Source organism: Pedobacter yulinensis, from assembly GCF_003029735.1.
Taxonomy (GTDB): Bacteria; Bacteroidota; Bacteroidia; order Sphingobacteriales; family Sphingobacteriaceae; genus Pedobacter; species Pedobacter yulinensis.
In genome coordinates this window covers 344,332-402,002 of record NZ_KZ686268.1, presented here as the reverse complement: position 1 = coordinate 402,002, position 57,671 = coordinate 344,332, and the positions used below count along the sequence as shown (strand labels likewise).

Sequence of the window (57,671 nt, the reverse complement as noted above, 5' to 3'; positions counted from 1 at the left end):
TGCGATTAATCTGTAAAAGTCTGCATCTCGATCAGACGTTTGTACAGGCCGTTTTCTGCAAGGAGCGCGCTGTGTGATCCCCGCTCAACGATTGACCCTTTATCAATGACGACGATCTCATCGGCATGCTGTATGGTGCTTAACCGGTGCGCAATGATAACAGAGGTGCGGTTTTTCATCAGGTTGTTCAATGCATCCTGTACAAGTTTCTCCGACTCGGTATCGAGCGCTGAAGTCGCCTCGTCCAGCAGCATGATCGGCGGATTGGATAATACCGCCCGGGCTATACAGATTCGCTGCCGCTGGCCGCCTGAAAGCCGGTTGCCCCGGTCGCCCACATGTGTTTCGTAGCCGCGCTCTGTCTGGATAATGAACTCATGAGCATTGGCAATTCGCGCAGCCTGTTCGACCTCTGCCTGGGTCGCCTCGGGCTTACCGTACGCAATGTTATTAAAAATACTGTCGTTAAACAGGAAAGAATCCTGGTTTACAATGCCCATTTGCGCCCTGATGCTCGCCATCGTAAGCGCAGTATATGGCTTGCCATCAAAGAGGATACGGCCACTTTCCGGATCATGAAACCTGGGCAACAGATCTAACAGCGTGCTTTTGCCGCCGCCAGACGGCCCCACCAGTGCTACCGTTGTGCCTTTTTTGATACTCAGGCTCACATTTCTCAATACCGGTTTTTCGCCATAGCTGAAATTTACCTGTTCCAAAGTGAGCGAATCGCTGAAAGTAGACACCGGTTTCGCATCCTGACGGTCGGCAAAAGCCGGCTTGGTGTCAATCAGGCCAAGAACACGCTCACCAGCCGTCACACCCGAATGGATGCCGCTGAATGCATCGCTAAGGGCTTTAACGGGCTGCATCACCTGCGAAAAAGTAGCGATATAAGCGAGGAATTTGGTGGTGGTCAGGTCGCCCTGTCCGGTCAGGATCATAGTTCCCCCGTACAACACGATAAAAGCCACGACCATTACACCCAGCGCCTGTGATACCGGTGAGGCCAGCTGTTGCCTGCGTGCAATCTTCCGGTTCAAAAAGGAATAGAAGCGGTTTTCCTGGTCAAATTTCTCTTTCGTGCGGCCTGTTGCGTTGAAAGCTTTCACGATCTTGATGCCGCTTAAAGACTCATCCAGGAAACCAATCATCTTGGCAAACGATTCGTGCGACTGGGTCGTCTGCTGTTTGAGGCGTTTAACAATTTTACTGATGATAAAACCTGAAACCGGTATAACCAAGAGGGAAAAAAGCGTGAGCTTGACCGATATGGACAGCAGCACAACAATGTAAAAAATCAGCTGCATGGGTTCCTTAAAGACCACCTGCAGTGTATTGGTCACCGTAAACTGGACCACCTGAACATCTGATGCGATCTTGGAAATGATGTCGCCCTTGCGTTCGTTGTTGAAAAAGCCAACGTTAAGTTCCATGACCCGGTCAAAAACAGTTCTGCGCAGGTTAAGCAGCGTATGGACGCGCAGATCTTCCATAAACCGCTGGGATAGGTAACGAAAGAGGTTGGACAAGAATACCACAACGATGATGATCACGCACATGATCTGAAGTGTTGCCACGGTTCCTTCTTTGGCAGAAAGATAAAGCACATAGTCGTTCATCTGACCAATAAAATCAAACCAGGAATCTGACTGGTCTGCTGCGAGGCGTGACAGTTGGGAACTGCGGTTAAAAAGCGTCTCAAGCAGCGGCCCGATCAGCGTAAACAACGTGGTGTTGAAAATGATGGCCAGCAGCGTAACCAGGATATAGGGAATAGCAAACTTTTCAATCGGTTTCGCGAATGAAAGTAAACGAAAATATGTTTTCATTCAGTATGGATATTGATAGGCCGGAGCCAGCCTGCAAAGGTACAGATTTTATAATCAGAGTTTGGTGGGTCAGACACTTATGCCCAATTTGCTGAAGACCGGCTGCCAATAATCCAGGTAATGGTCCCAATCATGACAGCCGAAGGGAAGCTTTTCGGGTATGCTGAGCTTGCCCGGCGGAACCTCAAACGCGAATTTCAGCGCAGTTTCCCAATCAGGAATTCTCAAAACCTCTTCTGTTTTGTTTACCTCAATGCTCCAGAAAACGTCCTCATTGTACAGGTTACAGGTGCGCGACAAGTACATTTCTGACTGTACGGACAAAGTTGCTGCAATGTCCCGGAATTTTGCCGTTCGCCTCAAAGAAAAGCCGCCGTTGCCCACTCTATTTTCCAGCATGCGCTGCCGCTTTGTTTGATCGAGCCTGAACAGGCTTTCTGATGAGCGCTTCAGCTTTCGCCACAACAGTTCCGGCCAGGTTTTATGATAGGTTTTTTGAATCCAGGGGGCGCCTATGTAATCCCAATCCTGTTCACACCAGAATTTGAGTTCGTCTTTGAAAACCAGACAGTCAAGTTGATGGATCAGTATGAATTCATAATGGCTCAGACGGGTATAAAATGCGGCAGACAGCATCAATCTGTTGTAGCCTTCAATGCCGCTGAAAAATCCGGGATCAAACTCAACAACTTCAGTCCAGGAAACGGCAGCAAGTTCGCCGGTTAAAACCATATTTTGAGGTTTGACAACAACGAGCGGATGTGCGGAGAGCGTGCTGATGCACTGCCTGAGTGCGACCGTTTCATAATGAGACAATTCATTGCGGTAAACCGGAATGATGACCGCCGCCTGCCCTCCTGTTAAACCAGGCATGATTCGTAAAGATTTAAGTATGCTGCCGCGGCACGCTCCCAGCTAAAGCGGGCCGCCTGTGCTTTGCTTCTGGCCGGCCCGTTGGTAGCGGCAAAGTGGTTCATGCCTTCTGTAAATACCTGGTGCATGTGCTCTGGCTCAAAATTGTCAAAATAATAGGCTGCATCTCCCCCCACCTCTGGCAGCGAAGTATATCTTGCAAGAAAAGCGGGCTTGCCGAAATGCATGGCTTCTATCGCCGGCAGGCCAAAACCCTCCGCCCTTGACGGAAAGGCGAAAGCACTGCAATGTTGATAATACCAAGCTTTGTCAGCATCAGAAACCGGACCGGTAATATGCACCCGGTCCTGGCATGAAAACCTTGCAGCCATTTCCTGTATTTTCAGTTTATGGGGCGTCTCGATGCCTGAGATAACGAGGTGATACTGGTTATTTTGCAATAAAGCGGGGAGCAAGTGAAACCCTTTTTGTACGGTGAGGCGGCCGATCGTGAAGATAAACGGGGCGGCCGGCTCAAATGCCGGGCGGTGCCCGGGTACCGGTTGTAATTTATCTGCGCCGTTATGGATCACCTGAACCTTGTGTGCGGATTCAGGAAAGTAACTTTTGATATCGTCTGCAACGAACTGAGAAATAGCGACGATGTGGTCACATTTACTGATTTTAGCACCCAGTTTTTTTAAATAGGCCCTGATGCGGCCCGGCTTGCTGAACTTGAGGTGTACCTTGTTCATGTCATGGACTGTCATAATCTTTTTTGCCCGCAGTTGTGCCGGATGAAGCCGGCAGGTTTGATCGGAAAGGTGCACGACCTCGAAGTCGTTCCGGTGCCTGAATAGCAAATTGTCAAGCACCGACCGGTATATGGTGCGGTCAACACCTTTAAACTGGTGCGCTGTGTGTTTAAAAAGATAAAAACTAAGATCAAACCTCTGAGTGTTCTGGCTGATCAGTGCATCGCCAAGGCCTTTGCCAAAAGAAAAATAGCCGCAATTGGTATCTTTCATGGAATCGAAGGTGACTAAAACGCGCGGTTTCTGCATATAATTATTAAGGTCGTAGATGTTGTGCGCTGAGACGGACAGCAGTTAAAGGGTTTGTTATCATCATTACCTTACCCTTTTATAGTTTCTGTACTCAAACGGCCGGATTCCTGTAAACGCTTCAAACTTTTCGAGCAGCCGCCGCCTCATGCTTTGAAAACGGCTTGTGTCTGGCACTTCCCTGAATTTCCAGTTGGAGCGGGCAATGCGCTCCTGCATTACGGCAGGATGGCTGCCTTCAAATCTGACCAGGCGGTCCGCATTGCGCATGTCGAACTCGCCCACTTCAGGGTAGTTTTCTTCGATCCATTCCTGAGTATGGTAATACTGGTTAAAGTTGCGCACTTTGTTTAACAGGTTTTTCGGGGGTTTAACCCAACCATAATGGTATATACAGGCATGAATGAGTTTGGTACAGATCTTTTTGCCATTGCGCCGGAAACCTTGTGCGTCGCGGTAAGAATGCATGCCCGGCAAATTTTTCAGGATCCTGATCTCGCGCCGGTACCAGCGGCGAGATTCGGCCGTATAATCATATGACCCGTAAAAATGCCTGTAATTAAACAACAATCCTTCGATCTTGTTGTCTGTCAGGCAGTTTTCCATTTCCTGCCTGATCAGGGGAATATCGTTTTCATGTATCGCTTCGTCGCCCTGGATATATACCAGCCAATCTGCCTGCGGGTCAACAGCTGCAAGCGCTTTATTGGTTTCGGCCGCAAATACGGCACCTCCTTCTTTCAGGCTCTCGTCCCAGACCGTATTTATGATCCGTATTTTATCTGAATCAATTGAACGTACCAGGGCTTCAGTATCGTCAGATGAATTGCCGAGCGCGACGACAAACTCATCGCAAAGCGGGAGCACCGAGCTTATCGCTTCCCTGACAGGATAGTCGTTAACCACCGCATTGCGTATAAATGTAAATCCTGAAACCTTCATTCCCTGTTTGAAGCACTGTTACCGGGTTTGAATAATCGAAAACACCGGTAAATTATACGTTAATTTGTAACAAAGATATAGTTATTGATGAAAACACCGCGGCTCATGCCTGATGAATTAGCGGCAGGCGACTTCCGGTCTCTGGCCCGGGCGCTCAGCTTTGTGGAGAACAACGAAGACAGTGCCGCTGCTTTTCTGGCTTCGCTTGCGCCCAAGAATGTACCTGTAATCGGCATCACGGGACCGCCCGGTGCAGGCAAAAGTACGCTTGTTCAGGGCCTTGCGACCTGGTTAAGCCGCCAGGGAAAAAGGGTTGCGATCCTGGCGGTCGATCCTACCTCACCCTTCAACTTTGGCTCGCTGCTCGGCGACCGCATACGCATGTCGGCTTTGTTCACTGACCCCAATATTTACATCCGGTCGTTGGCCACCCGCGGTTCCCTGGGCGGTTTATCGGCCAGAACCCTGGAAATGACCGATGTGCTCCGTTCAGCAGGTTTTGATCTGGTTATCGTTGAGACCGTTGGCGTTGGGCAGTCTGAAATTGAAATTGCCGGGCTTGCAGACCGCACCGTCCTCGTCCTGGTTCCCGAATCAGGAGATGAGATTCAGCATATCAAATCAGGAATTATGGAGATTGCCCAGGCCTTTGTTGTCAACAAGGCCGACCGGGAAGGTGCTGATCTTTTTTACAACAACCTCCTGAAGCTGGTTCACGGTGCTCCCGAACGTGTTCCTGTTTTCAGAACCATCGCTTCGAAGAACGATGGGCTGGTGCCGCTTGCCGAATGGTTGCTGCAGCCGGTTAACCTTCCGGTTGAGCGGAGAGCCCTCCTGCTTACCGAGCGGGCCTGGAAAATGATTGCAGAAAAGCGCATGCGAAGCCTTGATAAGGAAACACTGCGCGCAGAAATTAAGAAAGGCCTGCGTGGGCCTGATTTTAACCTGTACCGGTTGGTGCAGCATTTATAGAAACAGGCCGGTTGCCCGGCCCGTTTATCTCTAATTGTTCATAATGTCTTCAATCTCTTCAGCTTCAATCGGGATATCAGCCATCAGGTCGACCAGGCCGTCTGCAGTAATCAGCACGTCGTTCTCGATACGGATGCCAAGTCCCTCTTCAGGAATATAGATGCCGGGCTCCACAGTCAGGATATTGCCTGCCGCGAAAGGTGTATACCTTCCGGCAAAGTCGTGAACATCGATGCCAAGGTGGTGCGAATTGCCATGCATAAAGTATTTCTTGTAGGCAGGCCATGCGGGGTTCTGGTTCTTTACGTCGTTGGCCGAGAGGAGGCCAAGATGAAGCAGCTGCGCCGTCATCAGTTCGCCAACCTGTTCATGATACTCGTTCCAGACGACCCCTGGTTTGAGCAGTTCTTTTGAGCCTTTCAATACGGTCAGAACGGCATTATATACGGCTTTCTGCCGTTCGGTAAAACGTCCGTTAACAGGCACACTTCTGCTGAGGTCTGCGTTATAGTTGGCATATTCCGCACCAAAGTCGAACAGGATCACGTCGCCATCGCGGCAAACCTGGTTGTTATCATTATAATGCAGGATGTTTGCATTCGGCCCTGAAGCGATGATTGGTAAATAAGCATGGCCCGTTGCGCCCTGCCTGATAAACTCATGAATAATTTCGGCCTCAATCTCATATTCCATGACACCGGGCCTGATGAATTTGAGGATCCGTATAAAAGCATCGCGCGTAATGCCGCAGGCTTTTCTGGTCAGCATAACCTCGGTCTCTGACTTGACTGCCCGCAGGTCGCGCATGATCGGAGCCGCGCGTTCGTAGTGGTGCAGGGGGAACCGCTCGCGAAGCTGCTCGATAAAACGCAGGTCCCGGTAGGGGACGGTATGTGCATACCGGTCATTCTCGTTTGTATTGAGATAAATGTTCTCTGCATAGTGAATAATGCTCTGGAAAATATTATCGAAATCATCCAACCAGTAGACTGCCCGGATGCCTGAGCTCGCCTGTGCCTGCTCCTTGGTATATTTATGGCCTTCCCACACCTTTATATAATCGTTGGTTTGTCTTAAAAACAGGACTTCCCTGTATAAAGGATTAGGACAGTCAGGATAGAGCAGCAGGATGCTTTGTTCCTGATCAATGCCCGAAAGGTAAAAGAAATCGGGATTTTGCCGGAACATAAATGATTGATCGCCACTGCGTGGGAACTCGTCATTTGACTGAAAGATTGCTATCGAATTGGGTTTCAGGCGTTTTTCAAATCTTTCGCGGTTTTCAGAAAATAGCGCTGGGTCAATCGGCTGATACTTCATGATTTTTTATCTGTGGTGCTTTGCAATTTTGCCAAATGTAAGAAATATCTGCTTGCCGGGAGTTTGGAACAGAGTTTGTACAGGACTTTGAGATTTTAAAAATTTGTTTAATTTTGCTATCACAAAAAATTAATCAATTAATATTTGTTTAACCTTAAAAAAGAAAAAGAATTATGAATTATTCTACTCTTAAGAAGAGTCTTGCAGTTTCTTTGGTAGCGTTAACAGGAGTAACAACTCTTGCTTCTGCCCAGGATTCTACAATGGTTTCTTCTTCTTCAGCCAAAACTTTTGGCGGAAGATCACAGTTCAGAACCTGGTCAATCGGTGTTCACGCTGGTGTTCTTGCACCAGTTGTTGTAATCGGCGGTTCTAACGACTTCACAAACTGGGACGTAAACCTTGGTTACGGTATCAACATCCGTAAACAATTTGCTCCTTCATTCGCATTGGAACTGAACGGTGTTCGCGGAAAAGTATCAGGTTCTAACGAATCTGGTGTAGCCGGTGCAGGTTCAGCTAACAGAAGCTTCGAGACTGAACTTCAGTATGCTGCTGACCTGAGAGGTGTTGTTAACGTAGGTACGATCGATTTCCTGCGTCGCGAAAACTCTGTAGGTTTCTATGTAACTGCTGGTTACGGTTTGATGGCTTACGCTCCTAGCGTTGTTACAGCTACCGGTACTACTATTGACTGGAAAGGCCGTGCTCAAGGTGGTGAAAAAGACTACGTTAAAGAAGCTTACATTCCTGTAGGTGCAGGTATCAAGTTCAAAGTTTCTGAGCGTGTAAACTTCAACCTGGGTTACACCATGAACTTCATCGATGGTGACAACTTTGACGGTGTTTACGCAAAAGGAACTACTAAAGACAAAGTATCTTACGCACACGCTGGTCTTGAGTTCTCACTCGGATCTTCTTCAAAGCCAAGCCTGGAGTGGTCTAACCCAATTGCGTTGATGTACGACGAATTGAAAGATCCAACCCTGCGTCAGGAAGTTGAAGCACTGAAAAACCGTGTATCTAACGTAGAAAGAGCTGTTGAAGACCTGAAAAAAGATTCTGACGGTGACGGTGTTGCTGATCAGTTCGACAAATGCCCAGGTACTCCTGCTGGTACCGCTGTTGATGGTTCTGGTTGCCCGCTTCCTAAAGCAGCAGCTGCTGATTCAGCTTCTAGCAACGTAACTGGTTTCGAAAACATCCAGTTTGATTTCAACTCTTCAGTTCTTAAAACTGAATCTTACCCTACTCTTGACAAATTGTCTTCATCGTTGCGTGAAAACGGTGGTAAAGTAACTGTTAAAGGTTACGCTTCTAGCGAAGGTACTGCTGCATACAACATGAAATTGTCTAAAGACCGTGCTAACTCTGTTAAAACTTACCTGGTTAACTCAGGTGTTAACGGTAGCCAGGTAGTTACAAGAGGTTATGGCGAAGCTAACCCAATTGCTTCTAACGACACAGAAGAAGGTCGTATCCAGAACCGTCGTGTTGAAACTTCAAGAAACTAAGATTTCTAAGTAAAATACAGGAAGAGGGCTTCAAATTTGAAGCCCTCTTTTTTTATTTCGTAAATTTGCAGCATGTATTTCTTCAGAAAGAAAAATCCTGATCGCCCCAGCACTTTTAACCTCAGGGCCATGCATTTCATCAATGCGCTGGCCATACTGATTTTTCTTGCCGGCATCATCTGGAAACTTGCTGACTGGTTGCTGCTCAAATAACAAGGCCCCCGGCCTATCTAATTCAGATATGAAAAAAGTCATTCAAACCAAAAATGCCCCTGCCCCTATTGGCCCGTACAGTCAGGCCGTTCAAACCGGAAACCTGTTGTTTGTATCCGGCCAGATCGCCATCAATCCTGAAACGGAAGAGCTAAACCTGGCTTCGATAGAAGAAGAAACCCACCAGGTTATGCGGAATATCAAAGCCATCCTGCTCGAGGCTGAAATTACTTTCGCCCATGTGATCAAGACCTCGATATTTTTAAGTGACATGAACAACTTTGCCAAGGTTAACGAAGTCTATGGCAGTTACTTTACAGCTGATTTCCCGGCGCGCGAGACCGTTCAGGTATCTGTTCTGCCGAAGAACGTGAATGTTGAAATTTCAGTGATAGCCGCTATCGCTTAGTTCTGTGGCCACAACCGGAAAAGCAAAATATCTGTTTTCAGCCCTTGCATCGACCGTGATCTGGGGCTTTTTTGCATTGCCATTGCGCAACCTGCGTGCCTGGCCCTCGGAACAGATTTTATGCTACCGGATCTTTACCAGCCTGCTGATCATCTGGCTGGTCATTGCGGTCTTCCGTCGTAAGCAGCTGCGGTCTGACTTACAGACCATCAGGAACCTACGGCCCGGCGAAGGCCGGAAACTGGCAGTGCTCACATTGCTGTCGGGACTGCTGATTACCGGTAACTGGTATACCTTTATTTATGCAGTAAATAACGTAAGTTTAAAATCGGCAGCTTTCGCCTATATGGTCTGCCCGCTCATCACGGCCCTTGGCGGCTATTTCATTCTTCGGGAAGCCTTAAGCCGTGTCAAGTTCATTGCACTTGCTGTCGCATTTGTCAGCATTTTGCTTCTTGCCACCGGGTCCTTGGTCGAGGTAACCTGGTCGGTTGTGATTGCGGCCCTCTATGCTTTTTACCTGATCATTCAGCGGAAGATCAACCAGGTAGATAAATTCAATTTTCTGGGTGTTCAAATGCTGCTTTCAGTGTTCCTGATGCTGCCGCTTTTTGTAAGTCAGTATGAAAACTTTCCGGTTTCGCCGGTCTTTTGGTTTAACATCCTTGCCATCGCGGTCATTTTTACCATTATACCGCTGTTTCTTAGTTTGTATGCCCTGCTCGGTATTCAGTCCTCTACTTTGGGGATTATCATTTATCTCAATCCCATCATTGCCTTTGCTGTAGCTTTTGTTTACTTCGGCGAGAAGATTACCGTGCACCAAATGTTCGCGTATGGCCTGTTGCTGCTGGCTGTGCTGTTGTTTAACCTGCAGCTGATTAAAGATCTGGCTGCGCGACGTAGAGGACATGGCGGCGCTTGAACTGGAAACGCCCATAGCATATGTGAAGGGGGTAGGTCCGCAGAAGGCTGAGCTTTTGAAAAAAGAGCTATCGGTATTCACCTGCGGCGACCTGCTGCATTATTTCCCGTTCCGGCATATAGACCGTACCAGGTTTTATAAGATTGCTGAGATCAATGCGGAGTTGCCATTTGTCCAGGTTGTGGGCCGGCTAACCAGTAAAGAGCTGATCGGTGAGAAACAAGGGCGCCGGCTGGTTGCACAGTTCAGGGATGAGACGGGGTCAATGGAGCTGGTCTGGTTTCAAAGCCTGAAATGGGTGAACGACAACATGGTGACCGGGCAAATGTACGTTGCCTTCGGTAAACCCAATCTCTTTAACGGTACATTTAGCATTGTTCATCCTGAAATAGAGCTGCTGCAGAGCCCACTGCAAAAACGCGGCAACCAGAGCCTGCAACCTGTATATGGTTCAACCGAAAAATTGAAGAAATTCGGCCTGGATACGAAAGGCATTCAGAAAATCCAGTCTGCACTGCTTGACGCAGTTGCCGCACAATTGCACGAAACCCTGCCGGCCTATCTGCTTGAAAAATACCGCCTGCCGGATCGCAGCACCGCACTCCTGAACATACATTTTCCGCCGTCGCCCGAAAAATTAAGGGCGGCAGAACGACGAATCAAGTTCGAGGAACTGTTCTTTATCCAGCTCGAATTGTTGCATACCAAACAGCTGCGTAACCTGAAATTCAGAGGAAATGTATTTGATAAGGTAGGCGAAAAACTGAACACCTTTTACAGGGAAAACTTGCCGTTTGATCTGACGGGAGCCCAGAAACGGGTTATCCGTGAAATACGCACCGATACACAGCGCGGCTCGCAGATGAATCGCCTGGTGCAGGGCGATGTAGGCAGCGGGAAGACTGTAGTAGCGTTGATGAGTATGCTCCTGGCCAACGATAACGGTTTCCAGGCTTGCATGATGGCCCCGACCGAGATCCTGGCCAGGCAGCATTTCGAATCAGTAAAGGCCCTGGTTGGCGATGGCCTGGTGAACGTGGAGATTTTAACGGGTACAACGAAAAAGAAAGAAAGAACCTCCTTGCATAGCCGGCTGGAAGCCGGCGAAATTGATATGCTGATCGGCACGCATGCGCTGATCGAAGACAAGGTGAAATTCCGTAACCTGGGCCTGGTGGTCATTGACGAACAACACCGCTTTGGCGTAGAACAGCGGGCACGGTTGTGGCGAAAAAACGCCGTTCCGCCGCATATCCTGGTGATGACAGCAACGCCGATTCCACGTACCCTGGCCATGACGCTGTATGGCGACCTGGACGTTTCGGTCATCGACGAACTTCCGCCAGGTCGGAAACCGATTACCACAGTTCATCTTTTTGAAAGCCAGCGCCTGCGAATGTTTGGCTTGATGAAAACCGAGATTGCAAAGGGCCGCCAGGTCTACCTGGTTTACCCGCTCATTAAGGAAAGCGAGAAACTTGACCTCTTGTTTCTGGAGGCGGGTATCGAGCAGCTGAGGTATCATTTTCCTTTGCCGCAGTACCAGATGAGCATTGTTCATGGCAAGATGGCAAACAGCGATAAGGATTATGAAATGGAACGTTTTGTTTCGGGCAAAACACAGATCATGGTGGCCACCACCGTGATTGAAGTGGGCGTAAATGTTCCGAACGCATCTGTCATGATCATCGAAAATGCCGAGCGTTTCGGCCTTTCACAATTGCATCAGCTGCGCGGCCGGGTTGGCCGGGGCGCCGAGCAGTCATTTTGCGTGCTGATGAGCGGCAACAAGCTGACCAGGGAAGCAAAGCTTCGGCTTGATACCATGGTGCGAACCAACAATGGCTTCGAAATATCTGAAATTGACCTGGAGCTGCGCGGACCAGGCGACCTGTCGGGAACGCAGCAAAGCGGCACGCTCAACCTCAAACTGGCCGACCTGGCGAAAGACCAGGCTATTCTGCAGGAGGCCAGGAGCACGGTCATCGCCTTGTTTGAAGAGGACCGCCTGCTGCAAAAGCCTGAACATGCTTTGCTCAAGCGTTATCTGGACAGCAAGCGGTCGGGAATTTCATTCGATAAGATCTCCTGATCACATACCCAGTTCCTTATCCAGGTATTCTGTTACCTTTTGAATGGCGTTATCTATGGTGCTGCTGAGTATCGTAATGTAAGAGCCCGGCGTAGCATGTGTCAGTACTTCACGCAGGCACTCCGTACTGTTGTTGTTAATGATGATCGGGATATCTGGTTTGACCTCCTGCAGGCCGCGCATGAGCAGGGAGATCATTTCTTCACGCTGCCGGCCGCGCAGGTATCGTTCCTGGCAAATGTATACCCGGTCGAACATACGGGCCGCAATGCGCGCAATTTCTACGATGTCTTCATCGCGGCGGTCGCCGGTGCCTGAAATAACGCCTACATACTCAGTCGCTTCAACAGACTGCAGAAAAGTTCTGACGCCGTTGAAACCATCGGGGTTATGGGCGAAATCGACAAGCACCTTAAATTCCCTGAACTTAAAAATGTTCATGCGTCCCGGTGTTTGTGCTGCCGATGGGATGAACGTTTGCAGTGATAGCCGGATATCTTCTATCTTGTAACCCCACAGGAATGTAGCCAGTGTAGCAGCCAGAACGTTCTGGATCATAAATTCTACACTGCCGCCAAACGTAAGCGGAATGTGCGAAACTTTATCGACACGGATTTTCCAATCGCCTTTCTTTATGGTCACATAACCGTTTTCAAAGATCGCAGCGGTGCCGCCCCGTTTAAAGTGGTCTTTCAGTACCGGATTCTTTTCATCCATGCTGAAGTAGGCGACTTTGCAGCGCGCATCACGGGCAATTTTGACACAATAGGGGTTGTCTGCATTCAAGACAGCCCAGCCCTTTCTCCTGACTGTGCCGATCACAACACTCTTTACACGGGCCAGGTCATCGAGCGTGTGGATATCTGAGAGTCCCAGGTGGTCTTCCTGGATATTGGTAATGATGCCGATGTCACATTTGTTAAAACCAATGCCTGAGCGCAGAATGCCGCCTCTGGCCGTTTCCAGAACAGCAAATTCGACTGTTGGATCTTTCAGGATGAACTCTGCGCTTTGCGGACCGGTGGTGTCTCCCTTCATCAGCATGTTGTTCTGTACATAAATGCCGTCTGAAGTGGTGAAACCAACGCGGGTGCCATTGCTCTTTACGATGTGTGCTATAAGCCGGGTAGTCGTGGTTTTGCCGTTGGTACCGGTTACGGCAATAATGGGAATCTGGGACAGCTTCCCCGGAGGATAAAGCATATCCAGCACGGGTGCGGCAACATTGCGCGGCAGGCCCTCGCCCGGAGCCAGGTGCATGCGGAAACCCGGCGCAGCATTTACTTCAAGCACCACGCCTCCGTTTTCTGTCAGCGGCTGTGTCAGGTTGCTGGCCATGATGTCAATGCCGCAAATGTCCAGCCCGATGATGCGCGAAATCCTTTCGCAGATGAAAATGTTCTGCGGATGAACCTGGTCTGTCACATCGACCGAAGTGCCGCCGGTGCTGAGGTTGGCGGTAGACTTCAGGTATATTTTCTCGCCCTTAGCCGGGATGGTATCGAGCGTATAGCCTTTTTTACCGAGCAGCGTCAGCGTATCACGGTCTATGGTAATTTCAGTCAGTACGTTCTCGTGTCCATAACCACGGCGGGGGTCGGCGTTCTCCTTCTCGATCAGTGCGGCAATGTTGTCACTTCCATTACCGATAACGTGTGCCGGGTCGCGGAATGCCGCGGCCACCACCCGGTTGTCGATGACGAGCACGCGGAAGTCAAAGCCTTCAACAAACCGCTCAACGATGACACGCCTGGAATGCTGCCGCGCATGTTCAAATGCTGCTTCGGCCGCCGCTGTATCCTTCACATTTATGGTGGCGCCGCGGCCATGATTTCCATCGAGCGGCTTAAATACCAACGGAAAGCCGACCTTGCTGATGGCGTCTGGCAGGTCTTCGGCTCTGCTGATCGTTACACCTTTTGCCACCGGAATGGCTGCATCTTCCAGCAGCCGTTTGGTCTCGTCTTTATTTCCTGCAATGTCGACGGCGATGCTGCTGGTGCGTTCGGTCATTGTAGCCCGGAAACGAACCTGGTTCTTGCCATAGCCCAGCTGTACCAGTGAGCCTTTATTCAGCCTGATCCAGGGAATATCGCGCGCAATGGCCTCGTCGACGATAGAGCCTGTGCTGGGCCCCAGCCGCTCCTGTTCACGCAGTTCGCGCATGCGCCTGATGTCGGCCTCCAGGTCGTACGTACTGCCGGAGATCAGCGCCTCGGCAATGCGAACGGCAGCCTCTGCAGCAAAAGCCCCGGCCTTTTCTTCCAGGTAGCTGAAAACTACGTTGTACACACCTTCTGTTTTCGTCTGCCGGGTACGGCCAAAACCGGTATCCATTCCTGCAAGTGTTTGGATTTCAAGTGCAATGTGTTCGATCACATGGCCCATCCAGGTGCCCTCCTCTACACGCATGAAAAACCCGCCTTCGCAGCCCTTGGAACACCTGTGGCTGTACATGCCCGGCAACAGGTTCCTGATGCGTTCTGCGAAGCCCTCAATGAGGTTGGTGGGCCTCTGTTCCAGCTCTTCCAGATCAAGGCGCATCTGAATAAGTTTCTTTCGGCTCACAGACCAAATGTTTGGCCCTCTAAGCACTTGTATGCCCAATATTTTCATGCAGACTTTTTTATTAATTTATGTAGCAGGCGTGGTGCGAAGATCGCCGGCAGAATGGTGCAATTCAGATAAAGCAATTGAAGAAATGCGTTTTACAGCCTGAAATATAAGGTAGCAGCACTGCATTTCCAATTAATTACAAATTGATCATAATCTTTTCATCTAGAAAAGCTTTTCGGCTATAAATTGTTTAAACAATTTTAGCGTTACGTTAACACCAGGCCGGTTAGCCCCGCCCAATGCTAAAAAAATTCGTCATTCTTTTTTCAAGGGGCTATCTTTGAGCACCCTGACCCACAAAAAAGCAAGGCCCATGACACCGAAAGGTAAATTGATCATAATAGGAGGAGCCATTAACACCGGCAGTTTTGCCGAGACCCAATTCGGCCTGCCAGAGAACATGAATTTTTTTGAACGTGGCATCCTGAAACGCATTACGACCGAATCGGTTAGAAACACTGCATCACGTTTCGAGATCATTACGACCGCCTCACTGATGCCTGAAAAGGTCGGTGAAGAATATGTAAAGGCGTTTGCCCAGCTCGAGGTTTTTAATCTGGGCATTCTAAACATCACCAACCGGGAAGATGCCAATGCTTCGGCCTATGCCGATCGCATCCGGGCGGCAGATGTAATTATGTTTACAGGTGGTGACCAGCTCAGGCTGTCGTCTATTTTTGGCGGAACCGAAATTCACCGTGTTTTGCTTGAGAAATATGCAAATGAGCCCATCGTTATTGCAGGTACATCGGCAGGCGCCGCTGCTAGTTCAAAGAATATGATCTACCAGGGCAGCAGTAAAGACGCTTTGCTGAAGGGTGAAGTGAAAATAACCGGAGGTCTCGGTTTTATTGACGGGGTGATTGTTGATACGCACTTCGTACAGCGTGGCCGGATCGGGCGCTTGCTGTATGCGGCTGCAAGCAATCCCGGCATCCTGGGCATTGGTCTGGGTGAAGACACCGGGCTCTACATTTCTGAAGGTAACCGCATGGAAGCCATCGGATCTGGAATGGTGATCCTGGTTGATGGCCGGCATATGGCAGATACCAACCTGACCGACGTCGAAATGGGGCAACCTGTTTCCATAAAAAACATGGTCGTACATGTGATGTGCGACGGCGACGTTTACGACCTCGCCAAACACCACTTATCTATTCTGCATCCAAAATTGTTATCTGTCAATTAAAGAAGTGCACATGAAAATTATCATACACGGCGGATTTTTCAGCGAATCAGATACCAACCAGGAAACCAAGCGCGCCAAGCAGGAGGCCCTGGCTATGATTTGCGAAAAAGGCCATTTGTTCCTGCAAACACATACTGCAGCCGAAACAGTTATGTATACGGTTTCGCTGCTTGAAGACCATGAACTGTTCAATGCTGGCTATGGGTCACAGTTGCAGAGCGATGGCAAGGTTCGGCTCAGCGCTGCCGTTATGGACGGCACGACGCAGCGTTTTGCCGGGGTTATCAACCTGGAGGAAGTCAAGAACCCGATCCAGGTTGCAGGCCGGCTGCTAGAAGTCGACGACCGCGTACTGAGTGGTGAGGGTGCGCAGCATTTTGCACGCAGTGAAGGATTCGAAGTTTATAGCCCTGTTTCCAAACAGCGGCTCCGGGAATATGAAGAACGTAAAAACCAGGAGAACAGACTGGGAACAGTGGGCTGCGTAGCGCTTGACAGCGCGGGTAACCTGGCCGCTGCAACCTCTACCGGCGGCAAGGGATTCGAAATCCCCGGCAGGGTCAGCGATTCGGCAACCGTGGCCGGAAATTATGCCGACCGGCTTTCGGCTGTGTCGTGTACCGGTGTGGGCGAAGACATTGTGAGCGCAGCGCTTGCTGCACGCATTGTTACCCGCGTTGCAGACGGCTTATCCCTTAAACTTGCCATGCAGCGTTCCTTTGACGAAATGAAACCTTACGACGGCTTTGCCGGGGCGATCGGGATTACTTCCTCAGGAGAAATTTTTCACATGGACTCTCATCCCTATATGGTCTGGGCTTCTTTTGATATTAATTTGCAGGTATTCAGTTAATTTGTAATATTTGTATTACTGTTAATTCATGCGTACAAGCCTTTTTTTATCTGCCTTAACGTTAAGCTGTTTTGCCGCAATCGCACAGAGCAGTTCTGTAGCGCCCTATGACAGCCCCGGGCACGGAAGCGCCATCAATATTGCGGTCTCCAAGATCGATGAGGCTGATGGAAATGCCTATTTTGACGAGGGACTGGATTATGAAAAACAGGGTGAGTATGCGGAGGCGCTGACATTTTTTGGAAAAGCAGCTTTTGAATACAATGCCATACGCAAATTTCAGCGGTACGGCGATGCGCTGATGAAGATGAGCAACATGCACTATAATCTTGCGCATTATGTGGAGGCAGAGCAGGTCATGCTGAATGTCGCCATAAAAAATTACTCCAAGATCGGCAGCCGCACCGGGCTTATGGGTGCCTACCAGCAGCTTGGCAAGATCTACCTGGCAGGTAACCGCATTACCGAATGTCTCTGGTTTTATACACAGCAGGGTATCCTTGCCCAGCAGATGGGAAACAACCACGCCTATATCGAGTCTGTTCTCGGCATCGCCATGGCCAACATCAGACGGAAGGACTATAAACTGGCTGAACGCGACCTGAAGCGTGCAGAATGGCTGGCCAACTCCATTCGCAGCAAGCAGTACACCGGTCGCATCCGCGATGCGAGAAATCAATTGCCTGTTGCGAAAAAGCGCTCCTGATTGCGATTGCAGAACTAACTCCTGTTCCGGCCAGGAAAACAAAACACTTCATTTTTACGTTCCTAAACAGGAGTCTGCACCTTATTTATACACGGCTTTTTTGTGTTTTTATCAGATTGCTTGGAGACGGTAATATTGGTGTCTCTTTTTTGTTTATTTGATAAATTGGTGCCATATTGGCTCATTGTTAAGAAAATGGATTTTAAATTATTTAAGGAGATGTTAGGAAGAACTTTATTTGTAGCACTCACCGCCGCCGTTCTGGCCTGCCATGCCGCACCCAAGCAACAGAAGCTGGTCGATGGGGTTACAAACATAAAACCCGAAGAGCAGCAGATGCTGGTGGCCAAGGAGGTGGTGAACCTGATCGAGAACTACAACTATAAGAAGATCCAGCTGAATGATTCCATTTCGTCTGTGATCTTCGATAAATACCTGAAAACGCTTGATGGCTCGAAAAACTACTTTCTGTCTTCCGATATAAAGGAGTTTGAAAAGTTTCGTTATTCACTCGATGATGATTTCAGGAATGGGGATCTCAGTGCGCCTTTTTATATGTACAATGTGTACATGAAGCGGTTTGATCAATGGCTCAAGTTTTCCATGGGCCAGATTAACGCCAAATTTGATTTCACAGGCAATGAAACGTTCACTTACGACCGGGAAAAGCTGCCCTACCTGAGTACACAGGAAGAACTGAATAAACTTTGGAAACAGCGGTTCAAATATGAATTGCTTAACCTGCGCATTGCAGGCGGGACTGACGCAAAAAATACGCAAACCCTCACCACCCGCTACAAAAACCTGCAAACACAGTCGGCCAAGACCAATAGCCAGGACGTTTTTCAGGTGCTGATGAATGCCTTTACAGAGTCGATCGATCCGCATACCAATTATTTTACGCCACCCAACGCCACTGCATTCAATGAAGATATGGCCAGGTCGTTCGAGGGAATCGGCGCCCGTTTACAACTGGAGAACGATGTGATCAAGATTGCGGAGATCATACCCGGCGGTCCGGCATTTAAAAGCAAACAATTGTACCAGGGGGACCGGATTATCGGCGTAGCGCAGGGGCAGACAGAATTCCTGGATCTAACCGGCTGGCGCCTGGATGAGGCGGTTTCAAAGATCAAAGGCCCGAAAGGGACCAAGGTTCGGCTTAAGATCATTCCTGTGGGGATGGAGCTTTCGGCCAAGCCGCGCATCATTGAACTGACACGCGACCGGGTGGTGCTCGAAGATCAGTCTGCCAAGAAAAAAGTAAAAACCGTCACGGAAAACGGCAAACAATATAAAATCGGCATCATTGAGGTTCCGGCCTTTTATGCAGATTTTAAAGCCGCCAATGCAGGCGATCCAAACTACAAAAGCACCACGCGGGATGTCAGGCTGTTGCTGGATACCTTGAAAAACCGCGATAAGGTGGATGCCATTTTGATGGACTTGCGGAGCAATGGTGGCGGTTCGCTGCTTGAGGCTATTGAACTTACCGGTCTGTTTATTGACAAAGGACCTGTTGTGCAGGTAAAAGACCTGCGGGGCAAAATTGATGTGCAAAGCGATGAAAAAGCGGGCGTTTCGTGGGATGGCCCGATGGGTGTCATGATTGATCGCCTGAGTGCTTCAGCTTCCGAGATCTTCTCGGGCGCTATCCAGGATTACGGCCGTGGCATTATACTGGGTACCCAAACGTATGGCAAAGGCACGGTGCAGTCGGCTATTGATCTGAACCGGGTACTCAATGCCTCAATACTTCAGCGGTTTGCCGCACTGGTCAACAAGAAGAATACCACAGGAACTGGCACTGCTGAAAATCCGCAACTTGGCCAGATCAACCTGACCATGGCTAAATTTTATCGGGTTAATGGCAGCAGTACACAGCATAAAGGTGTGATGCCAGACGTGGTCTTTCCGTCCATCTACCCGCTGGACAAGATTGGTGAGGATACCGAGCCTTCAGCGTTACCATGGGATGAGGTCGCAGCTTCAGGCTTTAAGCCCGTTGCTGACCTACGCAATGTAAAAGCTGCCCTTGTTAAAATGCACAATGAGCGCATGGCAAAGTCGCTTGATTACAAGTTTTTGAATGAGGATATCGCCGAGATGAAAAAACGCGATGCAGAACAATCGATAACATTAAACCAGGCAGCATTGAAACAGGAACGCGATGAGGCAGAGGCGAGAAATCAGCGCCGCATCAATGAACTGCGTGCCGCCCGGGGATTACCACCCGTAAAGAAAGGTGAGCGCCCGAAAGATGACGACTATGATTTTATCCAGGATGAGTCGCTGAGGGTAATGGCAGACTTTATGGGTCAGAGCGGCAGTTACGTCATGAACCTGCCCGGCATGAAAAAGTTTTAATCTTCAGTTCCGGTAAAAAAAGCAGGTATGTGACCACATACCTGCTTTTTTTATGGGATTAATTGCCGTTTTTAAGTTTGTCGATCTGCATGGCCATCATTTCCCGCATCGTTTTGTTCATGCCTTCAGTGCTGCCATCAAGGAAAATGACGTTGCCCTCGCTGTTCTCTGCAAATTGTTTGATCGATTCTGTCCACATGGTGAAAAGGATAACCGAAATGTCCAGTTTCGCACTTTCCATTTCCAGCGCCGCCTGGGTCATGCCTTTTGCGACCTCTTCGCGGAACAAAGCAATACCCTGGCCACGCAGCTGAGCCGCCTCTCGTTCTGCCGTGGCCGCGATCTTAATTGCGTTTCCGTCGGCCTCGGCTGCTTTCGTTTTTGTGATCAGGAGGGCCTGGCCTTCGTTTTCTGCAGCGGCCTTCAGGTTATGGGAAGCAACAACCTTACTCATAGAACGCATAATCTCCTCATCAAAAGTGATATCATTCAGTTGAAGATCCTGCAGGTGGTAACCCCAGCTTTCCAGCACCGGGTCTATCTGGTGTTTAACATGTTCCACGATCTCATGCCGCTGCGACAACACATTGGCTTGCCGCTGGGTAGCCACATATGCCCGGATAGACCCTTCAATGGTACGGATCAGGGCCTGCATCAGGTTTGTTGCGTCAACGAATTTAAAGGCGACATTTTTAATGGTCTCTTCCTGCTGGTCAAGAACAGAATACAACAGCATGGCTTTGAAGTAAACATTGGCCTGATCTTGCGTAACAGCCTGGAACGACAATTCTACCGACCGGTTCTGGATCGAAATGCGGGAATGGATCGCTTCGATCAATGGAATTTTCAGGCTTAGGCCCGGGCGGAGCAGGCGGCGGTATTTACCGAAGACAGTGACGACGGCAATGGTGCCTTGTTTTACCGTAACAAATGAGCTGATCAGGATGACGAATGCGACAAAGATGCCGATATATAGTCCGTAATTCATATTTTTATTTTTAATGAGCGATTAATCCCGGTCGGCTGTGACCGGGATAAGCAGTTTGTGGTTCCTCTCAAATATAGACAAATTTGCCAGGAATGCCGGCAGCGTGTAACGCATGTAATACCCTACTAACTTAAACATATGAATAAAAATCTCAGACTACTCATCCCTGTGCTGCTGGCCGCAGCGGCTTGCCAGGACCGGGGGTCAGGCACCTCCGGCGCCGAAGTTCCCGCCCGGACCAACTTTTTAGATGTAGCCGGCATGGACACGACTGTGAAGCCAGGCGATAATTTTTTCCTTTATGCCAGTGGGAACTGGTTAAAAAAAACGGCTATCCCGAAAACTGAGACCGGATGGGGTTCATTTTACACCTTGTATAATGACAACCTGAAGAATCTTGAACAGATCTTAAAAGAAGCTGCCGCTGCCAGGGATAAACCCGGATCGGCCGGGCAGAAGGTCGGCGACTTCTATGCCAGCGGGATGGATACCGTGACGATAGAGAAGTTAGGTTATGATCCCATCAAGCCACTCCTGGCCAGGATCGACGCCATCAAAAGCCCGGATGATCTGATCGCATTCATCACATCAGGATATGCCGAAGGACAGGGTGACCTGTTGTCTTTTTATGTGGGTCCGGACGATAAGATCAGCAATAAAAACGCCGTCCATTTTGGGCAGGCCGGTATCGTCTTGCCCGACCGGAGTTATTACCTTGACCAGGACGATAAGGCAAAAAAAATCAGGCAGGCTTATAAAAAGTATGTTTCCACTTTATTCAAACTCACAGGATCGGCGCCAGCTGCTGCTGACCAGTATACAGATCATGTGATCCGGCTGGAGACTGCCCTGGCTGCATCGCACTCCACACCGGTTGAGCTCCGCGATCCGCAGAAGAACTACAACAAATTCGCGGTCTCAGATATCCAGAAACGCACACCAGGAATGAACTGGCGCAATGTGCTGGACCGGCTGCTGATCAAGACAGATACTGTGCTGGTAGGCCAGCCCAGGTATTACCAAACCCTGAATACCCTGCTCAGGTCAGAGCCGATCGAGCTGTGGAAACAAAAGCTGCGGTTTGATGCCATCAATTCAGGCGCACCCGCTTTAAGCAAGGCTTTTCGCGATGCAAGGTTTGAATTTTTCGGCCGTACGCTGAGTGGCCAGCAGGCACCGACCGAGCGCTGGAAAACCATTGTTAACAGTACCGATGATAACCTGGGCGAATTGCTTGGCCAGTTGTATACCGAGAAACACTTCAAGCCTGAAGCAAAAAAAAGGATGCTCGAACTGGTAAATAACCTTCAGAAGGTATACAAGGCGCGTATTGAGAAGCTTGACTGGATGAGCGCCGATACCAAGAAGAAGGCCATAGATAAACTGGAATCCTTTCTGAAGAAGATCGGTTATCCTGATAAATGGAAAAAATATGACGATGTAACGGTTGGCCGGGCCACGTATTATGCCAATTTGCAATCGGCCAGGAAACATGCCTATAGGGAGATGGCTGAAAAAATGGGCAAGCCAATTGACCGTACAGAATGGGGCATGACGCCACCTACGGTCAATGCGTATTACAATCCATCTTATAACGAAATCGTTTTCCCTGCGGGGATCCTGCAATTTCCGTTCTTTGATTTTAATGCCGACGATGCCATTAACTATGGAGCGATTGGCGCCGTGATTGGCCACGAAATGACCCATGGCTTTGACGATCAGGGCAGACAGTACGACAAAGACGGAAACCTGAAAGACTGGTGGACGCCTGCTGATGCTGCTAAATTCAAGGAAAAGGCCGATAAGGTTGTGAAACTTTATGACTCTTTTAAATTGTATGACCAGCAGGTAAACGGCGCACTCACACTGGGAGAGAACCTGGCCGATATCGGTGGTTTGAACATTGCCTACGATGCGTTTAAGCTCACGGAACAAGGCAGGGACAACAGCAAAAGAATTGACGGATTTACGCCGGACCAGCGGTTTTTCCTGGGTTTTGCGCAAGTGTGGCGAATCAAGACCCGAGAAGAGACCATGCGTGTCAGGCTGAAAACTGATCCGCACTCGCCCGAGATGTTCCGGGTAAATGGTCCGGTATACAATATGGAGGCGTTTTACAAGGCGTTTAACGTTCAGCCTACAGCAAAGATGTATGTGAAGCCCGCCGACCGGGTTGGTGTATGGTAAAAGAAGCGGGGAACCTGCGCGGTTCCCTGCTTTTCAGGGCCCTTGATTTGCAGGCATAGATATTGCATGAGCAGAATTATACCAATCTTAATCTGCTTATCATGAATGTAAAACGTACTTTCGGAACCATACTCACCATTCTGGGTATTATTGGTCTGATCTATGCCGGTTACGGCTTTGTGAATCAATCCGGACAAACCCGTGCACTGATCGTGTATGGAGTAATCGGTCTTATCTTTTTCGTGTCAGGCATTGGCCTGGTTAGAAATACAAGGGACGAATCTTAGTATAACGCGGGGAACAGGATGTTCCCCGCTTGTTTTATCGCCCTTCGGGTTGCTGAACCGCCGTGATGTTGCCGGCAACAGAAAAATTCAGCGCATTTCCCGGGAAATCAAGTTTACTCAGCGTGCTCAATTTACGGAAAGCTGTACCGGCAGGATCAAGTTGCAGGCGGTTTACTTTATCCTGCTTAACCGAAATGACTTTTGCGGAAAGGAATTCGCCTTTCGAATTCAGGGCTAGCTGCAACAGGGGCGCTACCCCGTTTGGTCCTTTGAGACTGAACATGCCGTACGTACAAAAATTTCCAAGGCTATAGGCTATGAAGCGTTTTTTATACAATTCGACTGCCCGGGTAACATGCGGGCCATGACCAAGCACAACATCGGCACCAGCATCAATAACCGCATGTGCGAAGGCATAAACGTTGCCCCGGTTTTCCCGGTAAAAGATCTCATTGCGTTTCGGTACCCTTTCAAATTTTGCGCCTTCGGCTCCGCCATGGAACGACACGATGACAATGTCTGCACGTGCTTTGAGGCTGGAGACCAGCGCCCTGGCCTGCTGCAGGTTATTAATCGAAACGCAGTTTTCATTCGGTGCAAATGCGCAGAAGGCATAACGCACGCTGTCTTTTTCAAATAAAGCATAGGGTTTGTCAAGCTGACCGGCATAATTGATCTGCAGCGAGTCCAGAACGGCCGCAGTACGTTTTCTGCCGCCTGTGTCGAAGTCGCCAACATGGTTATTGGCAATGCTGAGCACGTTGAAGCCCGCCTTTTGAATGATTCCCGCATAGCGTTCGGGCATACGGAAGGCGAAACAACTGTTGCTGAGGGGGTCTTTGCATTTAGATGATTTACCATTATCGAGCAGGCAGCCCTCGAGGTTTCCAAATACAACATCTCCGGTCAGGAAACTGTCTGCGGCAGCGAAACTGCTGCGGGCATCATCGGGTGGCAGCCCGGTCTTGGACGGATAAGCAGAACCAAGCATGATGTCGCCTACGGCCGTGATGCGAATGGTATCTTTCAGTTTCCGCAACGTGCTGTCGTGACTGGCAGGGTCGTTTTGTGCAGTGGGTACCTGCGCCTGGTTTCCGCCGCAGGCTAAGAACAACGACAAACAACCGGCCAGGCAAAAGACAAGACTTTTTATTTTCATAGGGCAAAAAAAATCCTCCTGGCGGTATGCCGGAGGACTGTTATTTCTTTTAAGCAGGAACTACTCGATCTCAAACTCTTTCCGGAACGACTCCATAATGCGGCCGCCTTTGTAAAAACCACGCGAGTAATATGGTTCGTTCAGGTTACTGATCACCACACCCCTTGATGAAGAAGCATGGGCAAACCGGTTGTCGCCAAGGTAAATGCCTACATGTGAGATGCTTCGGCTCTTAAATTTGAAAAAAACCAGGTCACCCTGTTTCAATTCTTCTTTAGAAAGCGGATCAACCATGCTGAAGATATCGCGGGAATTTCTGAGTATAGTTGTGTTGAAAACTTTATCATAAATGGCCTTGGTAAAAGCAGAACAATCGATGCCCTTTTTTGTATTGCCACCGAACCGGTATGGTGTACCGATCCATTCATAGATAAATTTGTATAGCTTAACATTGGAAGTTGCATCGGCCGCGACACCCATTACCTGGGAAAAATATTGGCTTGCTAAGTTATCGGGATCTTCCAGTTGAGTTGTTTCTTTCGATTTTGACTGCGAAAATGCTGTTGTAGCGGTCAATAATGCAATCATTGAACAGAACAAAAACTTTTTAATCATGTTATACTGTTAAGTTTGGGTAAAACACTTACACTTAAACGTACACCACCTGGGCTTATTGTTTGGTGTACAAAGCTACCTATATTCCAAATCTCATCCAAATTTCAAATGTTAAAAAACCAAAGTTATCCACATTTTGGCGCTTCTTCGTGTTCATTTTACACTAAATCATTCCTCAAATTAGAAGAAAAGGTTTAGATTTGCTGTCGCAAAAAAAAAACAAATCCAAGTAAATGAGTGCAGTAGAAATAACTAAAGATACCTATCTACAATGGTTCGAGTCGATGCTCCTGATGCGTAAGTTTGAAGAGAAGACAGGACAATTGTACGGACAGCAGAAAATCCGTGGTTTTTGCCACCTATACATCGGTCAGGAGGCCGTTGTGGCCGGAGCAATTTCGGCACTCAGACCTGAAGATTCGATGATTACTGCTTATCGCGATCATGCCCATGCCCTTGCAAAAGGTGTGAGCGCAAACGCGATCATGGCTGAAATGTATGGCAAAGCAACCGGGTGCTCAAAAGGTAAGGGTGGTTCCATGCACATGTTCAGCAAGGAGCATAACTTTTATGGCGGGCACGGGATTGTAGGCGGTCAGATTCCGCTTGGTGCCGGTATTGCTTTTGCTGAAAAGTACAAGGGCACCCAAGCTGTGAATGTATGTTACATGGGCGACGGTGCTGTGCGCCAGGGTGCTTTAAACGAGGCTTTCAACATGGCCATGCTTTGGAAACTACCGGTGATTTTTGTTTGCGAGAATAACGGTTATGCAATGGGTACTTCAGTTGAACGCACCACGAACATGACCGACATTTATAAAATTGGCCTTGGTTTCGACATGCCATGTGCACCGGTTAACGGAATGGATCCTGTTGCCGTACACAATGCCATGGATGAAGCTGCGCAGCGCGCACGTGCAGGTGAAGGTCCGACCTTCCTTGAAATGCGTACGTACCGCTACCGGGGGCACTCCATGTCTGACCCGGCAAAATACCGCACCAAGGAGGAGCTTGAAGATTACAAAGCAAAAGATCCGATTGAGCAGGTTCGTGAAACCATCCTGCAAGAAAAATATGCAGACCAGGCCTGGATCGAGGAAATCGAAGCGAAGGTGAAGAAAATCGTTGAAGACTCGGTTAAATTTGCCGAGGAGTCGCCATGGCCTGAACCAGAAGAGCTGTACCTGGATGTCTATGCCCAGCAGGATTACCCATATATACAGGATTAATTTTAAGAACCGATTCAAGAAGATATTAGAATGGCTGAAGTAGTTAGAATGCCGAAAATGAGCGATACCATGACTGAAGGGGTATTGGCGAAATGGCATGCAAAAGTTGGCGATAAAATCAAGAGTGGTGACGTGCTGGCCGAAGTGGAAACTGATAAAGCCACGATGGACCTCGAGTCTTACGAAGAAGGTACACTGCTCTATATTGGAGTGGAAGAAGGAAAAGGTGTTCCGATCGATGCCGTCATCGCTGTGATCGGTAAAGAGGGTGAAGATTATAAATCGGCGCTCGAGGCTGCCGGTGGCGACAACGCTCCGGAAGCTGAACAGGCTGAACAAAAAACCGAAGATAAGGAAGAAGAGCCGGCAACCGGTTCTGGCAGCGGATTAAGTGAAGAAGAACTGGCCAAACAGGGAGTAACCGTTGTGCGGATGCCGCTGCTGAGCGATACCATGACTGAAGGCGTGATCGCTGAATGGCATAAAAAGGTAGGCGACAAAGTGAAAGATGATGATGTGCTTGCTGATGTTGAAACAGACAAGGCAACCATGGAAGTGATGGGTTATGCTGAAGGCACCCTGCTTCACATCGGCGTTGAGAAAGGCCAGGCTGCTAAAGTAAACGGTATTATTGCCATTGTTGGCCCTGAAGGGACCGATATTTCAGGCGTCCTGAACGCGGGCGATGCACCGGCAAAACCTGTCGCAGCACAGCAAGATGCTGCAGCCGCAGCGCCTGCACAGGCAGAGACGAAAGAGCCTGCCGCACCGGTAGCCGAAGCAAAATCTACTGACGGCGGCCGTGTCAAAGCGTCTCCGCTTGCACGCAAAATTGCAGAAGATAAAGGAATTGACCTGAGCCAGGTGGCCGGAAGCGCCGAAGGTGGAAGGATCATTAAAAAAGATATTGAAAACTTCAAACCTGCTGCGCAACCTGCTCAGGAGCAAGCTTTGGCAGCTCCGACGGCCTCTGCCGAGAAATCAGCATCGATTCCGCAGTATACCGGCGAGGTGAAGTTCAGCGAAAAACCGGTTACGCAAATGCGTAAGGTAATTGCAAAACGCCTGTCTGAAAGCCTGTTTACCGCGCCGCACTTCTACCTGACCATGAGCATCGACATGGACAAGGCCATGGAAGCGCGCGCCCGGATCAACGAATATGCACCATCAAAAGTATCGTTTAACGACCTGGTGCTGAAGGCAACAGCGATTGCATTGAAACAACATCCAGCCGTAAACTCATCCTGGCTGGGAGACAAAATACGCTACAACGAACATGTGAATATTGGTGTGGCCGTAGCCGTTGAAGACGGACTGCTCGTTCCTGTTGTACGCTTTGCAGACGGAAAATCCCTCACACACATATCTGCCGAGGTTAAAGACTTTGCACAGCGTGCAAAAGCAAAAAAGCTGCAACCGGCAGACTGGGAAGGGTCGACCTTTACGATCTCGAACCTGGGTATGTTTGGCATCGACGAGTTCACCGCCATCATCAACCCGCCTGATGCCTGCATTCTGGCCGTAGGTGGCATCTCGCAAGTGCCTGTTGTGAAAAACGGAGCAGTTGTTCCTGGTAACGTCATGAAAGTAACCCTGAGCTGTGATCACCGGGTGGTAGACGGCGCTACGGGTGCTGCCTTCCTGCAAACGCTGAAAGCGCTCCTGGAAGAGCCGGTACGACTGCTGGCCTAACGGACAAAATCATACCAAAGCCACCTGAAAAGGTGGCTTTTTTGTTTTTATGAATAGAAGGATGAAGTTAGCACCACTCCCGGCTTTGCTGCTGAAGTGGCAAGTGCGAAAACAAAGCATTAAAGTTCCAGACCATGGAGCTAAATGCAATCTTTTTAAGCAAAATCGATGGCCGGTTGTTTAGGAGGAAACCCTCCTAGCAATGGAAAAAGAAAAATTGGTTCACGAGGCTTACCTTGTGTCGCATGTTGTCGAAGAAAACGGGAGCTTTCCCAACAATGGCAGGCTCCCGCTTCTTATTTATAAAGGTGCCTTCATGCTGAAGCCTGACGATACAACAGAGGCCATTAAAAAGACTTTCGCCGGAAACGGGTACAGCAACAGTTGGGAAAACGGCATCTATGATTACCACCACTATCACGCAACCACGCACGAAACAATGGGTGTGTTTTGCGGTCGCGCCGAGGTTCAGTTTGGTGGCGACCATGGTGTATGCATCGAGCTAAACCGGGGCGATGCGGTTGTTATCCCGGCCGGCGTGGCGCACAAATGTTTGAAAAGCAGTGATGACTTTCTTTGTGTAGGAGCCTACCCGAACGGCCGGGACTTTGACATGAAATACGGAAAGGAAGAAGAACGACCTGAGGCGGATGAGCAGATTGCAGCCGTACCGCTTCCTGACAATGACCCGGTGTACGGAAGCAAGGGGCACCTGCATGATTGCTGGTACACGCAGGCTTGACCCTTACAGCGTCAGGCTGCTGAAATTATTGTAAATTAGCTTTATGAACAAGCTCGCTGTACTTTTACTGTTTGCATTTGCGGCAGCGTCCTGCCGCAACGATCAGCCCGATCCGGACAATGGTGAAAGATTTGATAAACTTGCTGCGCTGTACTGGGAGGAGTCGCTTAAACTTTATCCTTTGTCTGCCACCTATATCGGCGACAACCGGTACAACGACCGGCTGCCGAATGATGGAAGCCAGGCGTTCATAAAAAATGCCAGGGCTTTTAATCATCGGTTTCTCGACAGCCTCAATAACTATGCGCCCTCATCACTTTCAGCTTCGCGGCAGCTTTCTTATGCGATGATGAAAAACCAGATCGAGACGGCGCTTCAGGGCTTTCAATACCGGTTTGAATACATGCCCTTTAACCAAATGTCGGCGCTCCCGCTTACTTTTGCACAATTGGGTGCGGGTACCGGGGCGCAGCCGTTCAAAACGGTGAAAGACTACGATAATTGGCTGAAGCGGGCTGATGCCTTCGCCGTGTGGGCGGATACAGCTATTGGGAATTTTAGAAAAGGCATGACCAGCGGCCTCGTACTGCCGCGTACACTCGTGCTCAAAATGATTCCACAGCTGAAAAGCATGCAGGTCAGCAGGCCGGCCGAAAGCCTGTTTTACGGGCCGGTAAACAAACTGCCTGATTCCTTCCCGCCAGCCGAAAAATCAAGGATCAAGACTGCCTATGCCGCATCAATATCAAACGTGATTTTGCCTGCATACAGGCGTCTGGCTGATTTTCTTGAACAGGAATACCTTCCACGGGCGCGGAGTTCTTCCGGACTTTCAGCCGTGCCAGGCGGGAAAGAAATGTACACTTACCTGGTCCGGCAGCAGACCACCACCACCCGCACACCCGAAGAGATTTACCAGACCGGCTTGACAGAGGTTAGCCGGATCCGGAAACAGATGGATAGCATTAGGCTCAAAGTCGGATTTAAAGGGACCATTCAGGATTTCTTCACGTACATGAATACCAGTCAGAAGTTCATGCCCTACAAAACGCCCGCCGAAGTGCTCGCCGCGTTCGGGTCCATTCGCAAGCGTATGGAACCCAATCTGCCAAAGATGTTTGCCCACAAACCAAAAACCCCATTTGAAATCCGCCAGACGGAAGCCTTTCGCGCCGCCTCGGCCAGTGCCGAGTACAATCCGGGGTCAGCAGACGGCAGCCGTCCCGGAATATTCTACGTACCAATTCTCGATGCAACTAAATTCAATATTACCTCGGGTATGGAGTCCTTGTTTCTGCATGAAGCCATACCCGGCCATCATTACCAGATATCTCTGACGCAGGAAAATACACAACTCCCTGCCTTTAGACGTTTTGGCTGGAATAACGCTTATGTAGAAGGCTGGGCATTGTATTGCGAATCGCTGGGTAAAGAACTTGGGCTTTACCAGGACCCTTATCAGCACATGGGCGCCCTGGGCGATGAGATGCACCGGGCAATCAGGCTTGTGGTGGATGTAGCGATCCACATGAAAGGCATGAGCCGGGAGGCCGCTATCCGGTATATGATGGAGAACGAGGCGATCAGCAAAGAAGCGGCAACGGCCGAGATTGAACGTTATATGGGAATTCCGGCCCAGGCACTGGGTTATAAGACCGGTGCCATGAAGATCAGCGAATTGCGGAACAAGTATCAGCGCACGCTGGGCACGAAGTTCAAACTGGCTGCTTTTCATGACGCGGTACTGAAAGACGGTTCGCTTCCGCTGAGCGTCTTTGAACAAAAAATGGACACCTGGGCCGATTCACAATAGCCCGGAACCGGCCAGCAGATTGTGATTCTTAAACGTCGAAGCTGTTTTGTACTTTTGCGGCTATGTCTAACATCAAACCTTCATTAGCAAAGGGCACGCGTGATTTTTCTCCCTTAGAAATGATCAGGCGGAACTATATATTCGATACAATCAAGTCTGTCTTTAAAAAATATGGTTATGCAGAGATTCAGACCCCTGCCATGGAGAACCTGCAGACCCTCACCGGCAAATATGGCGATGAGGGCGACAAACTGATCTTTAAGATTCTGAATAGCGGCGACTTTCTAAAAGAGCCAAAAAAAAAGGAGTTTGATTTTAACGCCCCCGAAAACAGCAACCAATTAACGCCCTTAATTTCTGAAAAAGCGCTTCGTTACGACCTGACTGTGCCTTTTGCCAGGTATGTTGTCATGCATCAGAATGAAATTGCCCTGCCTTTTAAACGGTTCCAGGTACAGCCGGTGTGGCGGGCCGACCGTCCGCAGCGTGGGCGCTACCGTGAATTTTATCAGTGCGATGCCGATGTAGTAGGTTCTGACAGCCTATTGAACGAGGCAGAGTTTGCCTGTATCTATCATGAAGCTTTGCAAAAGCTTGGACTGCGTGATTTTACCATCAAGCTCAATAACAGGAAAATCTTGTCAGGCATTGCGGAACTGATCGGTAAGCCGGAGCTAATTGTTGACATGACCGTTGCCATAGACAAACTGGATAAGATCGGTCTTGACGGTGTAAGTAAGGAGCTGGTGGAGAGGGGGTTTACAAGCGCCGATCTCGAAATATTGAAACCGGTTATTCTTTTAGAGGGTAACAACGCTGAAAAGCTCAACAGCCTGAGCCAGGTGCTAGCGCATTCAGAGACTGGGCTGAAGGGTATCGACGAGCTGAAACGTGTGCTTGATTATGTGGAAGCGCTGAATCCAGGTTTGACTGCCACGATGCTGCAACTGGATATTACCCTGGCGCGGGGCCTGAATTATTATACCGGATGTATCTTCGAAGTCAAGACCAATGAGGTTGCCATGGGCAGCATTGGCGGTGGTGGCCGCTATGACGACCTGACGGGTATGTTTGGGCTGAAAGGCTTGACAGGCGTGGGCATTTCTTTTGGCGCTGACCGCATTTACGATGTTCTTGAAGAGCTTGGCCTGTTTCCTGAAACAGCGATGGCCGGAACGCGCGTACTGCTGACCAACTTTGATGCAGCTGCCGAAGCGTTTGCGCTCCCGTTATTGTCCAGGCTGCGCGACGCCGGTATAGCTGCTGAGCTTTATCCGGCTGCTGCAAAACTGAAAAAACAGTTTTCTTATGCCGATGCAAAAGGAATACCGTATGTAGTTATTGTGGGAGGCGAAGAGCTGGAGAGCGGTAAACCGGCATTGAAAAATATGGCTACCGGCGAACAGGAATCGCTCACGATCGATCTGTTGATCGAGCGGTTGCAATAAAAATTCCTTTTTGGTTAATTTTTTAACTTAAAGTTGGTAACTTTACAAAAGTTACCAACTTTGCAGGACTCGAATTCTGTTCGATCTGGTTTAGCGCGCAGGGCATACCTCGTCCAGGAATAGCCGCATGTGCTGCCAGGAACGCCGGTCAGCCGTTTCGTTGTACGCAGCTCCCTTCGAATTGTCGTTACCCGCAGCCTTTTCTGTAAAAGAATGTACTGCGTTGCCATAGTAGACCATTTGCCAGTCTGCTTTAGCCTGTTTCATTTCATCCTGGAACGCCCGAATTTCCGCCTCAGATTCATATGGGTCATCCGCACCATGGCAAACTAGCAGCTTCGGCCCGATCGGCTCGATAGGTTTCGATGCATCACGTATCAGCCCGCCGTGAAACGATACGATTCCTTTTACAGGATAATTTCTTCGGGCTACTTCAATGGCCCCAAGTCCGCCGAAACAATAGCCAATTACGACCAAACGCTCTTTCGAAGCACCACTGCGCACCAGCTGATCAAGCGCCAGGCGAATACGGCGTCTGTAATCTTCCATGTTTTTCTTGTACCTGCCTGAAATCTCGCCGGCCTGCTTCGCTGTGCTGGGGTAGTTCCCCTCGCCATAAATGTCTGCGATAAACGTATGGTAGCCTAACTTGTTCAGCCGCATGGCCGTTTCCTTACAGTGTGCGTCTATGCCAAACCAGGCTGGTAAGATCAGGATGCCCGCTTTGTTTCCGGGCCGGTCAGGCTTTCCGGCCAGTCCTTGCAGGCGCTGTGGCCCATCCTGGTAAGGCACTGCTTTAAGCTGAGCGCCCGCAACCAGGGCCGTGCAGCCCAGCATGAGGGTAATTAAAATTGTTTTCATGACTCGTTAGTTGATTTCTTGCGAAGGTAAGCATCCAGTTTTCTTCTTGCCTCCCGGCGGACCTTGTTGCGGAGGAAAGAAGTCTTTCCGAGTATCCAGCCAATGGGGCCCAGGCTTTGTCGTGCCCAGCGGCTAAAACTAAAATGATCTGTATGTTCGGAGATCTTTCCGTTGCTGAACTTAAAATGGGCCTGGATCCGGTTCTCCACTTTCCGGCCGGTTTTCGAGAACGTGTAGTTTGCAATCCAGGTGGCGGAACCCTCGTTTTCACTGGCTTCGATCCCGCTGAACCTCATTTGCAGATCAGAACTGCTTTCCAGCAGCATCTGCCACATGGCCCTCACTTCGGCTGCTTGAAGATTTGTAAATACAGCATCGTTGAATACGGCCTCGTCTGCATAACAGCGCTGCATGGTGCGGTAATCGCCACGCTGAAAAGCCGTGTAGAAGTTATGGATTAATTCTTCTTCTCTGTTCATGATCAAAGCGCACCGGTTAATGCGATGTGAAATTCGGTCGGGATCTCAATGTGCGGAATGTGGCCACAGGCATCGAACTCCACAAGTTTGGCGCCTGGAATGCGCGAGGCAATCTGTTTACCGAGAAAACGGTATTGTCCATGTACGGCTTGCTGATCAGGGCTGAGCAAAGCTTTTCCAACAATGGTCTTATCTTCCTTGCCAATAAAGAGTACCGTTGGAACCTTAATGTTTTGAAACTCGTAATAAACCGGCTGTTCGTAAATCATGGTGAAGGTCATCGCAGCAACCTGTGCCCAACGCGGGTAATCGGCGCTATTGGTAACTCCGGCCGCAATGCGCACAAGTTCCTCATACTCGGGTTTCCATACGGTGAAATATGAGCTCTGGTAGTACTTCCTGATACTGGCGGCATTCGACTTTAGTTCAGTCTGGTATTGCTGCGCGGTCGACACATAGGGTATAAATGTCCGGTAATCTTCGAAACCGATGGGGTTTTCAAGCAGCAGTTTTTCTGTTTTTTCTGGGAACATCAGCGCAAAGCGCGTAGCGAGCATACCGCCCATTGAGTGGCCAAGTACGGCTGCTTTCTGAATGCCAAGCGTATCGAGCAGTTTTTTATTCCATGCAGCCAGCTGATGAAAGCTATAGTGAATAAAGGGTTTAGAGGATTTTCCAAAACCAACCTGGTCGGGTACGATAACGCGAAAGCCACGGTCGCGCAGGGCTTTTATCGTGGTGGTCCAGTAATAGCCGCCAAAATTCTTGCCATGCAGCAGCATCACAGTTCGGCCGTTCGCTTTTCCGCCCGCCGGCACATCCATATAAGACATGCGAATATCCTGGCCTTCAGCATGCAAAGGCAGATACTTGATGGGGTAAGGGTAGGCTACGTTTTCCAGTGTAATCGACAGCGTATCGGTTTTTTGGGCCGTGGCTGCGACATATGCGGTCACGATCAGAAGCAGTATTGTAAAATGTTTTCTCATGTCAATAAAGGTATGGCCGGCCCTCTGGTAATCGGCGTTCGCCTGCAGAAGCATGGTCGTTCATTAGCCCGTTTATGCGCAAAGATCAGGCCGTGCATTAAGCACCGGCGCGTGCCGGCAACGCTCTTCTGCTTTGTAATGATTTTTTCACAATCTGCAAAGCAGAAAACATCCGGCCACTTTGTGTTGTATGTTTGGCAAAGAACAATGAACAACCAGATCGCTTACCTCTTCGCGCGGCTTGCACTAGGAGTTAGTCTGGCCGGTCACGGCCTGGTGCGTATTCCGAAGTTGACGGGTTTCAGTAACTGGATGCTTGGCGAGTTTGAAAAAAGCTGGCTTCCCGATGCGCTGGTTCGCCCATTCAGCCTCGCGTTGCCCTGGCTGGAATTGCTTTTCGGCGCGCTGCTCATTCTCGGGCTTCTTACCCGGCCGGCTCTTGCCGTAACCGGTCTGATCATGCTTGCACTGATCTTCGGATCAACAACGATCGAAAACTGGAACGCGGTATCTGCGCAATTAGGACACATGGTCTTCGTCGTATTCTTACTCTATGAGCTTCGCCTGAATCGTTATGCACTAGACTCAATCATAAAAAAATGAAATACAGAAAAATAGGAAATACGCCGCTCGAGTTATCGGTCATCACCTTTGGCGCCTGGGCAGCCGGCGGCTGGATGTGGGGAAGCACCGACCGGAACGAAGCGGTCAGGGCCATCCAGGCCGGATTTGAACATGGCGTTACTTCGATCGATACAGCGCCCATCTATGGCCAGGGTACGAGCGAAGAGATTGTGGGCCAAGCAATAAAAGCTATGCCGCGGGACCAGGTGCAGGTGGTTACCAAGTACGGCATGCGCTGGGACCTGAATAAAGGTCAGTTTGGTTTCAAAAGCCAGGACAATTCCGGCAAAGAAATCGACATTTATAAATATGCCGGGAAGGAAAGCATTATTTACGAGTGTGAGCAATCGCTTAAGCGCCTCGGTACCGACTACATTGATTTGTACCAGATCCACTGGCCGGATGAAACCACACCGATCCATGAAACCATGGAGGCCGTTTCGAGCCTGATCCAGGCCGGGAAGGTTCGTTATGCGGGTGTATGCAATTACAGCGCTGCCCAGGTTAAAGAAGCTGACGAGATCCTGCACATTGCCTCCAACCAGATCCCCTTCAGCATGGTAAAACGCGATGCCGAACTGGAAACCATACCATATTGCATCAAACATGGCAAATCTGTCCTTGCCTACAGTCCGCTGGAGCGAGGTCTGCTTACCGGGAAAATAACGGAGAACTACCGCTTTGCCGAAGGCGATCACCGGGCCACCCACCGTTTTTTCTCACCTGAATGGGTTCGCAGAACGAACACATTCCTGAACAGGATCAAACCGCTGGCAAATGACAAAAACGTCACGCTGTCGCAGCTGGTTCTTGGCTGGACGATCCAGCACCCCGGTATTACGATTGCGCTGGCGGGGGCCCGTAACGCAGATCAGTCGGTGTCAAATGCCTTGTCGGCATCGGTATTCCTGACCGATGAAGAAGTGCAGTTGATCAATTCAGAACTGGAGGTCTTACATGGAGCCAGGTAGGACGAACAACGTTCAGCTCTTTTCGCCTTTTACGCTGAGAGCGCTGACGTTCAAAAATCGGATGGTCATGTCGCCCATGTGCCAGTACAGCGCTGTGGACGGGTTTGCCAACAACTGGCACCTTGTGCATCTGGGCAGCCGGGCGGTTGGCGGCGCGGCACTGATCATGCAGGAAGCCACGGCGGTTAGTCCTGAAGGCAGGATCAGTGCGGGCGACCTTGGTATCTGGAAAGATGAACACATCGAAAAATTTAGGGAGATCTGCACCTTCATTAATGATCAGGGATCAGTAGCAGGCATCCAGCTGGCACATGCGGGCCGGAAGGCAAGCTTTATGCCGCCCTGGGAAGGCGACGAACAGGTGATGAGCGGTCCCGGGAGCTGGCAAACAGTTGCGCCCTCGCCGCTGCCTTTCAAACCCCAGCACAAAACCCCGGTCGAGTTGGATGATCAGGAGATCGCGCGCATCACCACAGATTTTGTCAGGGCCGCAGAACGTGCTCTTGCTGCCGGTTTCAGGGTCATTGAGATCCATGCAGCACATGGCTATCTGGTTCACCAGTTCCTCTCGCCGCTTAGCAATCTGCGCAAGGATGCCTACGGCGGAAGTTTTGAAAACCGCACCCGTTTCCTGCTGCAGATCGTACATGCCGTGCGCCAGGTATGGCCCGAAGGGTTGCCGCTGTTTGTACGCATTTCCGCCACAGATTGGACCACAGGTGGATGGGATCTTGAACAGTCGGTCGAGCTGGCTAAACTGCTCAGGGAGACAGGAACCGACCTGGTCGACGTTTCTTCCGGCGGAAATGTGCCTGACGCCGTTATCCCGGCAGGACCTGGTTACCAGGTTGATTTTGCTGCTGCGGTAAGGCAGCAGTCAGGGATGGCTACCGGTGCTGTGGGTATCATTACAAGTGCCGGCCAGGCAGAAGAGATTCTTGTTTCCGGTCGGGCAGACCTCGTATTTATGGGCAGGGAAATGTTGCGAAATCCTTATTTCCCGCTGCACGCGGCAAAGGAACTCGGCGTAGAAACACCCTGGCCGGACCAGTACCTGCGTGCTAAGCGTTAAATTCTGCCGTAATGCGGTCGAAAAACGCTGTAAGTTCCTGTTGAGTGGTCAGAGTCCTGTCTTTCGCGTACCAGCCATGCAGCTGCTCAGCTACTACAGTAAAGTCAGGGTTTTCCTGTTTCCATTCGCTCAGCAATTGTTGCAGAACCGCCGGGCGTGGCCCCCATTTGCCAAGCGGCCTGCCATCGGCGTCGATAACCAGCAGTACGGGAATGGCCCGGCCGCCATTGGTCAGGTGCGCATCGATCAGTTCCAGATTTTTATCACGAAGAACAAGTTTCATAGGCAGCTGCGCAGAGCGGACAGCCTGGTTCAGCACAGGTACGATCTGTGCCGCGTCGCCGCACCAGCCTTCGCTGATCACAAGCAGGCGTACATCAGATGGCAGAGCCGTTATTGCCGCCGCCAGCGCATCGGTGATCGTAACTGTCTTGTCTAACCGGTTCATGCGCTGCACATTGAGTTTGGTATACTCCAGCATTCCTTCTGAATGGTCAGGCCCGGTCGTCTGGCCGTTGGCGAGCAATTGGTCGATAAGTAAGCGGTATTCGGGATAGGTCATCCCCTCGCTAACGAAAATATTACTGTAATTGAGCATCTTTTAGCTGTAATAAAATAGTTACTGCTGTCTTTTTTAAACCCGGGCACCGTTATTTTGTCCCACTTTTAACTAACACACATAAAAAAACGAGAGAAACTGTCTTAAGCTGTGGAAAGCGGATGTTTATTTTACACTTCGCCCCCTGGCTTCAGGTATTCTCGCTGATAAACTGAACCCGATGAGATTAAGATTGAACAAAGTACTGGTTTTAGCTTTACTAATTTGTTTCGCGACTGTAAAAATCTTCGCACAGCAAACCGGTAGTGGAAAAGTAACGGGAAAGGCCGTAGATGGCCAGACAAATGAACCGATACCCTATGCTACGGCCGTGCTGATCAATAAAGTAACAAAGGCAAATGTGCGCCTGGCCCAGACCGATATGGAGGGGAATTTTATGCTCGACAAACTCCCGGCCGGCGATTTTACCTTCAAACTAAGTTATGTGGGTTATCAAACCATGGTTCGCGAAACGGTAAACGTACCTGCAGCCGGCTCGGGCCTTAACCTCGGGACGATCAAAATGAAAATCTCCCAGGGCAATGCACTGAAAGACGTTACGATTACTGCCAGCCGTCCGCAAATGCAGCTTGGCATAGATAAGAAGGTGTTTTCTGTTGACCAGAGCCTGGTTAGCGAAGGCGGATCTGCTTCTGACCTGCTACAGAATGTACCATCTGTCCAAACCGACATGGATGGTAACGTGAGCCTGCGGGGTTCTGCGGGTGTGAGGGTGCTGATCGATGGCAAACCATCGCTTATTGCCGGGGGTAACGTGGCACAAATTCTCCAGTCCATCCCTGCCAGTTCTATTGAAAGTGTAGAGCTGATCACGAACCCTTCAGCTAAATATGACGCCGAGGGCCAGTCGGGTATCATCAACATTGTCCTGAAAAAGAATAAAAAACTTGGCCTGAACGGATCGGCCGCCCTGACAGCAGGCAACCGCGATAACTACAATGCAGCGACCAACCTGAGCTTTCAGAACAGCAAGGTCAATCTGTATGGCAATTACAGTTACCGGTATGGCAACCGGCTTGGCGGTGGCTTTAACAACATCCAGTACCTGAACTCAGCCAGCCCAACGTCATTCGCCAATCAGAACACCGATTCCCGGTCGCTCGACAAAGGCCACAACGTAAAGGCCGGTATAGATTACAACCTGGCAGCCAAAACAGTGCTCAGTTTTTCGGCAGGCCTGAATGTGCGCAACAGCGACCGCAATGAACTGATCAATATTAACCAGCTAGGGGCACAATTCAACCCGATCGAATTCAGCAACCGCCTGAACGACAACAATGGTACAGGCGAAAGTTATGACCTGAACCTGGACTTCAGCCAAAAGTTCAAAAATCCGAAAGAGGAGCTTACCGTAAACCTGGGCTTTTCGGAAGGAACGAATGACAATGACCAGACCTATAACAGCCTTGTTTATAATTCAAATGGATCCAGTGTTACCGGAACGCCCGAAATTCAACGTAACTTTCAGGGAAGTTATAACAAAAATTTCACGGCCCAGGCCGATTATACGCTTCCGGTCGGAAAAGCAGGTAAAGTAGAGGCCGGTTACCGGAGCCAGATCCGGTTTAACGATAACAACACCTTTGCGTACGATTTCAACAACGCGGCGAAAGAATATTTTACCAATTATACCTTGTCAAACTTTTTTAATAACAAAGACCAGGTGCATGCCGTGTATGTGAATTTCCAGAACCAGATCAAGAATTTTGGCTACCAGGTTGGCCTGCGTGCAGAAGATGCAAAGCTGAACACCTACCTCGACGCTTACAATGCCAATTACCAGCTGTTTAACACGCCCGGGGTTGTCGCATATACGCGGCTGTATCCAAGCGTCTTTTTAACGCAAAAATTAAAAGGAGACCAGCAAGTGCAACTGAGTTATTCACGCCGCGTAAACCGCCCGCGCGGATGGGATACCAATCCCTTCCTGGATGTTTCAGAGCCCCTGAATTACCGCCAGGGCAACCCGAACCTGCGGCCTGAAGACGTACATGCCTTCGAGCTGAGCTACAGCAAGTACTGGAAGAAGATCACGCTCACCTCTTCTGCTTATTTCAGGCAGACGAATGATGTGATCCAGCGTATTCGTACGGAACCGGACATCAACGGCATCACGGTTTCAACGCCACAGAACCTGACTCGCAGCCTGAACAGCGGCCTGGAGCTGATTTCGAGGGTAGATGTGTCGAAGATCTGGAACTTTACGGCCAATGCCAACTTGTACCGCAGCGACATCCAGGGTGTACCCGCCTTCGGCATTGTAGACAACAGCGGCTTTAGCTGGAACGCGAACGTAACCAATAACATCAATCTGCCCTACAGCATTTCACTGCAGATACGCGCTGAATACCGTGCGCCTGAAATCATGGCCCAGGGAAGAAGGAATGCGATGTATGGCATAGACGGTGGCGCCAAATACGACTTCCCGAACAAAAAGGCCTCCTTAAGCCTCAACGTTCGAGATGTCTTCAACACCCGCCGGTTTGCCATGACAACTGAGGGCAATTATTCGATCATCGACTTTCAGCGCTACATGCAGGGAACGATGGCCAACCTGACTTTTGCATACAGATTCGGAAAGACCGATTTCAGTTTCAAGAAGTCGCCGAAAAAGAACCAAACTGAGGATTCACGTCCGAATGAAGAACAATTTTAAACCTGCACAAGCCCTTTGTTTTTTTGGCAAAGGGCTATTTTTATTTCCGAATAAGACCGGCGGCCGCTTCTTAGCGGTCTTTGTGGTGTTTTGCGGGCTGCTGCTTTCGGCCGAAAAAAGCCGCGCCCAGAAAACAAATTCGGTAAGCGGCAAAGTGACCGACGCCACAGACGGGACTGCCGTGCCCGGGGCAACCGTGCTAATCTATGCCAAGGCATCTGAGCAGTCGCTCGCCTCTGCCCTCTCCGATGAGAACGGGGTATTCCGCCTGAACGGAATGGAACCGGGAATCTATCGCCTGAGGGTTTCTTATGTGGGTTACGCACCCTTCTTACTGAACGATGTGGCGCTGAATAAAGACGAACCTGAAAAGCGGGTCGGGACGATCAAAATGAGTCCTGACCAGAATAACCTGGCCGAGGTAACAGTTACGGCTGAAAAACCCACGCTTGAATTTGGTGCCGATATGATCACTTATAATGTTGGGAACTCTGTCCTGGCAGAAGGCAGCACCGCCACCGATATTCTTAAAAATGTGCCCATGGTTGAGGTCGACATTGACGGCAATGCGAGCATCAGCGGCAAACGGAGTACCCGCATTTTTATAGACGGCAAGCCCTCAGACTACATGAGCTCAAACATCGCCGATCTGCTGAACGTGCTGCCTTCTGATGCCATTGAAAAAATTGAGGTCATGACAAATCCGCCGGTCAAGTATTCGGGAGACGGTGAGGGGGTCATTAACATCGTGCTGAAAAAGGGGTTCAAGATCGGCTTTACCGGAAATGTCGGCGTTACGGCAGGCCTGCAAGGCAACATGAACACCAATGCGAATGCGTCTTATAAGGCAAAGACCTGGTCTATGAACGGCGGATTGGCATACCGCGAAAACCTGGGCCGGCGCCTGGGTACGGTTTTCCGGGAGAACTTTTTCCCGGATACCACCTTTTATTATGACCAGCACAATACCAGCCGCACCTGGTCTAACGGCGGTAATGCCAGGGTAGGCTTCGACTGGGATATCACCCCGGCGCAAAACCTGCGCATTTCTTCAAATTACAACATGGGCGGCGGCAATACCCGTTCGCAAAATGATTTTGGTTACCTGAACGAGGCCCGCGTTCAAACCAGGCTGCGCAACCAGATGAATGAATCGGCATCAAACAGCAGCAACTTTGTCGCTTCTGCAGATTACAGCATTGAGGACAAAACGAGCGGGGAGAAATTCAGCGCCGGGCTAAATGTGAATACCAATGACAATGATGCAGACAGAACCTTCGAAAGGCGTTTCGCCTATCCTGCCAACCTGAGCCCTTCACTGCAGCAGAACAGCAATGCCACAGCCAATAATGGCATTAATGCGACTGCAGATTATGACCGCCCTGTGCGAGATAAAAAAGACCGGCTCGAACTCGGAGCACAGTACAACTTTCGCAAAAATAACAACGATCTGCAGGTTGAAAACTTCGATTTTGCGGGAAACAGGTATCTGATCAATCCTAGGCTTACCAACCAATTCCTGTACCGGGAAAACATTCTGGCCGCTTACGCTTCATACAATTTCAGGGAGAACGGCTGGAGTGTAAAAACGGGTGTTCGGTCTGAACTTACCAATGTGAAGTTTGATCTTTCGGGGGGGGATCAGTACAATGTCAGGCCTTACCTGAGCGTATTCCCGAACCTGTCTGTTAACCGGTTTTTCAGAAAACGCTACAACATTGGCGCAACATACAGTGTAAGGATCAACCGCCCGCGTGAAAACACTCTCAACCCGCAGATCGATAACAGCGACAGCCTGAACATTACGTACGGAAACCCGCTGCTGGTCCCTGCATATACCCATCAGACTGATGTCAGCTTTGGGATGTTTGGCCAAAAATGGTCGTTTACGCCGCGTATTGCCTATTCAACGGCCAGGGGTGTTATTGAACGGTACCGGCAGGTCAGGAGCAATGGCATTTCTGAATCTACGTACCAGAATATTGGCATGAACAACAACTTTTCGCTAATCCTGGTAGGAAACTACAGGCCTACCAAGACGATCAGCACCAACGGACATTTCAGCCTCATTAACAGCGACTATGTTTCGGCTTTGAATCAGAGTTTAAACCGGAATGGACTCAGCCTCAGGGGATCGCTCGGGTTTTCAATGCAATTGCCGTTTAAAACCGCATTTGAAGGTAACTTGAACTATGCGAACAATGTAAATGCGCAGGGCCGTGCCCGGGGTTCGGTTACTTCGAGTTTCGCAGCCAGAAAAGTTTTTATGAAAAACAGGCTTCATGCACGCATTTGGGTCAGCGACCCCTTCGGCCAGCGCAGCAATGAGTTTTTTAACGAAGGCCTGAATTTCAGATCTCAGAGCTTTTCAGAAAGTAACACGAACAATATCACATTCAGCCTGGGCTACCGCTTCACACGGGTGGCAAAACAGCCGTCCATTCCTCCTCCTGCGGTCAAATAGTGTTAAAATACGTATCTTGCACCATGCACGAAGAGAACCCCTGGAAGACCCTGAGCAGCCGGCTGGTTTACGAAAACCGCTGGATCAGTCTTACTGAGCATGATGTCATTAACCCGAACGGCGGCAGCGGAATTTATGGAGAGGTGCATTTTAAAAATTACGCCATCGGCATTGTGCCGGTAGATGAGGACGGAAATACCTGGCTTGTGGGTCAATACCGCTTCCCCTTAAAGGCATACAGCTGGGAAATTCCCGAGGGGGGCGGAAAGCTTGAACAGGAACCTATTGAGGGCGCCAAACGGGAACTGCTCGAGGAAACCGGTTTTACGGCCGCCAACTGGCTGGAGATACAACGCATGCACCTGAGTAACTCGGTAAGCGATGAACTGGGCATCATGTATCTGGCTACAGGCCTGACCGCAGGTCAGGCAGAGCCCGAAGAGTCGGAGGCGCTGACGCTGCGTAAACTTCCGCTCAGCGAAGCGATTGAAATGGTGTTGAATGGCGAAATTACCGATTCCATGAGCGTTGCAGCCCTATTGCGTGTTAAATTGCTGGTCGAGGCCGGCGAACTTTAAAATGATCCCGATCTTTGTTCATCATGTTAATTTACCATATCCATTTTCATGAATAAATTTTTCGGCTATATTTTCAGTCCGCTTTTTTATTTGTTTTTCGGTCTCATGCTGGTCATTTTTCAGCCCATACAATGGCTTTGTTACAACCTGGGCGGATACAAGGCTCACAAAAAGTCTGTCGATCTCCTGAATTTTTTCCTGACTTACACACTTTACCTGCTGGGTACATCAATTCGTTTTCACAACCCATACCAGCTGCCTGCCAACCGGCCGATCATTTTTGTGGTTAACCACCAGAGCATGTATGACATCCCTGCACTGATCTGGTTTCTGCGGCGGCACCATGCAAAGTTCATATCAAAGATTGAGCTGACACGGGGCATTCCATCTATCAGCTACAACCTGAAGCACGGTGGCGGGGCCAATATTGACAGGAAAGACAACAAACAAGCAATTATGGAAATCCTGAAGCTGGGCAAACGGATGAAGGAGAACAATTGGTCTGCCGTTATCTTTCCTGAGGGCACGCGAGCCAAAGATGGGAGAGTAAAAACCTTCCAGTTTGGCGGCGTGGCCACGCTGCTCAAAACGGTGCCGAATGCATTGGTTGTTCCGGTTGTGATTGAAAACTCCTGGAAACTGGTGCAGTATGGACCCTTTCCACTAAGTTTTGGTGAAAGACTGTCCTGGACGGTTCTGGCGCCGATCGAACCGGGCACCCTTCATCCAAACGAAATCACACTGCAGGCCGAACTCGAGGTGAGGCAGAAACTAAACCAACCATTATGAGAAAATTCTTACTTTTTGCCGTCCTTTTCACCACACTGAACAGTGCATTTGCACAAAAAACGAAAGACCGGACGCTGCTCTGGGAAATTTCAGGAAACGGATTGAAGAAACCGTCCTTTCTTTTCGGTACTTATCACCTGATTGGCAAACAGTTTATCGATACCATGCCGGCACTACAGGCCCGCCTGGCCGAAAGCACGGTGATCGTAGGCGAATTGTTGTTCGATAGCCTTGACGCTCGTAAAATGATGCCCATGATGGTAATGCGCGATACCACGCTCGAGCAGTTGCTTGGCCCGGAGCAGTATACGAAACTGGGCAATTACCTGAAAGACGTTTCAGGAATGCCGATTGCTGCCCTGAACAAGATGAAACCGGCCGCGCTGCAGCTGCTGATCGCGGCGTATTCCTCACCAATCAAGGTCAAAGATGGCGAAGGCCTGGACCAGCAGCTGCAGGTGCAGGGAAATGCCGCCGGAAAACGTCTGGTGGGTCTGGAAAGTGCGGGCTTTCAAATGAACATGCTGCTTGGCGAATCGCTCGCAAAACAAAAGGCCGCCTTGCTGAAGACAATGGCAAAGAGTGAAGAGCTGAAAACGCAGGGACTGAAACTTTATCAGCATTATATCAGGCAGGAGACAGACCTGCTGGGCCGGCTGTTTGCCGACCGGGAATTTATAGACGAGGATGACCTTGAAAAAATGCTGTACAGGCGCAACCGAAACTGGGTGCAGCAGCTACCTGCCATTATGCAGCAGGACCAGGCCTTTGTGGCTGTAGGTGCGGGGCATCTGCTGGGCGATCAGGGCCTCATTGTTTTACTAAGAAAGGCTGGTTATACCCTGCGTCCGCTGGCTACGAACTGATCAGATATTTTTTCCTTCGATCCGTCTGAAAAACTCATCCCTGTAGGTGTCGCCTATGGGGATGATCTTGCTGCAGATGGTAATCCGGCTGCGTTCAATGCTCTCGATTTTGTCAAGTGCAACGATATACGATTTGTGGACCCGGATAAACTGGCTTGATGGTAAGGCCTCTTCCATTTTTTTCATGCTTTGCAGCGTAATGACCCGTTCGTCTTTTGTGAAAATGGAAATATAATCTTTTAGTCCTTCGATGTACCGGATGTCGTGCAGGTAGATCTTTTGAATTTTGTGCTCTGTTTTTACGAAAATAAAGTCCTGAACCGGGTTGGATGAACCAGAGAACGGCGCAGGCGTGGCAACATGAGCTGCTGCAGGCGCAGCAGCAGCAGCAACCTCTGCAGGCTTGAACTGGGCATGTACTTTCTCGGCAGCTTTGTAAAAGCGGTCAAAAGCGATCGGCTTGAGCAGGTAATCAGAAACATTCAGATCATAACTTTCCAATGCATATTCAGGGTAGGCTGTTGTTAAAATATACCTGCTTTTTGCCCCGGCTATTTTCAGAAATTGTATCCCCGTCAGATCGGGCATCTGCACATCCAGGAATACGAGGTCAATCGCACCCTCCTGCACCAGTTGCAGGGCTTCAATTGCGTTCTCGGTACGCTTGATCAGTTCCAGGAACGGTACTTTCGAAATATAATCTTCCAGAATATCGAGGGCGAGCGGTTCATCATCTACCGCAATACATTTTAGTCGTGTCATATATCAAGCATCAGTTCGCTGGTGTAGTGGGTCTCCGAATTTACAATATTTAATTTATATCTCTCGGGATACAGCAGTTGCAGGCGCCGCTCTACGTTATTTAGTCCCACGCCGCCCATACGGTCTTTATTGGCTGTGCTCTTCCGGTTCGTGATGCTGAAATGCAGGATCTGCCGGTTGGCAATCAGGTTAATCCTGATCGGGTCTTCCGGGTCATTTGCAACACCATGTTTGAAGGCATTCTCTACGAACGAGATCAGGATGAGCGGTACGATTTTCTGCCCGTCAATTTCCCCGTTCAAATTTAACTCTACGAAAGCCTTGTCTTTGAAACGCAACTTCTGGAGCTCGATGTAACTTTTCAGGTAGTCCACTTCTTTACTCAAAGCCACACTGCTGTCATTGCTTTCATAGATCATGTAACGCATGATTTCTGACAGCTTCATGATCGCGTCTGCCGTGCGGTCAGACTTTTGGTAGGCCAGGGAATAAATATTATTCAGGGAGTTGAACAGGAAATGCGGGTTGAGCTGTGATTTCAGAAACTGCAGTTCCATCTCTTTTTTTTCAGATTCCAGGTTGCGCTGAACCCGGTCATTGGCAAACCAGTCTATGGTGAACTTGATGAGGCAACTGGAAACGATAAAGAAACCGGAACTGAAAATGGTACCAATGGCATAATTCGTAATGCTGTGGTAACCATATTTAATAACCCGCTTTTTAGTCTGCGCATCAAAGTGCACGCTCTCCCGGTAGCGAAGAATCTCGTCCGGGTTTAAGACTGCAATAACAGATTTGACCAGGCACATGACCAGGATAACAAAAAGAATAGAGGCGATATACCACCAGTACTTGCGCCTGATCTTGATCAACTGGGGAATAAGCAGCGTATAGTTCAGATAAAATATAGACACGTTGATCACTGTGAAATAAACATAGGTGACCATGATCTCGTTAAAGGTCGACTTGCCCGGTTTGTAAATAAATGCCAGGGTAAAGACGAACGCAATGATGCCCCAGTAAATGGAATGAACAATGATCTGTGCTTTATTTTTCATTTGAATGTGCCCATGGCGTTTATCAGCCGGGCTTACCGCATAACCAAAGGTATTATTTATGCCACAAAAACAGCTAAAGATAATTTTGTAACCCCTCCTGCTCGACGAACCGGCCTTTTTGTTCGACGAACGCTTTAACGGGCAATTTTAATCGACCAACGCCGCGAAACAGCGGTTAAGCCGGTTTGTCTGGAAATTTTTACTCTTGGTATAATACATTTCGGTAGCCCCTGAATCCTGCTTTTCTTTGAATCATTAAACGAAACGATTATGAAAACGTTAAAGAACTCATCGCCATTTCTGCTTATGCTTTTCCCTGTGTTTATGCTGCTTGGCGTTACAGCTACAGTCGATTTTGACAAGGCAGGCCAGGACGAAATGGTTGTCAAATCAAATAAGGCTGGCTGCGGTTCGGTGATCAAAACTGCAGTAAATATTTTTAAATAATGACCCTGGCCATTGAAACGCGCGGTCTGAACTATCACTTTGGCCAGCAGCAGGTTGTAAATGAGTTGTCATTGCAGGTGCCAAAAGGTAGTATTTACGGTTTTCTGGGGCCTAATGGGGCCGGGAAAACAACAACCATCAAGATCCTGCTGAACTTGCTGCAAGCCCCGCGCGAAAAGGTCTTTATATTCGGGAAGGATCTGGCTGAACACCGCATTGAGTCCTTGCGCAGGCTGGGCTCGCTCGTAGAGCAGCCGGCCATTTACGGGCACATGAGTGGCATGGAAAACCTGCACAACCGCTGTCTCCTGCTCGGCATCAGTAAAGCCAGGGCGGCAGAAATGCTTGCCTTGGTTGGCCTGACAGATGCCGCGCGGAAAAAGGCTGGAAAATACTCGCTCGGAATGAAACAGCGGTTGGGCATTGCTCTTGCCCTGCTTTCAGATCCTGAACTTCTGCTCCTTGATGAGCCCACGAACGGGCTCGATCCAAATGGCATCATTGAAATACGCAACCTGCTGATCAGGCTGGCCACAGAACGCGGAAAAACGATTCTGGTATCAAGCCACCTGCTCGCCGAAATTGAGCGGACAGCAACCCACGTAGGCATTATCAATAAAGGGAAACTTCTTTTTCAGGGCACCATCGCCGACCTGCAACAGTTGAGCCAGCCGGTTGTTGCTATAGACACCGACGATCCAGTTCGCGCGCAAACACTTCTGCACGCTGCAGGTTACCCCGCTGAGACCGAAGGCGCTCAGATCAGAATTCCGTTCCAGACTCCAGCCGACCACGCGCAGGCCAATAAACTTCTCGTCGAGGCCGGTATAGCGGTACACGCCCTTCAGCCGCTGCGCAAAGATCTGGAACATCTTTTTCTCGATATTACTAAAAACAACTAGCATGCGCTCCCTTTTTATCTCGCTCAGGTCTGAGTTTTACAAATCGCGAAAAGGCCTTGCTTTCTGGGCCGCTATCCTGCTCCCGGTCCTGATTTGCGGACTGATCGCCTTCGGCTACTTCAACTCGTCAGAAAGAATCCTGAGAAACAACATGCCGCCAATGGGCCTTTGGGGTCAGTACAGCAGCCAGGCCCTCGCTGTTATGGGTATGCTGATCCTTCCGTTCTATGTGATTTTCATGGCTTTCTCGGTGAACAACATTGAGCACAAGAACGACACGTGGAAAACTCTGTTTTCCCTGCCGCTTCAAAAACTCTCGGTTTACAGTGCAAAATTCTTCTACTCGGTGCTGCTTGTGCTGATCTGTCTTGCCTTGTTTATGGGCCTGACCTATCTATTTGCTCATCTGCTGCACCTGCTCATTCCTGCCTACCGGTTTGATCTGTATGATCCTTCCCTGCTGTTATTTCAATATTACCTGAAGCTTTTCCTCTCTGCAATGGGTATTCTGTCTTTCCAGTTTGTACTCAGCCTGATGTGGGGCGATTTCCTCAAGCCGATGGGGCTGGGGTTTGTTGGTACGATCGCCGGAATTATCTGTGCCAACGTGCAATGGAAGTGGGCTTATCTTATTCCTTTCAGCCACCCAACGCTGGCTATGCGAATGGGTAAGCTCCGCAAATCGCCTGCAGACGGGATCGACATCATGACCCAAGAAATCTGGACCAGCCTGGCTTATATGGTTGTCTTTTTCATCCTGGGTTATTTTATCCTGGCAAAAAAGAACATCAAATAGCCTGATCCTGCGTTCACCCATGCAACTGCTTCATACTTTTAAAGAAGTACAGCGCGCGATCGTGTAAAATTGTTGCGGGAAAAATGGCCCGGTGGCTTTTTCAGCTATTTTTAAGTTTTATTAACTTAACCATACATGAAAAAACACCTACTATTTTATCTGCTTCTCCCGCTTGCTCTGGCTGCTTCCGCACAGGAACAGGTCGATCAGGCCATGGTGCAGAAGATCAGAAAAGAGGGTCTGGAAAACTCCAGGGCCATGGAAATCGCCTTTAACCTGACAGATGTATCCGGCCCCCGGCTTTCTAACTCTCCAGGCTTGAAACGCGCACAAGACTGGGCCATGACGGTTTTCAAAGACTGGGGACTGAAAAATGTGCAGCGCGAAGCATGGGGTACCTTTGGCAGGGGCTGGCAAATCGATAAATATTATGCGGCTACCACCCTGCCATTTTACCACGCCATCATCGCCTCACCAAAAGCCTGGACACCAGGAACCAAAGGCCCTATCAAGTCTGAAGTGATCTTGCTTAAGGCTGACAGCCTGCCCGAGCTTGAAAAATATAAAGGTACGCTGGCCGGCAAAATTGTGATGTTTGATCAGGGAACAGCGCTCGAAAACTCATACAAACCAGACGCCGTACGGCATGCAGACAGCACTCTTGCAAAAATGGAGGCAGCTGTGCCACAGGAAAGCCGCGGCCGGCAGCGGTCGGCCAACAATATGATGGCTCAGTATATGCGCATGCGTACGCAGCGTGCCAATATGGCCAAGTGGCTGACCAGTCAGAACGTCGGTTTGATCCTGACCTATGCGCGGGGCGGGCATGGAACGTTTTTTACCAGCAACGGCGCCTCGTATGATGTCGGTGCAGAAGCCGTTTCGCCGGAACTGGAAGTTTCGCCAGAAGATTACTTGCATATGCTGCGGCTGCTCCGCGCCGGAAAAAAAGTTGAGGTAGAAGCTGATATCAAAACGAGCTTTTATGGCGACGATACCAAAGGTTACAATGTTTTGGCAGAAATTCCCGGTACAGACAAGAAGTTAAAAGATGAGGTGGTGATCATTGGCGGGCACTTTGATTCCTGGCACGCAGCTACCGGTGCTACCGATAACGCTGCCGGCGCTACTGTGATGATGGAAGCCATGCGTATTCTGAAGGCGGTCGGGTTTAAGCCAAAGCGCACCATCCGTGTAGCGCTCTGGAGCTCGGAGGAGCAAGGACTTCATGGCTCGAAGAACTATGTGCTGAACCACTTTGGCGATGCCAAAACACAGAAGTTTACACCTGATCAGAAAAAGGTCTCAGCTTATTACAACCTGGACAATGGTACAGGCAAAATTCGCGGCGTTTATCTGCAGGGCAATTCGGCTGTAGCCCCGTTGTTCAAAGCATGGCTCGAGCCATTCACAGACCTGGGCGCCAAAACGATAACCATTGGCAACACGGGCGGTACCGACCACCTGTCGTTTGATGCAGTGGGCATTCCTGGTTTCCAGTTCATACAAGACCCGATGGATTACAACACCCGTACGCACCACACGAACCAGGATACCTATGATCGGCTGGTAGAAGATGATCTGAAACAAGCTGCCACGATCGTTGCTTCATTTGTTTACCATACATCTGAACGGGCAGCCATGTTGCCAAGAAAAGAATTGCCACCAGTGGCACAACAGTAATCTCCCGCATCGGAGGACATTTATCCCCTAATGGAGAGCCCTGCATTGCAGGGCTCTTTTTTTTAACTGGATTTTTGAAACTAATAAATTAGTTTGTATGTTTAACTAATAAATTAGTTATTATGAAAACCACACTTCATCAAAGGCTTCGCCAGATTTGCGTAGCCACTGGTCTGCTGATTACGATCTTAAGCGTATCAATGGGCCGCGCGCATGCGCAGAAAAATGCCGGGCCCCTTGGGTACGACCAAGTTGATCAAAAGCCGGAATTTCCGGGCGGCATGCCGGCTTTGTACCAATACCTCGCTAAGGGTATCAGGTATCCGGATGCAGAAAAGAAGGCCGGAACAGGTGGTAAAGTCCTGCTTGGCTTTGTTGTGGATGAGTCGGGCAACATCCGGGACGTGACCGTAATCCGTCCTGCAACCAGGGCGCTGGATGCGGAAGCTGTGCGGGTTGTGTCTGCCAGCCCGCGCTGGAAACCAGGAAAAATAAATGGTGAAAACGTCCCGGTGAGCTTTCAGATGCCAATTGCTTTCAACGCCCGCAAGTAGTTCCCGCGACTGTTGCAGAACTAACAGATTAGTTGTAAGTTTAAGTGCTTATAAAAATATTATGGAGATAAAAGATCTTACGAGAGCAGAAGAACAGATCATGCAGGTTTTGTGGCAGCTGGAAAAAGCATTTGTAAAGGAAGTCATCGACATGCTGCCTGAACCGAAGCCCGCTTACAACACCGTTTCGACCATTATCAGGATTCTCGAGGTAAAAGGTTTCATCGGCCATGAAGCGTTCGGCAAAGCGCACCAGTATTATCCCCTGATCAGCAGGGAAGACTACAAACGCCATGCGACCGAGAAACTACTCGGCAACTACTTTGAAAATTCGGTTGAAAGTATGTTCTCCTTCTTTGTGAAAGAAGAGAAACTCGATCTGAGCGATATCGATGAGATAATGAAAATGATCAATAAAGTCAAAAACAGACCAAGATGAACTGGGCCCATTACATGCTGCAGGTAAATCTCTACCTGGTGGTCTTTTACACATTTTACCGGCTCCTGTTGCACAAAGAAACCTGGTTCAAGCTAAACCGCCTGTACCTGCTTGGCGCTGGCGCGTTTTCAATAGGCCTCCCGTTCATGCGCATCGAATGGTTAAGTTCGCAGCCGGTTAGCCGGCGGTTATATGCAGGTGTAGATGACCTGAATGCAATGGTCATGCAGGTAAGCGGCCCGGCACGCGCAGAAACTGATTGGGGCGCTGTAATAGCCGTTCTGTATGCCACAGGCGTTATTGTCGGCATTGTTTTTTTCGTGGCAAGGTTATTCAGGGTCAAACACCTATTTCGTGAACCGGCCGGCCAGGGCGCGTTTTCGTTTTTCAACCGGAAAGTGGTTGGTGTACAGCTCCCAGAGCGCGATACCATCCAATTGCATGAAGACGTGCACATTCGTCAGTTTCACAGCGCAGACATTATATTCTTCGAAGCGATCCGGATCTTTACCTGGTTTAATCCTGTGAGTTACCTGCTCATTGCTGCGGTCAAGGCCACCCACGAATACCTGGCAGACGAGGCGGCAGCAAACTACCGGGGCGATAAATATGCCTATTCCATGCTCTTGCTGAGCCGGGCCTTCGGCCTGGAGCAAAGTAATTTGATCAGTCCTTTTTTTGCCGGATCGATGGTCAAAAAGCGAATTTTTATGCTAACCCGTGAGCGCTCCAGGCGCGCGGCTATCTTGAAGTACGGGCTCATGCTGCCGGTTCTCGTTTTACTGATGATCCTGTCTTCGGCCTCGATTCGTAAAAACGATGACATCCGGCAACTTACCAGCGATATTGTCCTGAGTGAGCCTGTTCAGGCCGTGCAGCAACTTGCAGGCAGTCTGACTGCTCCGGCAGCGTCTGCATTGATCTCATTGGATGGTGACGCCGCGGCCGCACCCGAATTGGCAGACGAGCCTGTTCCTGTGATCGCAGTTCCGGAAACCGAAAGCACACACACCCGGCCGGCCCGGCTGCAGCTGTCTGAACGGGAAAACACACCTGCGGAACCGGAGTCTGCGACCGGAGACCAGGAACATGCCTTGTTTCCGGGGGGTATGCCCGCTTTCTATAAATTTTTGGCGGCCAACCTCAGGTATCCGGCGCAGGCGGTCAGGGCCAACGCAAGTGGCCGTGTTCATTTGGCATTTACAGTAGGCCGCGATGGCCGGCTCGGAAATATCCGTGTCCTTGATGGCATTGGTTATGGCTGCGACGAGGAAGCCATCCGCGTTGTGGGCAGTTCACAGCCCTGGCAGCCTGCCCTTCAGCACGGCAGCCCTGTAGCAGTTACGTACAATATCAACTTATCGTTTAAACTCGATCAAGTTGCACCTGATGCATCCGAAGAGCCAGCCCGGGCCGCACCAGTCCCGGCAGGAATTAGCGGACTGGTCGCAAGTGTGCCCGCCAGTGAACGCAAACCGCCGGTCATCGTCCGTGGTGTTGCAACTTCGGGCAAAGCGGAAAACGCACCCCTTGTCATTGTGGATGGAAAGCCGCTTGACGGAAGCTGGTCTGAATTTTCCGGTTCAGTGCAGCCTGAACGCATTGCCGCTATCAATGTGTTGAAAAGTCAGTCTGCAACGACGCTGTATGGGCAGCGCGCCGCCAACGGGGTCATTATTGTCACAACAAAAGATCAACAAAACAAACCCGCAGACAAGAATATTGTCCGCTAAAAATTAAAAATGATGAAAAGTACTTATTTAAGAATATTGCTTATCGCCTGCTTATCTGCGGGTGGGCTCAGCGTCGCTGCTCAGGAACAGCCGGCTGCGAAAGGCCTGACTTTTATAAAATCCCGCACAGGGACCGACAGTGCACTGATTGTGCTGAACGGAGTTATCCTTACGCCAGAACAGAAAAGATCCTGGACTATGGAAATGCCACCGGGCGACATCAGAGATGTGTCGGTACTGCATAGCCAATCGGCAATCGCCTTGTTTGGACGGGCGGCCACTAGAGGGGCTATTGTGGTGCGCACTGGCAGCGGACAAGACTCAGACGCAGCACGTGACCTCCAGGTCCGCATGGATGCGCTGAACAACCTGCTGCGAAAAGACAAGGACGAACATGCACCAGCAGCTGCCAGCATTCGTGTCATGAATGGACTGCAGGGTGGTCCGGCAGTTCAGAAACCACTGATCGTGGTAGATGGGGTCGAGGCAGTCAGCATAGACGGTGCAGATGCCATGAAGGCAATTGCTCCTGACCAGATCAAGTCAATTACCGTACTTAAGGATACGGCATCAACCAGCATGTACGGAGCAAAAGGTGTGAACGGCGTGATCCTGGTCACCACAAAAAAAGCGGAAAAAAACACCACAGAGACCGGCCAGAAAAAGGCAGCGCCGGCGCACTAAGTTTTATGAAGTAAAATGGATAACCGGCGATGAGCCGGTTTTTTATTGAAAAAACGAAAGTCCCGGAAACACAAAACCCCAACTGATCGGCCGGGGTCTCTGTTTTTTGTGCCTCTCCTGTCTCGGACGATTAAAAATAACTAATCTTTTCTACTGTAACAAGCTTTTCAGGAGATTTTATTTTCGAACGGCTTGTCAGCCAGAGTACTACCAGCTGCTCTAGGGCGGCTTTATGCATGGTTTACGCCGTTTTCTGCAGGATCAGGCATTTATGCCTTGCCTCCTTGCATGCGCCTTGGCCTGTCAAATCAGAGATGCCTCCGGCGCCGCGCCGCAGACGATAATTTAGCTGCTTGCCAGATAGCCCGATAAAAAACAAGCCATGCTTTTGAGCATGGCTTGTCTGATCTTGCAGATTTCGTTAAACTTCTTCTTCAGACACGAATTTGGCTGCATAATAATCGCGGTTCATCCGTGCAATATTTTCCAGCGAGATCCCTTTCGGGCATTCAGCTTCGCATGCCCGGGTGTTGGTGCAATTTCCGAAACCTTCGGCGTCCATCTGGGCAACCATGCTCTGTACGCGGCGGTAGCGCTCCGGCTGTCCCTGCGGCAGCAAGGCGAGTTGCGAAATTTTAGCCGATACGAATAACATGGCCGAAGCATTTTTACACGTTGCCACACAGGCACCGCAGGCAATACACGCTGCAGCTTCGAATGCGGCATCTGCCTGGCTTTTCGGAATTGGCAGGGCGTTCGCATCCTGGGCATTGCCGGTATTTACAGAGATAAAACCGCCGGCAGCGATGATCCGGTCAAAGCTTGAACGATCTGTGGCCAGGTCTTTAATAACCGGAAAAGCCGCCGCACGCCATGGTTCGACAACGATGGTATCGCCATCTTTAAATGAACGCATGTGCAGCTGGCAGGTCGTTATTCCTTGTTTGGGGCCGTGAGGGCGACCGTTAATGAACATGGAACACATACCGCAGATGCCTTCGCGACAGTCATGATCAAACACAATCGGTTCTTCTCCCTTATTGATCAGCTGCTCGTTCAAAACATCGAACATTTCCAGAAAAGACATGTCGGGCGAGATATCTGAAACCTGATAGTCGACGAGTTTGCCGGCTGACTTGCTGTTTTTCTGGCGCCAAACTTTCAGCGTCAGATTCATATTTCCTGTACTCATTTGAATTGTATTGAGTTCGGCAGGATGGCCCGGGGGCCCCGCCGTTTATTTATAACTTCTTTGTGCTACCTTAATGTTTTCGAATTTCAATTCTTCTTTGTGCAGATTGAAATGAACGCCTTCCAGGTATTCCCAGGCGGCTGCATAAGCAAAATTTTCATCGTCACGTAGTGCTTCGCCTTCTTCAGTCTGGTATTCTTCGCGGAAGTGGCCTCCACAGCTTTCTTTGCGGTTCAGCGCATCAATGCACATCAACTCGCCCAGTTCCAGGAAGTCGGCAACGCGTCCGGCTTTTTCCAGTTCGGGATTATATTCGTCCATTGAACCGGGAACACGCACATCGCGCCAGAACTCCTCCCGCAGCGCTCTGATCTCGGCGATGGCTTCTGTCAAACCCTGTTCGTTACGCGCCATGCCGCACTTGTCCCACATGATTTTTCCAAGTGCCTTGTGGAAATGATCGACAGATCTTGATCCTTTAATGGTCAAAAACCGTTCAAGCGTTTCTTTTACACTGTTTTCAGCTTCCACGAAAGCGGGGTGGTCTGTCGGGATTGCCTTGGTCGATATCTCTTTTGAAAGGTAAGCGCCGATGGTGTAAGGAATAACGAAGTAGCCGTCTGCCAGGCCCTGCATCAATGCAGATGCCCCGAGCCGGTTGGCTCCATGATCGGAGAAATTAGCTTCGCCGAGTGCATAAAGGCCAGGTACGGTTGTCATCAGGTTGTAGTCTACCCACAGGCCGCCCATGGTATAATGCACGGCCGGGTAAATACGCATTGGTGTTTCGTAAGGATCTTCGCCGGTAATCTGCGCATACATGTCGAACAAGTTACCGTACTTTTCTTTTACTACTTCCCTGCCGAGCCGCATATAAGTGGCTTTGTCTGCGTTCTGAATGCCATGTTTGGTGGCTTCGATGCGGCCATAACGTTCGGTATTTGCAGCAAAGTCGAGGTAAACCGCGAGTTTCGAAGCGCCTACACCGTAACCCGCATCGCAACGCTCTTTCGCTGCACGTGAAGCGACGTCGCGCGGAACCAGGTTGCCGAATGCCGGATAGCGGCGCTCCAGGTAGTAGTCCCGTTCGTCTTCCGGAATGTCTGTAGGTTTTCTGTTATCGTCTTTCTTTTTTGGCACCCAGATGCGACCGTCGTTGCGGAGCGATTCAGACATCAGCGTGAGCTTGCTCTGGTGGTCGCCCGAAACCGGGATACAGGTTGGGTGGATTTGCGTAAAACATGGGTTAGCAAAGAAGGCACCTTGTCTGTGGGCTTTCCATGCTGCAGTCACGTTGCTTCCCATGGCGTTGGTAGACAAGTAAAACACGTTGCCATAACCGCCTGATGCCAGCAAAACCGCATGGCCGAAATGGCGCTCGAGCTCTCCCGTAATCAGGTTGCGGGCAATAATGCCACGTGCTTTGCCATCAATCTTCACCACCTCAAGCATCTCGTGGCGGGTGTACATCTCTACTTTCCCCATTCCAATCTGCCGTTCAAGCGCGCTGTATGCGCCCAGAAGCAATTGCTGCCCGGTCTGACCGGCGGCGTAAAAAGTACGCTGTACCTGCGTTCCGCCAAAAGAACGGTTGTCAAGCAGTCCGCCATACTCGCGCGCCAGCGGAACGCCCTGGGCTACGCATTGGTCGATGATGTTGGCGCTGACCTCTGCAAGACGGTAAACGTTTGCTTCGCGTGCGCGGTAATCACCGCCTTTAATGGTATCGTAAAACAGCCGGTAGGTGCTGTCGCCGTCATTCTGATAGTTTTTTGCCGCGTTGATACCGCCCTGAGCCGCAATCGAGTGCGCCCGTCGGGGCGAATCCTGGAAGCAAAAACATTTAACTTTATATCCCATTTCTGCCAGGGTTGCCGCGGCCGAAGCACCGGCAAGACCCGAGCCAACCACGATTACCTCGATGCTCCGTTTATTTGCGGGGTTAACCAGGGCAACCGAAGAACGGTATTTGGTCCATTTCTGGGTCAATTCTCCCTCGGGGATGTTTGAATTAATATCTGCCATTCTGTTATTGAGAATTATACGTTCAAAAATTAGTTGATGAGGCCTGTGTAGATTGCAATCGGCATGGCTGCAAACAATACCGAAATGATGATCGAATACCACACGCCAACCGATTTAATGACCGGAGCATATTTCTTGTGGTTCCAGCCCATGGTTTGAAATGCAGAAGCAAATCCGTGCAGCAGGTGGTAACACAGAGAAATCATAGACAATACATACAGGACTACGATCCAGATGTTCTGGAAGCTTTCAACCATAACGGCATAAAGGTTTTCACGGTTGTTCGCATCATGGGTAGGAATGCCTGTAAAACGAGAAACCACCCAGAAGTTCGAAAGGTGAACAACGAGGAAGATCAGCAGCAGAGTTCCCAACAGGCCCATAGACCGCGAGTACCATTTG

At 49.8% G+C, this 57,671-nt stretch carries 51 protein-coding genes (1 of these 51 running past the window's edge); 33 read left to right on the top strand and 18 right to left on the bottom strand.

Annotation, left to right across the window (positions count from 1 at the left end; genetic code table 11):
* Positions 1-5 precede the first annotated feature (5 nt).
* The 4 genes from C7T94_RS01765 to C7T94_RS01750 form a co-directional block, all read right to left on the bottom strand.
* Positions 6-1,832, bottom strand: a complete 1,827-nt coding sequence (locus C7T94_RS01765) for an ABC transporter ATP-binding protein (RefSeq protein ID WP_107213066.1) — start codon at positions 1,830-1,832, stop codon at positions 6-8.
* Between the two features lie 69 nt (positions 1,833-1,901).
* Entirely contained in the window at positions 1,902-2,705 is an 804-nt protein-coding gene (locus C7T94_RS01760) for a DUF5672 family protein (RefSeq protein ID WP_107213064.1), read from the bottom strand.
* Positions 2,693-3,712, bottom strand: a complete 1,020-nt coding sequence (locus C7T94_RS01755) for a glycosyltransferase family 4 protein (protein WP_162618512.1) — start codon at positions 3,710-3,712, stop codon at positions 2,693-2,695. Before C7T94_RS01755 ends, C7T94_RS01760 begins: the two co-directional genes overlap by 13 nt.
* A 102-nt stretch (positions 3,713-3,814) precedes the next feature.
* Positions 3,815-4,690: a glycosyltransferase family protein gene (locus C7T94_RS01750; protein ID WP_107213060.1), complete on the bottom strand. Its 876-nt coding sequence runs from the start codon at positions 4,688-4,690 to the stop codon at positions 3,815-3,817.
* Positions 4,691-4,795: 105 nt separating this feature from the next.
* Between C7T94_RS01750 and meaB the strand changes: the two genes are divergently transcribed.
* On the top strand, positions 4,796-5,662 hold the full coding sequence (gene meaB / locus C7T94_RS01745; RefSeq protein ID WP_239494901.1) for a methylmalonyl Co-A mutase-associated GTPase MeaB: 867 nt from the start codon (positions 4,796-4,798) through the stop codon (positions 5,660-5,662).
* A 30-nt stretch (positions 5,663-5,692) separates the two neighbouring features.
* Here meaB and C7T94_RS01740 read toward each other — a convergent pair whose 3' ends face one another.
* Entirely contained in the window at positions 5,693-6,982 is a 1,290-nt protein-coding gene (locus C7T94_RS01740; RefSeq protein ID WP_107213056.1) for an aminopeptidase P family protein, read from the bottom strand.
* Positions 6,983-7,155: 173 nt separating this feature from the next.
* Between C7T94_RS01740 and C7T94_RS01735 the strand changes: the two genes are divergently transcribed.
* From C7T94_RS01735 to recG, 5 genes are all read left to right on the top strand, one after another.
* A complete protein-coding gene (locus C7T94_RS01735) occupies positions 7,156-8,496 on the top strand; it encodes an OmpA family protein (protein WP_107213053.1) in 1,341 nt (446 codons plus the stop codon).
* Between the two features lie 72 nt (positions 8,497-8,568).
* Complete coding sequence (locus C7T94_RS19465) at positions 8,569-8,709, top strand: DUF6728 family protein (RefSeq protein ID WP_204353188.1); 141 nt, start codon at positions 8,569-8,571, stop codon at positions 8,707-8,709.
* Positions 8,710-8,737: 28 nt separating this feature from the next.
* On the top strand, positions 8,738-9,118 hold the full coding sequence (locus C7T94_RS01730) for a RidA family protein (protein ID WP_107213052.1): 381 nt from the start codon (positions 8,738-8,740) through the stop codon (positions 9,116-9,118).
* Positions 9,119-9,122: 4 nt separating this feature from the next.
* Positions 9,123-10,043, top strand: coding sequence for an EamA family transporter (locus tag C7T94_RS01725; RefSeq protein ID WP_107213050.1), 921 nt, complete (start codon positions 9,123-9,125; stop codon positions 10,041-10,043).
* Complete coding sequence (gene recG / locus C7T94_RS01720; RefSeq protein ID WP_107213047.1) at positions 10,030-12,135, top strand: ATP-dependent DNA helicase RecG; 2,106 nt, start codon at positions 10,030-10,032, stop codon at positions 12,133-12,135. The genes C7T94_RS01725 and recG overlap by 14 nt, the downstream gene beginning before the upstream one ends.
* Here recG and cphA read toward each other — a convergent pair whose 3' ends face one another.
* Positions 12,136-14,751, bottom strand: a complete 2,616-nt coding sequence (gene cphA / locus C7T94_RS01715; RefSeq protein WP_107213045.1) for a cyanophycin synthetase — start codon at positions 14,749-14,751, stop codon at positions 12,136-12,138.
* 313 nt (positions 14,752-15,064) lie between these two features.
* On the opposite strand from cphA, the gene C7T94_RS01710 reads away from it, so the two are divergent.
* From C7T94_RS01710 to C7T94_RS01695, 4 genes are all read left to right on the top strand, one after another.
* Positions 15,065-15,940 (top strand): cyanophycinase, encoded by an 876-nt coding sequence (locus tag C7T94_RS01710; protein WP_107214620.1) that lies wholly within the window; start codon positions 15,065-15,067, stop codon positions 15,938-15,940.
* Positions 15,941-15,950: 10 nt separating this feature from the next.
* On the top strand, positions 15,951-16,793 hold the full coding sequence (locus C7T94_RS01705) for an isoaspartyl peptidase/L-asparaginase (RefSeq protein ID WP_107213043.1): 843 nt from the start codon (positions 15,951-15,953) through the stop codon (positions 16,791-16,793).
* A 28-nt stretch (positions 16,794-16,821) separates the two neighbouring features.
* The gene (locus tag C7T94_RS01700; RefSeq protein WP_107213041.1) at positions 16,822-17,499 is read left to right on the top strand and encodes a tetratricopeptide repeat protein; all 678 of its coding nucleotides are present in this window, start codon (positions 16,822-16,824) and stop codon (positions 17,497-17,499) included.
* Positions 17,500-17,718: 219 nt separating this feature from the next.
* Positions 17,719-19,866 carry a carboxy terminal-processing peptidase gene (locus C7T94_RS01695; RefSeq protein WP_239494899.1) on the top strand — a complete coding sequence of 716 codons (2,148 nt, stop codon included), beginning with the start codon at positions 17,719-17,721 and terminating at the stop codon, positions 19,864-19,866.
* 58 nt (positions 19,867-19,924) lie between these two features.
* Here C7T94_RS01695 and C7T94_RS01690 read toward each other — a convergent pair whose 3' ends face one another.
* Positions 19,925-20,854 carry an SPFH domain-containing protein gene (locus tag C7T94_RS01690; protein ID WP_107213037.1) on the bottom strand — a complete coding sequence of 310 codons (930 nt, stop codon included), beginning with the start codon at positions 20,852-20,854 and terminating at the stop codon, positions 19,925-19,927.
* A 138-nt stretch (positions 20,855-20,992) separates the two neighbouring features.
* Here C7T94_RS01690 and C7T94_RS01685 point away from each other — a divergent pair, with 138 nt between their 5' ends.
* Together C7T94_RS01685 and C7T94_RS01680 are read left to right on the top strand one after the other, a co-directional pair.
* A complete protein-coding gene (locus C7T94_RS01685; RefSeq protein ID WP_107213035.1) occupies positions 20,993-23,041 on the top strand; it encodes a M13 family metallopeptidase in 2,049 nt (682 codons plus the stop codon).
* 101 nt (positions 23,042-23,142) lie between these two features.
* The gene (locus tag C7T94_RS01680) at positions 23,143-23,328 is read left to right on the top strand and encodes a hypothetical protein (RefSeq protein WP_107214619.1); all 186 of its coding nucleotides are present in this window, start codon (positions 23,143-23,145) and stop codon (positions 23,326-23,328) included.
* A gap of 34 nt (positions 23,329-23,362) precedes the next feature.
* On the opposite strand, the gene C7T94_RS01675 is transcribed toward C7T94_RS01680, so the two are convergent.
* Together C7T94_RS01675 and C7T94_RS01670 are read right to left on the bottom strand one after the other, a co-directional pair.
* Positions 23,363-24,487 carry a CapA family protein gene (locus tag C7T94_RS01675; protein WP_107213033.1) on the bottom strand — a complete coding sequence of 375 codons (1,125 nt, stop codon included), beginning with the start codon at positions 24,485-24,487 and terminating at the stop codon, positions 23,363-23,365.
* Between the two features lie 60 nt (positions 24,488-24,547).
* Entirely contained in the window at positions 24,548-25,102 is a 555-nt protein-coding gene (locus C7T94_RS01670) for a C40 family peptidase (RefSeq protein WP_107213032.1), read from the bottom strand.
* A 233-nt stretch (positions 25,103-25,335) separates the two neighbouring features.
* Here C7T94_RS01670 and pdhA point away from each other — a divergent pair, with 233 nt between their 5' ends.
* The 5 genes from pdhA to hisS all read left to right on the top strand — a co-directional run bounded on the left by pdhA (position 25,336) and on the right by hisS (position 32,026).
* A complete protein-coding gene (gene pdhA / locus C7T94_RS01665) occupies positions 25,336-26,331 on the top strand; it encodes a pyruvate dehydrogenase (acetyl-transferring) E1 component subunit alpha (protein ID WP_107213031.1) in 996 nt (331 codons plus the stop codon).
* 30 nt (positions 26,332-26,361) lie between these two features.
* Positions 26,362-28,023, top strand: a complete 1,662-nt coding sequence (locus C7T94_RS01660; protein ID WP_107213030.1) for a pyruvate dehydrogenase complex dihydrolipoamide acetyltransferase — start codon at positions 26,362-26,364, stop codon at positions 28,021-28,023.
* Between the two features lie 202 nt (positions 28,024-28,225).
* Complete coding sequence (locus C7T94_RS01655; RefSeq protein WP_107213029.1) at positions 28,226-28,765, top strand: hypothetical protein; 540 nt, start codon at positions 28,226-28,228, stop codon at positions 28,763-28,765.
* Between the two features lie 43 nt (positions 28,766-28,808).
* Positions 28,809-30,578 carry a DUF885 domain-containing protein gene (locus C7T94_RS01650; protein ID WP_107213028.1) on the top strand — a complete coding sequence of 590 codons (1,770 nt, stop codon included), beginning with the start codon at positions 28,809-28,811 and terminating at the stop codon, positions 30,576-30,578.
* Positions 30,579-30,640: 62 nt separating this feature from the next.
* Positions 30,641-32,026, top strand: coding sequence for a histidine--tRNA ligase (gene hisS, locus C7T94_RS01645; protein WP_107213027.1), 1,386 nt, complete (start codon positions 30,641-30,643; stop codon positions 32,024-32,026).
* Between the two features lie 90 nt (positions 32,027-32,116).
* On the opposite strand, the gene C7T94_RS01640 is transcribed toward hisS, so the two are convergent.
* Genes C7T94_RS01640 through C7T94_RS01630 form a run of 3 tightly spaced genes read right to left on the bottom strand, consistent with a single transcriptional unit; the run spans position 32,117 to position 34,355 of the window.
* The gene (locus C7T94_RS01640; protein ID WP_107213025.1) at positions 32,117-32,887 is read right to left on the bottom strand and encodes a dienelactone hydrolase family protein; all 771 of its coding nucleotides are present in this window, start codon (positions 32,885-32,887) and stop codon (positions 32,117-32,119) included.
* Positions 32,884-33,366, bottom strand: a complete 483-nt coding sequence (locus tag C7T94_RS01635) for a nuclear transport factor 2 family protein (protein ID WP_107213023.1) — start codon at positions 33,364-33,366, stop codon at positions 32,884-32,886. Before C7T94_RS01635 ends, C7T94_RS01640 begins: the two co-directional genes overlap by 4 nt.
* Positions 33,367-33,368: 2 nt before the next feature.
* A complete protein-coding gene (locus tag C7T94_RS01630) occupies positions 33,369-34,355 on the bottom strand; it encodes an alpha/beta fold hydrolase (RefSeq protein WP_107214618.1) in 987 nt (328 codons plus the stop codon).
* A gap of 207 nt (positions 34,356-34,562) precedes the next feature.
* Here C7T94_RS01630 and C7T94_RS01625 point away from each other — a divergent pair, with 207 nt between their 5' ends.
* The 3 genes from C7T94_RS01625 to namA are packed head-to-tail and all read left to right on the top strand — an operon-like array spanning position 34,563 to position 37,022.
* Complete coding sequence (locus tag C7T94_RS01625; protein ID WP_107214617.1) at positions 34,563-34,958, top strand: DoxX family protein; 396 nt, start codon at positions 34,563-34,565, stop codon at positions 34,956-34,958.
* Positions 34,955-35,950 carry an aldo/keto reductase gene (locus C7T94_RS01620; protein ID WP_107213021.1) on the top strand — a complete coding sequence of 332 codons (996 nt, stop codon included), beginning with the start codon at positions 34,955-34,957 and terminating at the stop codon, positions 35,948-35,950. Before C7T94_RS01625 ends, C7T94_RS01620 begins: the two co-directional genes overlap by 4 nt.
* On the top strand, positions 35,937-37,022 hold the full coding sequence (gene namA, locus C7T94_RS01615; protein ID WP_107213019.1) for an NADPH dehydrogenase NamA: 1,086 nt from the start codon (positions 35,937-35,939) through the stop codon (positions 37,020-37,022). The genes C7T94_RS01620 and namA overlap by 14 nt, the downstream gene beginning before the upstream one ends.
* Here the strand turns inward: namA and C7T94_RS01610 are convergent.
* A complete protein-coding gene (locus C7T94_RS01610) occupies positions 37,012-37,620 on the bottom strand; it encodes a thioredoxin family protein (protein ID WP_107213017.1) in 609 nt (202 codons plus the stop codon). The two genes, namA and C7T94_RS01610, sit on opposite strands and share 11 nt — an antisense overlap.
* A gap of 181 nt (positions 37,621-37,801) precedes the next feature.
* Between C7T94_RS01610 and C7T94_RS01605 the strand changes: the two genes are divergently transcribed.
* The 5 genes from C7T94_RS01605 to C7T94_RS01585 are packed head-to-tail and all read left to right on the top strand — an operon-like array spanning position 37,802 to position 44,994.
* Positions 37,802-40,297 (top strand): TonB-dependent receptor, encoded by a 2,496-nt coding sequence (locus tag C7T94_RS01605; RefSeq protein WP_107213015.1) that lies wholly within the window; start codon positions 37,802-37,804, stop codon positions 40,295-40,297.
* Positions 40,281-42,761: an outer membrane beta-barrel protein gene (locus tag C7T94_RS01600; RefSeq protein WP_107213014.1), complete on the top strand. Its 2,481-nt coding sequence runs from the start codon at positions 40,281-40,283 to the stop codon at positions 42,759-42,761. Before C7T94_RS01605 ends, C7T94_RS01600 begins: the two co-directional genes overlap by 17 nt.
* A 23-nt stretch (positions 42,762-42,784) precedes the next feature.
* Entirely contained in the window at positions 42,785-43,339 is a 555-nt protein-coding gene (locus C7T94_RS01595; protein ID WP_107213012.1) for an NUDIX domain-containing protein, read from the top strand.
* A gap of 48 nt (positions 43,340-43,387) precedes the next feature.
* A complete protein-coding gene (locus C7T94_RS01590; RefSeq protein ID WP_107213010.1) occupies positions 43,388-44,128 on the top strand; it encodes a lysophospholipid acyltransferase family protein in 741 nt (246 codons plus the stop codon).
* Positions 44,125-44,994, top strand: a complete 870-nt coding sequence (locus C7T94_RS01585) for a TraB/GumN family protein (RefSeq protein ID WP_107213008.1) — start codon at positions 44,125-44,127, stop codon at positions 44,992-44,994. The genes C7T94_RS01590 and C7T94_RS01585 overlap by 4 nt, the downstream gene beginning before the upstream one ends.
* Here C7T94_RS01585 and C7T94_RS01580 read toward each other — a convergent pair whose 3' ends face one another.
* Positions 44,995-45,756 carry a LytR/AlgR family response regulator transcription factor gene (locus tag C7T94_RS01580; RefSeq protein WP_107213007.1) on the bottom strand — a complete coding sequence of 254 codons (762 nt, stop codon included), beginning with the start codon at positions 45,754-45,756 and terminating at the stop codon, positions 44,995-44,997.
* Positions 45,753-46,814 carry a sensor histidine kinase gene (locus C7T94_RS01575; RefSeq protein WP_107213004.1) on the bottom strand — a complete coding sequence of 354 codons (1,062 nt, stop codon included), beginning with the start codon at positions 46,812-46,814 and terminating at the stop codon, positions 45,753-45,755. Before C7T94_RS01575 ends, C7T94_RS01580 begins: the two co-directional genes overlap by 4 nt.
* A gap of 270 nt (positions 46,815-47,084) precedes the next feature.
* Between C7T94_RS01575 and C7T94_RS19265 the strand changes: the two genes are divergently transcribed.
* The 8 genes from C7T94_RS19265 to C7T94_RS01540 all read left to right on the top strand — a co-directional run bounded on the left by C7T94_RS19265 (position 47,085) and on the right by C7T94_RS01540 (position 54,052).
* Complete coding sequence (locus C7T94_RS19265; protein WP_162618511.1) at positions 47,085-47,261, top strand: hypothetical protein; 177 nt, start codon at positions 47,085-47,087, stop codon at positions 47,259-47,261.
* The gene (locus C7T94_RS01570; RefSeq protein ID WP_107213002.1) at positions 47,261-48,163 is read left to right on the top strand and encodes an ABC transporter ATP-binding protein; all 903 of its coding nucleotides are present in this window, start codon (positions 47,261-47,263) and stop codon (positions 48,161-48,163) included. Before C7T94_RS19265 ends, C7T94_RS01570 begins: the two co-directional genes overlap by 1 nt.
* Position 48,164: 1 nt before the next feature.
* On the top strand, positions 48,165-48,959 hold the full coding sequence (locus C7T94_RS01565; protein WP_107213000.1) for an ABC transporter permease: 795 nt from the start codon (positions 48,165-48,167) through the stop codon (positions 48,957-48,959).
* 135 nt (positions 48,960-49,094) lie between these two features.
* Positions 49,095-50,642, top strand: a complete 1,548-nt coding sequence (locus C7T94_RS01560) for a M28 family metallopeptidase (protein WP_107212998.1) — start codon at positions 49,095-49,097, stop codon at positions 50,640-50,642.
* A gap of 122 nt (positions 50,643-50,764) precedes the next feature.
* The gene (locus C7T94_RS01555; RefSeq protein ID WP_107212996.1) at positions 50,765-51,196 is read left to right on the top strand and encodes an energy transducer TonB; all 432 of its coding nucleotides are present in this window, start codon (positions 50,765-50,767) and stop codon (positions 51,194-51,196) included.
* A 61-nt stretch (positions 51,197-51,257) separates the two neighbouring features.
* Positions 51,258-51,635 carry a BlaI/MecI/CopY family transcriptional regulator gene (locus tag C7T94_RS01550; protein ID WP_107212994.1) on the top strand — a complete coding sequence of 126 codons (378 nt, stop codon included), beginning with the start codon at positions 51,258-51,260 and terminating at the stop codon, positions 51,633-51,635.
* Positions 51,632-53,368 carry a TonB family protein gene (locus C7T94_RS01545; RefSeq protein WP_107212991.1) on the top strand — a complete coding sequence of 579 codons (1,737 nt, stop codon included), beginning with the start codon at positions 51,632-51,634 and terminating at the stop codon, positions 53,366-53,368. The genes C7T94_RS01550 and C7T94_RS01545 overlap by 4 nt, the downstream gene beginning before the upstream one ends.
* Before the next feature lie 9 nt (positions 53,369-53,377).
* Positions 53,378-54,052 carry a TonB-dependent receptor plug domain-containing protein gene (locus C7T94_RS01540; RefSeq protein WP_107212989.1) on the top strand — a complete coding sequence of 225 codons (675 nt, stop codon included), beginning with the start codon at positions 53,378-53,380 and terminating at the stop codon, positions 54,050-54,052.
* A 421-nt stretch (positions 54,053-54,473) separates the two neighbouring features.
* Here the strand turns inward: C7T94_RS01540 and C7T94_RS01535 are convergent, their stop codons facing one another.
* The 3 genes in view from C7T94_RS01535 to C7T94_RS01525 are tightly spaced (at most 45 nt apart) and all read right to left on the bottom strand, a layout consistent with a single transcriptional unit that may run on beyond the window.
* A complete protein-coding gene (locus C7T94_RS01535) occupies positions 54,474-55,244 on the bottom strand; it encodes a succinate dehydrogenase/fumarate reductase iron-sulfur subunit (protein WP_107212988.1) in 771 nt (256 codons plus the stop codon).
* A gap of 45 nt (positions 55,245-55,289) precedes the next feature.
* Positions 55,290-57,269: a fumarate reductase/succinate dehydrogenase flavoprotein subunit gene (locus C7T94_RS01530; protein WP_107212986.1), complete on the bottom strand. Its 1,980-nt coding sequence runs from the start codon at positions 57,267-57,269 to the stop codon at positions 55,290-55,292.
* A 29-nt stretch (positions 57,270-57,298) separates the two neighbouring features.
* Positions 57,299-57,671: the 3' portion of a succinate dehydrogenase cytochrome b subunit gene (locus C7T94_RS01525; RefSeq protein ID WP_107212984.1), read on the bottom strand. It continues 308 nt past the right edge of the window; the window shows 373 of its 681 coding nt (coding positions 309-681); its start codon lies beyond the right edge, outside the window; it ends in the stop codon at positions 57,299-57,301.

What these genes read in the sequence shown, in the direction of transcription:
- C7T94_RS01765 (WP_107213066.1), bottom strand. Translation starts at nt 1,832, where the DNA reads ATGAAAACATATTTTCGTTTACTTTCATTCGCGAAACCGATTGAAAAG.
- C7T94_RS01760 (WP_107213064.1), bottom strand. Translation starts at nt 2,705, where the DNA reads ATGCCTGGTTTAACAGGAGGGCAGGCGGCGGTCATCATTCCGGTTTAC.
- C7T94_RS01755 (WP_162618512.1), bottom strand. Translation starts at nt 3,712, where the DNA reads ATGAAAGATACCAATTGCGGCTATTTTTCTTTTGGCAAAGGCCTTGGC.
- C7T94_RS01750 (WP_107213060.1), bottom strand. Translation starts at nt 4,690, where the DNA reads ATGAAGGTTTCAGGATTTACATTTATACGCAATGCGGTGGTTAACGAC.
- meaB (WP_239494901.1), top strand. Translation starts at nt 4,796, where the DNA reads ATGCCTGATGAATTAGCGGCAGGCGACTTCCGGTCTCTGGCCCGGGCG.
- C7T94_RS01740 (WP_107213056.1), bottom strand. Translation starts at nt 6,982, where the DNA reads ATGAAGTATCAGCCGATTGACCCAGCGCTATTTTCTGAAAACCGCGAA.
- C7T94_RS01735 (WP_107213053.1), top strand. Translation starts at nt 7,156, where the DNA reads ATGAATTATTCTACTCTTAAGAAGAGTCTTGCAGTTTCTTTGGTAGCG.
- C7T94_RS19465 (WP_204353188.1), top strand. Translation starts at nt 8,569, where the DNA reads ATGTATTTCTTCAGAAAGAAAAATCCTGATCGCCCCAGCACTTTTAAC.
- C7T94_RS01730 (WP_107213052.1), top strand. Translation starts at nt 8,738, where the DNA reads ATGAAAAAAGTCATTCAAACCAAAAATGCCCCTGCCCCTATTGGCCCG.
- recG (WP_107213047.1), top strand. Translation starts at nt 10,030, where the DNA reads ATGGCGGCGCTTGAACTGGAAACGCCCATAGCATATGTGAAGGGGGTA.
- cphA (WP_107213045.1), bottom strand. Translation starts at nt 14,751, where the DNA reads ATGAAAATATTGGGCATACAAGTGCTTAGAGGGCCAAACATTTGGTCT.
- C7T94_RS01710 (WP_107214620.1), top strand. Translation starts at nt 15,065, where the DNA reads ATGACACCGAAAGGTAAATTGATCATAATAGGAGGAGCCATTAACACC.
- C7T94_RS01705 (WP_107213043.1), top strand. Translation starts at nt 15,951, where the DNA reads ATGAAAATTATCATACACGGCGGATTTTTCAGCGAATCAGATACCAAC.
- C7T94_RS01700 (WP_107213041.1), top strand. Translation starts at nt 16,822, where the DNA reads ATGCGTACAAGCCTTTTTTTATCTGCCTTAACGTTAAGCTGTTTTGCC.
- C7T94_RS01695 (WP_239494899.1), top strand. Translation starts at nt 17,719, where the DNA reads ATGTTAGGAAGAACTTTATTTGTAGCACTCACCGCCGCCGTTCTGGCC.
- C7T94_RS01690 (WP_107213037.1), bottom strand. Translation starts at nt 20,854, where the DNA reads ATGAATTACGGACTATATATCGGCATCTTTGTCGCATTCGTCATCCTG.
- C7T94_RS01685 (WP_107213035.1), top strand. Translation starts at nt 20,993, where the DNA reads ATGAATAAAAATCTCAGACTACTCATCCCTGTGCTGCTGGCCGCAGCG.
- C7T94_RS01680 (WP_107214619.1), top strand. Translation starts at nt 23,143, where the DNA reads ATGAATGTAAAACGTACTTTCGGAACCATACTCACCATTCTGGGTATT.
- C7T94_RS01675 (WP_107213033.1), bottom strand. Translation starts at nt 24,487, where the DNA reads ATGAAAATAAAAAGTCTTGTCTTTTGCCTGGCCGGTTGTTTGTCGTTG.
- C7T94_RS01670 (WP_107213032.1), bottom strand. Translation starts at nt 25,102, where the DNA reads ATGATTAAAAAGTTTTTGTTCTGTTCAATGATTGCATTATTGACCGCT.
- pdhA (WP_107213031.1), top strand. Translation starts at nt 25,336, where the DNA reads ATGAGTGCAGTAGAAATAACTAAAGATACCTATCTACAATGGTTCGAG.
- C7T94_RS01660 (WP_107213030.1), top strand. Translation starts at nt 26,362, where the DNA reads ATGGCTGAAGTAGTTAGAATGCCGAAAATGAGCGATACCATGACTGAA.
- C7T94_RS01655 (WP_107213029.1), top strand. Translation starts at nt 28,226, where the DNA reads ATGGAAAAAGAAAAATTGGTTCACGAGGCTTACCTTGTGTCGCATGTT.
- C7T94_RS01650 (WP_107213028.1), top strand. Translation starts at nt 28,809, where the DNA reads ATGAACAAGCTCGCTGTACTTTTACTGTTTGCATTTGCGGCAGCGTCC.
- hisS (WP_107213027.1), top strand. Translation starts at nt 30,641, where the DNA reads ATGTCTAACATCAAACCTTCATTAGCAAAGGGCACGCGTGATTTTTCT.
- C7T94_RS01640 (WP_107213025.1), bottom strand. Translation starts at nt 32,887, where the DNA reads ATGAAAACAATTTTAATTACCCTCATGCTGGGCTGCACGGCCCTGGTT.
- C7T94_RS01635 (WP_107213023.1), bottom strand. Translation starts at nt 33,366, where the DNA reads ATGAACAGAGAAGAAGAATTAATCCATAACTTCTACACGGCTTTTCAG.
- C7T94_RS01630 (WP_107214618.1), bottom strand. Translation starts at nt 34,355, where the DNA reads ATGAGAAAACATTTTACAATACTGCTTCTGATCGTGACCGCATATGTC.
- C7T94_RS01625 (WP_107214617.1), top strand. Translation starts at nt 34,563, where the DNA reads ATGAACAACCAGATCGCTTACCTCTTCGCGCGGCTTGCACTAGGAGTT.
- C7T94_RS01620 (WP_107213021.1), top strand. Translation starts at nt 34,955, where the DNA reads ATGAAATACAGAAAAATAGGAAATACGCCGCTCGAGTTATCGGTCATC.
- namA (WP_107213019.1), top strand. Translation starts at nt 35,937, where the DNA reads ATGGAGCCAGGTAGGACGAACAACGTTCAGCTCTTTTCGCCTTTTACG.
- C7T94_RS01610 (WP_107213017.1), bottom strand. Translation starts at nt 37,620, where the DNA reads ATGCTCAATTACAGTAATATTTTCGTTAGCGAGGGGATGACCTATCCC.
- C7T94_RS01605 (WP_107213015.1), top strand. Translation starts at nt 37,802, where the DNA reads ATGAGATTAAGATTGAACAAAGTACTGGTTTTAGCTTTACTAATTTGT.
- C7T94_RS01600 (WP_107213014.1), top strand. Translation starts at nt 40,281, where the DNA reads ATGAAGAACAATTTTAAACCTGCACAAGCCCTTTGTTTTTTTGGCAAA.
- C7T94_RS01595 (WP_107213012.1), top strand. Translation starts at nt 42,785, where the DNA reads ATGCACGAAGAGAACCCCTGGAAGACCCTGAGCAGCCGGCTGGTTTAC.
- C7T94_RS01590 (WP_107213010.1), top strand. Translation starts at nt 43,388, where the DNA reads ATGAATAAATTTTTCGGCTATATTTTCAGTCCGCTTTTTTATTTGTTT.
- C7T94_RS01585 (WP_107213008.1), top strand. Translation starts at nt 44,125, where the DNA reads ATGAGAAAATTCTTACTTTTTGCCGTCCTTTTCACCACACTGAACAGT.
- C7T94_RS01580 (WP_107213007.1), bottom strand. Translation starts at nt 45,756, where the DNA reads ATGACACGACTAAAATGTATTGCGGTAGATGATGAACCGCTCGCCCTC.
- C7T94_RS01575 (WP_107213004.1), bottom strand. Translation starts at nt 46,814, where the DNA reads ATGAAAAATAAAGCACAGATCATTGTTCATTCCATTTACTGGGGCATC.
- C7T94_RS19265 (WP_162618511.1), top strand. Translation starts at nt 47,085, where the DNA reads ATGAAAACGTTAAAGAACTCATCGCCATTTCTGCTTATGCTTTTCCCT.
- C7T94_RS01570 (WP_107213002.1), top strand. Translation starts at nt 47,261, where the DNA reads ATGACCCTGGCCATTGAAACGCGCGGTCTGAACTATCACTTTGGCCAG.
- C7T94_RS01565 (WP_107213000.1), top strand. Translation starts at nt 48,165, where the DNA reads ATGCGCTCCCTTTTTATCTCGCTCAGGTCTGAGTTTTACAAATCGCGA.
- C7T94_RS01560 (WP_107212998.1), top strand. Translation starts at nt 49,095, where the DNA reads ATGAAAAAACACCTACTATTTTATCTGCTTCTCCCGCTTGCTCTGGCT.
- C7T94_RS01555 (WP_107212996.1), top strand. Translation starts at nt 50,765, where the DNA reads ATGAAAACCACACTTCATCAAAGGCTTCGCCAGATTTGCGTAGCCACT.
- C7T94_RS01550 (WP_107212994.1), top strand. Translation starts at nt 51,258, where the DNA reads ATGGAGATAAAAGATCTTACGAGAGCAGAAGAACAGATCATGCAGGTT.
- C7T94_RS01545 (WP_107212991.1), top strand. Translation starts at nt 51,632, where the DNA reads ATGAACTGGGCCCATTACATGCTGCAGGTAAATCTCTACCTGGTGGTC.
- C7T94_RS01540 (WP_107212989.1), top strand. Translation starts at nt 53,378, where the DNA reads ATGATGAAAAGTACTTATTTAAGAATATTGCTTATCGCCTGCTTATCT.
- C7T94_RS01535 (WP_107212988.1), bottom strand. Translation starts at nt 55,244, where the DNA reads ATGAGTACAGGAAATATGAATCTGACGCTGAAAGTTTGGCGCCAGAAA.
- C7T94_RS01530 (WP_107212986.1), bottom strand. Translation starts at nt 57,269, where the DNA reads ATGGCAGATATTAATTCAAACATCCCCGAGGGAGAATTGACCCAGAAA.